The following is a 43,395-nucleotide window of genomic DNA, read 5'->3' as shown; positions in this document are numbered from 1 at the left end:
ATCAGTCGGGTGGAAAGACCAACTCGCTGCGCTCAAACATGTCTTCCCACAATTCCCGACTGACACGCGCCACATTTGGCAGCGTCCCCATGCGGAAGGCACGTCAAAAGCAGCTTCAAAAACAACGGCACCCGTAACAGCCTTGTTGTCTGTTCGTTGTTTACTCCGCTAAAAAATCCAGCAAAGTCAGCGCAATCACTTTCGTCGCCTTGCGCAAATCATCCAGCGCCAAATTCTCATCGGCTTGCTTGGCGTTGGATTCCATCAAGGTGCGTGGACCGGCGCCGTACAGTACAACCGGAATCCCATGTTCACCATACAAGCGGGCGTCGGTGTACAGTGCCGAGCCGTTGGCCGGGATGGCTTCGCCGAGGATGGTTTGTGCGTTTCTTTGTATGCTGGCTAGCAGTTTTTCGTGGCCTGGCAATGGGCGTAGCGCGCGTGCCAGCAGCAGGCGTTTGATTTCTACGCGGATGCCAGGCAGGCCTGCTACCGCGGCTTCGATCATCGCTCTTACTTCGGCTTCTACTGCTGTTGGATCTTCTTCCGGAATCATGCGGCGGTCCATCTTCAGGACTACTTTTCCGGGTACCACATTGGTATTCGTGCCGCCGTCAATGCGGCCGACGATCATGGTCGGATGGGTGATGCCTGGAATCGCCGAGGTGATTTTTTTCAGGTCGGGGAGCTTGGCGTAGATCGCTTGCAAAACCTTGGTCGCTGCTTGCAATGCATCGTGGCCGGTTTCTGGCATCGATCCGTGGGTTGCTTTGCCATGTACTGTTACTTCAAACTGCAGGCAGGCGTTGTGCGCGGTGACGACGTTGTAGCTGAAGCCGGGGCCGATTACCAGGTCGGGTTTGGTCAGCTGGTTTTCCAGCAGCCAGCCTGGTCCCAGCAAACCACCGAATTCTTCATCGTAGGTGAAGTGCAGTTCCAGCGCGCCTTTGAGCGGTACGCCTAGTGCTTCCAGCGCGCGTACGGCAAAAATGTACGTGGCGAAATCACCTTTGGATACGGTGGTGGCGCGGCCGTAGATGCGGCCGTTTTCTATTTCGCCGCCATACGGCTGTTTAGTCCAGCCTTCGCCGGGAGGTACCACGTCACCATGCGCATTCAGCGCCAGCGTCGGGCCGGGGCCGGCATATTGGCGGCGGACGATCAGGTTGGTGATGCTTTCCATGCCGTATTCTTTAACTGTGGCGGCCGGTACCGGATGTTTTTCGGCTTGCCAGCCCCAGGCGGTGATCAGCTCGGCTACCGCGTCGGCGTGCGGCGCGTTGTTGCCGGGCGGCGTGTCGGTGGGGATGCGGACGATCTTTTGCAAGAATCCGACTTCGTCGTCAAAGTGGCTGTCGATCCAGCTGGTCAGCTGATCGGATAATTTTGAATTATTCATGATTGTGGGACAAAGTTTAAGAGTCGCTGGGAATGGTCAACTTCCGACATATTCCCGATAGTAGCGCAATCCTAAGCCAGTCAGTATTTCATAGCCAATCGTGTTGGCCGATTTCGCCACTTCATCAACCGGACGGTGCGGCCCGATCAGCTCGACCAGGGCGCCGGCTTGCAGGCGCTCGGCGGCGATGCCGGTGACATCGATGGTGATCGAATCCATCGAGACGGTGCCTACCATCGGCACCGCGCTACCGTCGATGAACACCACGCCGCGATTGCTCATGCTGCGCAGCCAGCCGTCGGCGTAACCGACGCCGACGGTGGCGATCTGCCGTTGCCCGGTGGCGCTATAACTGATGCCGTACCCTACATGGTCACCGCGCTCGATGGTTCTGGTTTGCAGGATACGCCCGTGCAGCGCAACTACCGGCTGCAGCGGATTGGCGGCGCCGGCAACCGGTGCGATGCCATACAGCGCGGCGCCGGGCCGGACCAGGTCGAACTGGTAATTGCGGCCAAGGAAAATCCCGGAAGAGTTGGCCAGGCTGGCGGGCACTTGCGGCAGGCGCTGGCGCAGCGTTTTGAAACGCGTCAGCTGACTTTCGTTCATTGGATGGCCTTGATGCTCGGCGCAAGCCAGATGACTCATCAGGAATAGCGGCGGGATGCTTTCCAGATAGTGTGGGTTGGCCAGCCAGGCTTCGGCTTCAGCCGCTGGCAATCCCATCCGCGACATGCCGCTGTCGACCTGGATGATAGCCGGCAGCGGGCGTTGCAGCGATTGCGCCAGCGCGTGCCAGCCCTGGATTTGTTGCAGGCTGTTGAGTACCGGCGTCAGTCCGTGGGCGATGAATTCCTGTTCCGTCCCGACAGGCGGGCCATGCAACACAAACACCTGCGCCGTTGCCGGCAGATGCGGGCGTAGCGCGATGCCTTCATCCAGATGGGCGACAAAGAAATGCCTGCAACCTTCCGCCGCCAGCGCCGGTCCCACCCGGTCTGCACCCAGTCCGTAGGCATCGGCCTTGACGGCTGCGCCGCAGAGGGCTGATCCTGCTTGCTCGCGCAGCAAACGGTAATTGCTGCGCAGGGCGTTGAGGTCGACCGTCAGGATTGCGCCTGCATTTGCTGCTTGTGGATGCATGATGTGTGCCGTTCAAAAACGTCGTGTTTGCTATCGCAGGTTCGGACCTGTACGGACTCAGGCGTAAGCAGGATGTGCCGATTGCACGCTGTGCTTGCTGTAACGGCCGACCGCCAGGTCGTCCGAGGCAATCGCCGGCCGCTTGCCGGAAATCAGATCTGACAGCAATTGCGCCGAGCCGCAAGACATGGTCCAGCCGAGCGTGCCGTGGCCGGTATTGAGGAACAGGTTGCGGATATGGGTAGCGCCGACGATCGGTGTGCCGTCCGGTGTCATCGGCCGCAAGCCGGTCCAGAAACTGGCGGCGGCCGTGTTGCCGGCGCCCGGGAACAAGTCGTTGACTACCATCTCCAGCGTGGCGCGGCGTTTCGGCTTGAGCGTCTTGTTGAAGCCGACGATTTCGGCCATGCCGCCGACCCGGATGCGGTCGTCGAATCGGGTGATGGCGATCTTGTAGGTTTCGTCGAGAATGGTCGAGACCGGCGCCGCTTCGGCATCGACAATCGGGACAGTGATCGAATAACCCTTGAGCGGGTACACAGGGATATCCAGCAAGGAGCCGAGGAAGTTGGTCGAATAGGCGCCTAGCGCCACCACATAGCGATCGGCTTGCAAATGCTCAGGGCCGCATTGGACGCCGGCGATTTCGCCATTGGCCAGAGTCAGGGCATCGATCTGGAGGTTGTAGCGGAAACGCACACCGAGTTCTTCGGCCATTTTTGCCAGCCGCGTAGTGAACATCTGGCAGTCGCCGGTTTCATCGTTAGGCAGGCGCAGGGCGCCGCTCAGCTTGTGCTTGACCGCTTCCAGCGCCGGTTCCGCCAGCGCCAGCTGATCCGGCGTCAGCAATTCGAACGGGACGCCGGTTTCTTGAAGCACCTGGATATCCTTGGCGGCATCGTCCAGTTGCTGCTGGCTGCGGAACACTTGCATGGTGCCGAGCTGGCGGCCTTCGTAGGCGATGCCGGTGTCGGCACGCAGGACTTTGAAGCAGTCGCGGCTATATTCGGCCAGGCGCACCATGCGTTCCTTGTTGACCGCATAGCGGGCCGAACTGCAGTTGCGCAGCATTTGCCACATCCAGCGCAGCTGGAACAAGGTGCCGTCCGGCGTGATCGAAAGTGGCGCGTGTTCCTGCAACATCCATTTCAGCGCTTTCAGCGGGATGCCTGGCGCCGCCCAGGGCGAGGCATAACCAGGTGAGATCTGGCCGGCATTGGCGAAGCTGGTGTCTAGCGCAGGCCCCGGCAGGCGGTCGATAACCGTTACCTCGTGACCGGCACGCGCCAGATAATAAGCACTGGTAACGCCGACTACACCGCTGCCAAGGATAAGCACTCGCATCTTGAATCTCCGTAACGCCGATTCTTATCTTTATCTTACTGCGTGTGCCGAAAATGCGGTTAGTAAAAGAAAGGGAATGGCGTGTTGATGAATTGTTGTTGTTTCACAGGAATAAGCGCTATGCTAATGGCTATTTAGTAGCATTTGTTACTGTATAAATCGATGTATTCAGGACTTAACACTGAAAATATGAGCAAATTCCGGACATGAGAATCTACAAAGAATCGAACCGCGCCCTGGACAAGCTGGATCGCCATATTTTGCGCTTGTTGCAACAGGATGGCCGGATGTCGATGAAGGATCTTGGCGAGCAGGTGGGTTTGTCGATCACGCCCTGTATCGAGCGTGTAAAACGGATGGAGCGCGATGGCGTCATCGACGGCTATTACGCCCGCATCAACCCGGCGGCGGTGGGCGCCAAGCTGCTGGTGTTCGTCGAGATCACGCTGAATCAGAAATCTGCGCATGCCTTCGAACAGTTCCGGCGCGAGGTGCTGCGCATCCCGGAAGTGCTGGAATGCCATCTGGTATCCGGCGATTTCGATTACCTGATCAAGGCCCGCATTCGCGAGATGGCGGAGTATCGAAAACTGTTGGGCGACATGCTGCTGCAACTGCCCGGCGCCGCGCAGTCCAAGAGCTATGTGGTAATGGAAGAGATCAAGGAGACGCTGGCGTTATCGATGGAGACGAAATAGCGGCGACTGCCTCGGGTGCGTAAACTTGTAAGCTGATCTCGATCCGTTCCTTGCCTTTGCCGGTGTTCTTGCGTTTCAGCTTGAGGCCGCCGATTTCCGCCGTTGAGCGCGGATGGGTGCCGCCGCAAGCCATCCTGGCAAATCCCGCGACTTCCCAATAACGTCTTTGCGCCGCTTCGTCGGTGAAGGCGGTGACGATAGGCAGGTCGGCGCTCAACAGGGCCGCTACCTCGGCTTCTATCTGCGGGAACAGCACGGCAATATTGTTTTCGTCGGCAAAATCGATACGTGCCTTGTCGGCCGAGATATGGGCGCCGATACGCTCTATACCGGGGCGCAGTTGGTAGACCAGCTGCAGGACCATTTCAGCGGCGAAGTGCAGCCGCATCAGGCGATAGCGGCGTTCCCAGTCGATCACGATCTCGACTTCGCTGCCGACTTGCAGGCCATGTCCTGGAGCCAGCGTGTAGACAATATCCAGGCCATCTTTTTCAGCGGACAGCACGGGGTGGCCCGCCACGGTGCCGGCATCGCTTTCCTGGCCGCCGGAGAAGGCAAAGAAAATGGTTTCCGCGAGGCGGATGCGGTCGTTGTCGACAGCGACGACTTTGGTATCAAGTGTCGTGCGATAAGGGTCTTGCCAGAAAAGCTTGAGTGTCATGGCCGAACGGACTGAGGAAAAGTCTGACAAGGATAGCAATGAAAAGGGGCGAATCCGATATTCGCCCTTTTTTTTCCTGCCTAAATCCTAGAACTTGCCATCCTGGAAATCCCGCATCGCCTGTTCCACCTGCTCGCGGGTGTTCATCACGAACGGTCCCCATTGCGCAATCGGTTCATTCAACGGGCGGCCCGCAATCAGCAGAAAGCGGCTATTGCCCTGCGCTTGCACGCTGACGCCGGCGGCATCGGCGGTATTGCTCAGGATCGCCATGCGGCCGGCCGGCGCGGCGCGGCCATCTTCGCCGATGCGCAATTCGCCTTCATATACGTACAGGAATGCGTTGTGGCTCGCCGGTATCGGTAAATCCAGCTGTTGGCCGCCTTCCAGTTGCAGATCCAGATACAACGGTTCGGTGTGCGGCCTTTGTACGGCGCCGTCGGTGCCAAAAGCCGAACCGGCAATCACTTTCACCTTGACGCCAGGCTGCGGCTCTACTTGCGGGATTTCGTCTGCCTGCAGATCGCGGTAGCTGGGGGCAATCATCTTGTCGCCCGAGGCCAGGTTGAGCCACAGTTGGAAACCGCTCATCAAACCGTCTTCCTGTTCCGGCAGTTCCGAGTGCACCAGGCCGCTGCCGGCCGTCATCCATTGCACGCCGCCGGCCTGCAACAAGCCTTCGTTGCCGGCATTGTCGCGATGACGCATGCGGCCGGCCAGCATGTAGGTGACGGTTTCGAAACCACGGTGCGGATGGTCGGGGAAGCCTGCGAGGTAATCTTCCGGCTTGTCCGAATGGAAATTGTCAAGCATCAGGAACGGATCGAGACGGTGTTGCAGGTCGTGTGTCAGAACCCGCACCAGGTTTACGCCTGCGCCGTCCTGGGTCGCAACGCCGGTGACCAGGCGTTCGAGTTGGCGATTGAAAATTGGCTTGCTCATGAAATTCTCCGTTCCTTGATGGCTTGACGAATTGTTGCTTGGATTGCGCTTACTTTTTCGGCTCGGGAGTGACCGCTGCCAACATCAGCAACGCACCGATGATCGAGACGTTTTTCAGGAAGTTGTTCAACTGATTCTGCATGTTGGCCGGATCGGCTTCCCAGAAACGGTGTGCGGCCAGAGTTGCGCCAACCGTGAACAGCGCCACGATGAGTGCCGCCGGACGGGCATTCCAGCCGGTCATGATCGCCAGTCCACCGCCGACTTCAACCAGGATGGTGAGAGGTACGGCCAGGCTCGCAAACGGTACGCCAATGCTGCTCATATAACCGACTACGCCGGAAAAAGCGGTGATCTTCAAGAGGCCAGAAATGAGGAACAAGGAAGCCAGCAGAACCCGGCCGATACGATACAGTGTTGGCGAACTTTGCATGATGGATCCAATCTATAAAAGGGTTTTAATGTAAGTGAGCATTCGCTTTCATCGCGCCGCATCAACTGATCATCGGTGCCGATATCGGGAGCTGGTTACAGCGAACAAGGCCATCTTAATCCTCTTATGTCTGGCGGGATATTGATTATCTTGCGATAATCAATATCTAATTATTAGATATTGTTGAGTGGTCATGAATATCGAGCGACTGTCGCTGGATCAGTTACGAGTGTTTGCCCAGGTCGCCGATAGCGGCAGTTTCCTGGCCGCGTCGAAGGCGTTGACGCGGGCGCAATCGGCGGTCAGCTACGCGATCAGTACGTTGGAAAGCCAGCTTGGTTTGCCCTTGTTCGACCGCAGCAGCTATCGCCCGCAACTGACCGCCGCCGGCATCGAGTTGTTGCGCGATACGCGCCAGGTGCTAGATCAGGTCGATGCGCTGCAGGCGCGCGCCGCCGCCTATGCGCAAGGGCAGGAACTGGAGATCACCCTGGCGCTGGATGTGTTTTTCCCGACCACGGCGCTGGTGGCGTTGCTAGGCGATTTCCGGCTGGCGTTTCCCGATGTTACGGTGCGCCTGGAGATCGAAGCGCTAGGTTCCGTCGCCGAGCGCGTGATCGATGGCGAAGCGATGCTAGGCGTCCTCGGCACCTTGCCCATCATTCCCCCCAATTTGCTGCATGTCAGTTTGCCCACGATACTGCTGGTCGGGGTAGTATCGCCAAGCCATGCGCTGGCGCAGTTCAGCGGCCGCATCCCGGGTCATGTGCTGGAACGGCAGGTGCAGCTGGTGCTGAGCGATCGCAGTGCGCTCACCGCCAACCAGGACTTTGCGGTGCATTCCTCCCTCTCCTGGCGCATGAGCGACCTGGGCACCAAGCACGCTTTGCTGCGGGCTGGCCTGGGCTGGGGTTATATGCCGCGGCACGTGGTAGCCGACGATCTGGCAAGCGGCCGGCTGGTGCATATCCAGACGGCCGGCCAGCCGCCGCAAGGCGCGGCGATGCCCATGCAATGTGTATATCGGCCGGATCGCGAGGTCGGGCCGGCTCTAAGCTGGTGGCTGGATGCATTATCAAAACTGACGACTTTCGATCTGGCCTGAATGATGAAAAAAATAAAATATCCCGAGCAGATTTTGATGCTGGCGTACCTGGCGCGTTGGCTGATACTGGCGTCTGTGGTCGGCGCCTTGGCCGGGCTGGCGTCGGCAGTCTTGCTACTGTCGCTGGAATGGGCCACGGATACGCGCAATGCGCATCGCTGGTTATTGTGGCTGTTGCCGCTGGCGGGGTTTACAGTTGGCCTGATTTATCACCTGCTGGGCAAATCGGTCGAGGGCGGCAACAATCTGTTGATCGACGAAATCCACGATCCCCAGCGCATCGTGCCGAAGCGTATGGCGCCGCTGATTTTATTCGGCACGGTGATTACCCATTTGTTTGGCGGTTCCGCCGGCCGTGAGGGCACTGCGGTGCAGATGGGCGGCGCCCTGGCCGATTTGATTACGCGCATCACTCGTCTGGGGCCGGATGAGCGGCGTATCCTGCTGATGGCCGGTATCAGCGCCGGTTTTGCTTCAGTGTTCGGGACGCCGCTGGCCGGCGCAATCTTCGGACTGGAAGTACTGGCCATCGGCCGCCTGCGTTACGACGCTATCCTGCCTTGTTTCATCGCCGCCATCATCAGCGACCAGATGCCGGGATTGCTCGGCGTGCACCATACTCATTATGTGATTCCATTCGTGCCGCATTTCAGCATCGGCATTTTCGCCGCGACGCTGGTGGCCGGCATCGTGTTCGGCGTGGTTGGCATGGTGTTCGCGCAAGCAACCCACGGCTTGTCGCGCCTGATCAAGCGCGGCATCAAATTCCCGCCGCTGCGGCCGTTTGCCGGCGGTGTGGCGGTAGTGCTGCTGGCCTTGTTGCCGGGCACGGATAAATATCTGGGACTGGGGATTCCGACGATCGTGGAAGCCTTCGAGAAGCCGCTGCCGGTGTACGATTTTGCCGGAAAAATCGTTTTTACCGTAGTGACCCTGGCGTCAGGTTTCAAGGGCGGCGAGGTGACGCCGTTGTTCTATATCGGCGCCACCTTGGGTAACGCCCTGGCGCAATTGCTGTCGATGCCGATACCGGTACTGGCCGGACTGGGATTCGTTGCCGTATTTGCCGGCGCCGCCAATACGCCGATAGCATCGACCGTTATGGCGATTGAATTATTCGGGCCGGAGATCGGCGTGCTGGCCGGTATTGCCTGTGTCGTCAGCTACCTGTTTTCCGGCCATACCGGGATCTATCATGCACAACGGATAGGCCACGCCAAACGCCTGACGATTCCAGAGGGCATGCGGTTGTCGGAGATTGCCGGTTTTCGCAAACGCGGCGGCAAGATCGATAAAGCCGACAACGCCGATGGAAAGGTCGAATAGCAGGTATTGAAACTCAGCCGAACTTGCGCACCGCATCCAGCGCCAGGCCGGCGCCGATACTGCCGAACAAGTCGCCCTCAACCGCTTTTGCCGAAGGTACCAACGCAGCAATATTGTGGCGCAGCAGTTGCACGCCGCTGGAGCCGCCGGTAAAGAACACCGTATCAACCTGTGCCGGTGTGACACCTGCATCGCGCAGCAGATTGCCGACGGTGTCTTCCACCGTACTCACCAGGTGGCCGATGCTGGCATTGAATTGCTGCCGCGTCAGGCTCAACGCCTGGTTCGGTGCGATGCGGTCCAGGCTGAGTTGCACTGTCTCGGCGTCGGATAAACCGATCTTGCCTTGTTCCACCTGCAGTGCCAGCCAGTGTCCGGCGCGCTGTTCGACCAGATCCAGCAGGCGGCCGAATTTTTCGCGCTCGACGGTTTCCCGCTGCACGTCTTTGAGCTGCAGCCAGGCTTTGCGAGTATAAATCTGGTTGATGGTGTGCCAGGTGGCCAGGTTGAAGTAATAGCTGGATGGCACTTCGCTGTTGTTCACCAGGCGGCTACCGAGCCCCAGCATTGGCATCACGCTGGACAAGCTCAGGTATTTATCGAAATCGGTACCGCCGATGTGGACGCCGCCGGTGGCCAGGATATCGTCGCGCCGCTCGCTGTTGCCGGCGCGTTTTGGCGACAAGCGCACCAGCGAAAAGTCAGAGGTGCCGCCGCCGATGTCGGCGATCAGCACCAGTTCCTCGCGCTCTACGGTGGATTCATAGTCGAAGGCGGCAGCGATAGGTTCATACTGGAAGGCGACATGCCGGAAACCGACCGAGCGGGCGATTTCTGCCAGCGTATCCTCAGCGCGCTGGTCGGCGGTTGGGTTGTCGTCCACAAAAAATACCGGGCGGCCCAGCACCACGCTATGAAATTCCCTGCCGGCGGCTTGTTCGGAGCGTATTTTCAGTTCTGCGATGAAGTGGGTCAGCAGGGCGCGGAACGGCAACGCGCGGCCGCCGACCTCAGTCTGGGCATCGATCAGGCTGGAGCCTAGCAAGCTCTTCAGCGAACGCATCAAGCGCCCCTCGTAACCGGCCAGATACCCGCTCAGTGCAGCACGGCCGAAACTGAAGGCATCGTCCTCGGCGTTAAAGAACACCACCGAAGGCAAAGTGACTTTACCGTCTTCCAGCGGCAGCAAGGCATTCTGTCCGGGCCTGCTCCAGCCAACTGTGGAATTAGACGTGCCGAAATCCACGCCGCAAGCATTTGACATGCACAGACCTCACAAATAAAAAAGGGGCCGGCAATGGTATACCAAAGATATTGGCGGCGCAGGGGAAATACGGCAGGGTGTTGGAAAATTGCGAATAAGTACGTCGCTATAGCCTGCGTTGACGCCGGGAAATATTCCCGGCGCATCACCAGCGCGAAAAATGTTCCTCGGTCACGCCAACCAAGTGTTCCACCGGATGTGGCGCGGCATTGCGTTCCGGCTTGACCCAGCCGCTGAAACTGCCTATCGGCTGGATATAGCGGGTGGCGGCGATCAGCATGTTCTTGTTTTCGTGGCGCGCGCCTTCCGGCATGAATTGCAGGTCGAGCAAGCCGTCGTCGGTATAGATATGCCAGGGCGCCAGCGGCGCCGCGAGGTCGTACTCGAAACGTACATTGCCGAGTGCATGCAGCTGGCCGTCGAGCCAGAGTACGTTCTCCTGCTTGCCGAAGTAGCCGGCTTGCAGATTGAAACCGATATCCAGGCCGTGAGCCGAGGCCCAGCGCCATTCGGTATTGCGGGCCAACAAGCCGTTCGAATAATCGAAACTGGCGACGCCGCCCTCCAAAGCGTAGCGCTGGTCACCCACGCGCACTTCACCGGTGAGCGGCATGCCTGGCGATTTCTGGGTAGCGTGCACCGAGCCGTGGACGATCGGCCCGACCGCCAGCAGCAAGGGAGCAGCCTGGCTGGCGTCGAACTCAGCCTCAAGCTCGAATTGCTCGCATTGCAAACTGAGCTGATATTTCCCATCGCCGCCATCAGTCGGCGGTTGATAGTCGATCCTGTTGCCGAAACAGTGGAAGCGGCTAGGCCCGCCCGGCTGATCGCTGACTTTAGCGCTCAGGCCCGGGATGCCGTCTTGCGAAAAGCCGGCGATCTGCTTGCCTTGCTGGCGGTCGAAAACATAGGCGAAAGCGGTATTGGTCCAGCCAACGTCGACAATCGCGATGCCGCACAGCAGTTGCGGCGTCGACAGCGCCACGTACTGCCAGCGTTTGTGATGGAAGCGCCGCCACAGGCTGGTGCGGGCATACGGTGCGGCTAGCGTCGACCAGTCGATCACCCCGGTGCTGCCGGCATAGCGTCCCATGCGCGGCTGGCCGTCGGCATCGATGACATTGGCGGGAGCAGCGGGCAGGGATCGAGAAATCATGTGGGGCGGTAGGGCGTCAGTGAGTTTTGTTGAGCATCCGGTAGTTTTCAACGTCAGGTCGCGCAGCATCCGGCTTTCTGTCCGCCGTCCTGGACCTGTTCGTGATAGCGTGCGCTACCCTTTACAATGGCGGGTTGGGTATTGATTTTTACACACACAGTCGTCAAAAGCACCATTTAAAGCCAATATCCGATATATTTTCTTTTTTGCAACGTTACTACTGCAGGCAACCCGATTGTTTTTTGAACCAGACCGACTTAATTTTTTCAGGCCGCTTGCCGGCAAGCACCGCGGCGTAGTGGTGGCTTGCGTGCGCGCGCTGTATGAGCGGCTGCATGGCCCCAGCGCCGATTACGGCCAGAACCTGACGCGTGACGGCCTGCGCGACCTGCTGTTGCCGGTGGTGCAGGAGTCGCGCCAGATTTTGTTGATGCAGGAAGAGGCGGCCGCGGGCATCGAGCTGGCCGACGACGATTTTATTCCCGCCGGCGCCGACGATCAGCAAAGCAGCAGCGCGCTGTTGCGCACCTTGCTGCGGGATGGCTGGCTGGAGACCTTTGGCGACCGCGCCGGGTTAGTCACCGCTTACCGCTTTACGCGTGCCGGCAAGCTGTTCGCCGAGGCATTCTGGGCGATAGACCGGCGCAGCGCCCGTACCCGCCAGCGCAATGTCCGCAGCTGCCGCAATGCGCTCAATGCGGCGCTACGTAATGTCGATGCCTACGATTTGATCGATGCTTACGACTATGCCGAAAAAGTCATTAGCGACTTGTCCGAAGGCGTTGATTATTTCCAGGAACTGGTGCGGCGCCTGATGCTGGAAGCTTCGCAAACGCCGTGGGACGGCTTCATGGAGTTTCTTGACCGTTTCGAAAAGGAATTCAAGAAGCAACTGACCGCCGACAGCATAGAGCGTCATCGACAAGCTATCCGCGACGTGATCGCCCGTTTGCATAGCCTGGAAGAGGACAAGTCGCGGGCGCTGGAAGAGCAGCTCAACGATATCGCGCGCTGGGCCAGCCAGGAGCGGCAAGGACCATCGACGCTGGACTGGATGCTGGACCGCATCGAAGAAATGGTGGAAGCGGCATGCACCACCAAACATCCGGAGCTGATCAAGGCCATGAGCGTCTACATGCAACGCGCTGCCAGCATCGTGCAGCAAGCGTTGATGCTGCGCGGAGGCCAGACCCGGCAAGCCTATAGCGTGGCCATCAGCAAGACCGCCAAGCTTGGTGGCGACGCGCAGAATGCTTTTCTGGAACGTCTCGGCGCGGCCATCGCGCCGGCCGAAATCCGCTTGCTCGATCCATCCGGATTCAAGCTGCGTAGCGCCTCGCAACGGCGCAAGGCCCTGACTGTGACGGCGCAACCGAAAGTGACACGCGACGCCAGGCTGGCGGCCGCCATGTATCGTGCCGAAGCGGACGCCTTTGCTTTGTCGAACGACGAAATCGTGCATCGTATCCGCGCTGAATTGCGCTTGCGCGACCGGCCGATCCGCCTCTCGACTTTACCGGTGGCGACCACCACCGATGTCCTCAACAATATGCAAGTGGTAGAAGCCGTACGCGGTGCGCGCGACGAGCGGCTGACCGTGCAGAAATTGCCAGGCAAACTCTGGAACGAGTTTTATGCCGGCGACGATTATCAGATCGAGATGAAACATGACACTGAATGAAACACTGAACGAACAACTGGCAACGCACGGTTTGTCGCTGGAGCGGTTTCGCGAAATCGTCGGTCGTTTATTTGCGGCCGGCATCGTGATACGCGAAGAGGACGGTGTCGAGCAACGCCTTTATGACGATGCGCGCCGGATTGAAAATTGCCTGAGCGATTATTTCCAGCTTGGCGGTTTTCGCCTGGAGCACAATCTCAAAGGTGAATTTTTCCGCCTGTATGCCCCGGGCGCTGAAGTGCCGGGTATGCCGGAAGACGGCCTGGAGCCGGTGCCTGGATTGCGCGCCCGGCTATCGCCGGATTTCGTCGCCGCGGCGCTGGCGCTACGCTTCCAGTATCAGCAAGGTTTGTCGGAAGGCGGTAACCGGCTGACTGATTCTGGCGAGGTATTGACGCGGTTTGAAGAACTGTCGGCCACGCTGCAGACGCAATTGAAACGCACCCTGCCGCCGACCAATATCGAACGGCAACGCCTGCTCAACGATCTCAAGCGCCATCGCCTGATTCGTCTGGCGGCGAATTTCTCCATGGACGACGAGGACGCCTTGCTGGCGATCCGGCCGACGATCCTGGGCATCATCAGCGACGACATGCTGGAAGCTGCGCTGGAATCGGAACCGCTGCAGGCGGGAGCTGACGTAGAAGTCGAGGTAGGGCAAGCCAGCCTGCCTGCAGTGGCAGAATCTGTGATGGAACTGATGGTGGAAGAAGAAAGCATTGAAGGAAACATCGAATGAAGCTGGATAAACTGATCCTGGTGAACTGGGGCGCGTTGCGCTCGCAAGAGTACCCGATGGGCAATATGACTTTGCTGACCGGCCCTACCGGTTCCGGAAAATCGACCATGCTGGATGCTTTGCAAACCGTGATGACCGCGGTTTATCAAAATATTTTCAGCTATAACCCGGGGCAGGATGAAACCACGCAAGGCGCGCGCAATGGCAAGACCAAGCGCACCTTGTGGTCCTACATCGTTGGCGCCGAGGATAATCTGTTCGCCCGCCCTAATGGCGCACACGGCTACATCGCTGCGGTTTTCAAACCGAGCGAAGGTGAAGAGGGGCGCGAGTTCACCGCACTGGTGGCGGCGTCGGCCCGGGTCGATGGCGCCGGCGAGCGGCGCCAGGCGGTATCGGAACGGCTGGCGTTGTTGATCATCGACGGTGTAGCGCTGCAATTGGGCGATCTGACTTCAACCGAGATCGACGGCGGCATGGCAGTGGTTGCGGTGGAAAAAATCGAGCATCATCTTGCCGGGAAATACCGCGGCATCACCAATTTTCGCGATAGCAAGCGCGAGTATCTGTGCCAGTTGTACGGTCGTTTCCGCGGTCAGAAAACCGTTTCTTTCGCCGAAGCCGAAAGCGCCGCAAGAGCCTGGAGCCAGTCGATCGCGCACAAACCTATCGGCAGCGTCGACGATCTGGTCAAGCACCAGATCCTGGAACTCGACACCACGCAACTTTCGCAGCGCATAGGCCAGATCAGCAAGCTGATGCGGCAGGTGAACGAGTTGCGCAAGGAAGGCGAGCGCCTGACGGACAACGTCAAGCGTCTGGAGTCGCTCGGCAAAGCCGTCAGCGATACCGCGCGCGCGCATCAATCGGCAAGCCAGTCGCAGCTGCTGGTATCGTCGCTGGCTTTGCGCGAAGACCAGCGGCAACTGGAAGCGGCGACTGCCGCCATCGACGGCCTGCAAGCATTGATCGACGATGAAACCGAAAGCGCTGACAAGCTGGAACAGGACCGCGCCGCCAAGAACCGCAGCCTGACGCAGATTCACGCGCAGATGATGGGTATTCCCGCAGCCGAACAAAAGACCCGGATTCAAAACCAGATCGAGCAGAGCGACGGCAAGATCAAAGCGGTGTTCAATGTGCTTCAACACAATGCGCTGGCGGCGCAGAAGCTGGAAACCGCAGCGCGCGACGTAGCCGGCATGCAGATCCCGTCGGAACAAAAGGAGATTGCAGATGCCGCCCGCCAGGTAGTGCTGGCGTTGTCGGCTGCCGGCACGCTGGATCTCGCCGTACATCTGCGTAGCATCGCTGAACTGGCCAAGGCTGACGAAGTAGATGTGCTGAAATCGCTCATGCTGGTCAATGACTTTGAAGGCGTTGATGCAGCCCTGGGAAAATTGCACGGCGCGCTGGCCGGCACCGAACACAGTTTCGTATCGGCCCTGCACACCCAGATCGCACAATTGCGCGCAACCGAGCATGAAGCCTTGCGCCGCGAGAAGGATGCCGCATCGCGCAAAGCCAATCTGGCCGAGGGCGGCGCTGACTATCCCGCGCATATCCGTCATGCGCTGAAGGAGTTTCGCTCCGAGCTGGGTGCCGCACGGGCCCAGGTGCTGTGCGATCTGGTCGAACCGATGTCGGCCGACTGGCAGGCGGCGATCGAAGGTTACCTGGGCGGTGCGCGTTTCAACCTGGTGGTGGATCAGGCGTGGGAAGGTAAAGCCATCGATTTTGTACGCCAGAAGAAATTGCGCGCCAATGTGATTCAAGGCAGTTTCTGCCTGAAGCACCTGAAAATCGAAAGAACCCCCAGCGACTCCATCGTGCACGAACTCAGCACCGAGCATCCGATTGCCCAGGCGTATCTGCACGAGCAGTTCGGACAGGTAGTAAAGGTGGCCGATACCGAAGCCCTGCGCCATACCTCGCGCGGCCTGACCAAGGATGGCAAGGGCAGCGGTTCGCGCACCATGTTCACCGCCGATGCCGACCTGCTGGTATTCGGCCAGGAAGCCAAGCGGCTCGCCAAGCAGCGTGCCGAGCAAGAACATGCTGAAGCGGAACGAGAGCTGACACAGGTGCGCACGCAGTTGCGCGACCTGCAGGGCGCGCTGGCCATGATGGGGCAATTGCAATGCCCGTCCTTTGCCGCGATCGACGAATTGGAAAACCTGGTGCGCGAACTCGACGGGGCACGCCAGGATTTGAGCCGGCTCGATTTGACCGAGGTTAGCAAGCTGGAAGATGAAGCTGAGGCATTGAGCGTCGAGATCGCCGGACTGGAAGCGCGTAAGACTGCTTGCAGCAAAAATATCGGCGGCCACGAAAAATCCATACAAGGTCATCAGGCCGCGATCACCAAGCTGAACCTGGGCATGGCCGGCAAACAAAGCCGGGTTGATGGCGATACCGGAAAACTACGTGACCTGTGCATTGTCAACGGCAGCTTGTCCTTCACCGCGCTCACGGACGAAGTCGCAACCTGGGTCAGCGAAGGAAGTTATTCGTCATTCAAGGCGTCTGACAATGTCGCCAAACAAACCGCGCTCAGCTGGCAACTATACGGCGATGCACGCAATGCGTTGGGCGAATATCACGCCCATGCGCGTATCGACGAACGCTTTGAAATCGCGCAAGGCGAGGATTTGCGCGACGGCGATTTTACGCCGCTTTACGCGATGATGGTGACCTTGCAAGACCGTACCCGAGCCCAGCTGACGAGGCAAAAAGATATCGGCCTGATCAAGAACCTGGAACAGCTGCGCACTGCGGAATCGTCGTTCAATGACGTATTCACCAAGCAGTTCTGCTACGAAATCCGGAATGCTGTCGATACCGGTGTGCGTACCTTGAAAACGCTCAATATCGAGCTCGACAAGCTCAAGTTCGGCACCGATAAATTCCGCATCGACTGGTCGGAGTGGGTACCGGAATTCAAAGCCTACTACGACTTCTTCTGCGCCACTTCGGAAATGTCGGATACGCAAGAAGCCAACAGTCTGTTTGCCGATCCCGTGTTAAGTGCGGATAACTGCCTGGTGCGCGACCGCCTGGTGCAATTGCTGCTGTCTGACGATGAAGACAAGGCGGTCAAGGAGCTGCAGCGGGTTGCCGATTACCGCAATTACCGGCGTTATGAAATCTACAAGGAATCCGATACCGGCTCGCACGTGCGCTTGTCGGAGTGGGGCACGGGTTCCGGCGGCCAGCTGGAGACGCCTGCTTACATCATCCATGCGGCGGTTGTCACCAATCGCCTCAAGCGATTCGAGAAGGGCAACAGCCTGCATTTGCTGGTCAACGATGAATCGTTCGCCAAGATGGATGAAGGACGCGCACGCGATGTCTTGAAATTCCTGCGCGATAACCTCGGCATGCAGTTGATCTGCGCCATGCCGACCAAACACGCCGGCGCGATCAAGCCCGAGTTCTCACGTGAATGGAGTTTTAGCCGTACCGTGGCGGATGGCAACGGTGAGGTGGGGTTTGTTTCGGAGTCGGATGAACGCGAATTGCGTTCGGATAAGCTGCGCGAGTTGTGGGAGTTGCGGCGGGCGCAGGTACGTGAGCAGGCGCAGATTAATTTCGAGGCGGCTGAGCAGGCGACGGCATGAGTGTACCGCCCTGGTTAGAGTCACCAGTTTATGCAACAGTTATTGCATAAACTGGTGTGCCGTCTTGATGGCGAAGAAGTCAAGGGTATCGACCGACAAATGTCAGCGCACACACCCTTGCAGACAATCAAAGAAGTTAAGAAATGCTAATCAAAGAACAGCACTTACCGATAGAAAGGTTCGACAGTGCCTTTTACTTTAGTCATTAGGGGGTTACCCTTCCGATCTAGCGCCTTTCCGGCCGGGACTTTAATCCATCCCTCGCTGATGCAATATTCCTCAACCTCGAAGCGCTCTTTATCGTTAAGTTTAATACCAACATCATGTTCAAATATGGCAGCGTTATAGTAAGGGCTACGAGGATCGACTGAGAGCCGATCGGGAAATGGGGGGCGGTTTTGGGTATCGTTCATAGCTACAATTATCAACTATAAGATTAACCAAAACAATTTTTTTGCGTGGTTTCGTTAAATCACTTGGCTGATCGCACTCGGCCATGACCAGCCTCTGGCTTTTTTTCTCCTTTGCGGTCACTGATTCCGCATGCTGCTCCAAAGCGGCCACTGCATCGATGGTACCGGAACACTTATCTGGACGGCGGCAGAGAGCCGTAACGGCACGGTAACGCTGCATCAGTGGCAGACACGATAATAGACAATTTTCCCCCATGCTGGAATGTCGCGAAAACATAGGAGACTTCGAGGAATCAAATCGAGGTCTGACGACGAGGCCGGAGCATGTTTGCGACGATTTGCAATATTGTTTGCCTTGGGAGTATCCGCGGTAACCACCCAAGCAGACGATTTGCGCCTCCGGGTACTACATGACTCTGACCGCGATCAAGTGCCTGCAAGCTTGCGTTGACGACAGTATCTGCGGCCATACGCGTGCCGACTCCAGCCTCGGCAGCGCCCACTACATCAAAGAAAGCGGTATCGGTGGCACCGGGGCACACTGCAAGCACGCGCACGCCGCGAGCGCGATATTCTTGCCACAAGGCTTCTGAAAAAGAGAGCACGAAAGCCTTGGTGGCGCCATAGATGGCCATGTAGGGCAGCGGCTGCAGCGCGGCGGTTGACGCCACATTAATGATTGATCCTTCCCCTTGTTTCAACATGGCTGGCAATGCTGCATGGCTGAGTTCGACGACGGCTCTGCAATTGAGCGATATCTCGTCTAGTTGCCGTTCCAACGACAACGTATCGAAATGACCGTGAGTCGCAAAGCCGGCATTGTTGATGAGGATGTTCGGCGTCAAACCAAGCGCACTTGCCCTCGCATGGGCATCACTGGCAGCACCGGTTTCGGTCAGATCGGCTACCAGGGCGAGGGCTCGGATGCCGTGGCGATGCGCCAGCTCCTGCGCCAGGCTGTTTAGCTTGTCGCCTGAGCGTGCTACAAGAATCAGATTCGCGCCGCGTGCGGCCAGCGCATGAGCAAATGCCAGGCCTATTCCGGATGAGGCGCCTGTTATCATGATGGTGGTGTTGCGATAGTTGAGTGGTCGCATGGTGAAATGATTCGTTATGAGAGTGTCGAATGTAAAGCGTGGACTACGGTCAATGGTCAAACATTTTTTTCGACAGCTTGCGTCTGGATTGGGAGGAAACTGGGCAATGCGCATTGGTGAAATTGCAGCTCGGGCCGGCGTGTCGCGCGATACGGTCAGATTTTATGAGCGTATGGGCTTGCTCGACGAGGCAGCTCAGCCTCACTTAAGCAACAACTATAAGGAGTATTCGCCGCTGGCGTTGCGCCGCATTGAGCTCATTACCCACGCCAAGGCGCTCGGATTTACCTTGAAAGAGATCGGGGACGTGATCGTCGCCTGGGGGCAAGACGGGTTGGCGCCGAGCAAAAAAAGTCTTCTGATTCAAAAAAAAATATGTGAAGTGGAGAAAAAAGCGCACTCGCTATCCATACTGCGCGTTGCATTGTCAGATGCGTTGAACAAAGTAGAAAGCGGTTGCACCGATGAAAGCCTGCCGCAGTCGAAAGAGACGATGTGATAGACATTTTGCTTCGCAAAGCGTGAGATTGGCAGCGCATCATTGGCGAAGTTGCACGACCACTCTTTAGGATCGCAACCAGCCGCAGTGGGTCGGCACCTGTCTTCCACGAATGGCCCGGTTCGGCCAGAAGCGGACATCTCTGCGACACCCCCGTATGACACTCGCACATCCGACTTACAATATCTTCATCCATTAACGCCACCTGACGACAGGTGCCATGCCATGAGGTATTGCCATGAATAACGCTTTGAAAATCGATTTCGTCTCCGATGTCGTATGCCCCTGGTGTGCGATCGGGCTGGCGGGTCTCAATATCGCGCTCGAACGCCTCGCTCCGGAGACGCACGTCGACTTCGCCGTCCACCCGTTCGAGCTCAACCCTGGTATGCCCGCAGCCGGGCAGGAGCAACTTGAACATATCACCAAAAAATACGGCATCACCGCCGATCAGGCGCACATCAACCGTGAACAGATCCGGGCCAGGGCGGCTGCCGTCGGTTTCACCATGAACCGCGATGACGCCAGCCGTGTCTACAACACTTTCGACGCGCATCGTCTGCTTGCCTGGGCGAAAGAGAAGAATGCGCAAGCAACGCTCAAACTGGTCTTGCTCAAAGCCTATTTCACCGACGGGAAAAACATCGCGGACAGGAATGTGCTGGCGGAACTTGCCAGGCAAGCCGGCCTAGATGGCGCCGAAGCCGACGAAGTACTGGCATCGGATCGGTTTGCTCAGGAAGTGAAGGAAGAGGAAACGCTGTGGGCCCAGCGCGGCATCAGCAGCGTGCCCGCAGTCATCGTGAATGATCGCTACCTGATCTCGGGCGGCCAGCCGCCGGAGGTATTTGAAGAGCAGCTTCGGGCGATCCTGGCGAGCGACGAGCGGGAGTGATTGTCGCGGGGGAGGTTCACGAACTGGTGCTGACCGGGAATAGCCCGTGCCGGCCAATGGCGGACGTTCATCGGGCCGCTGAATTGAGATGATGCATTTCACGGATGGGCTTTTTACATCGGTGCTGCGCCGATTTGCTGTAATAATCCCAATAAATCTGGTTGTCCACGTTCCTCAACAATCATGCCATTAGAAAAACGGTAAAAATTCATAGCCTGAGCTACGATAGTTTTGCCTGTCGGTGGCACTCCGAAGAATGATCCTTGGTGCGTGCCGCGCATTGTGAAGCGCGCAGCTACCTTATCACCTTCTGCAATCATCTCTTCCAAGGTCCATTGGATGTCTGGAAATCCGCCTCGCATCATGGCGACGATTTCCAGATAGCCAGCCGGCCCCTGTAATGGCTCTGGACGCCCCGGAATATAGAATATCGCGTCCGAAGAGATTAGTTCTGCCGCCAGCTCCTCGCTAGCAGTATTAATAAATTTCGTAAAACGCTGCATGATGGGTTTATTGCTTTCTGCGCTCATTTCGGCTTCTCCTCTTCAATATTGACTTGCCCAAATCTCTCAAAATTTGGGGGTATTGGTCGCGTTTGATCATGTGGCGGCTGTTCGCCGTATTTACTGGTTCTCTGCGGAAGGACTGAGAGGACGAGCCATGCTAAGATAATTGAATGGTAATTATCGGAAGTTTTTCGATCGCAATAAAGGTTATATCAGGTTGAAATATGGTGAAAACTGGACATCTCGGGTTGGATGCTCGTAAGAGTCTGCCGGACGAAATTGAACGAAGAGCTTATCGTCCCCCAGCTCCTTATAAGCTGGATGTAGAGATTATTCGCATGTCCGACCTGAGGGCGAGGGTCACGAACGACCACCTTCGAAGCGTGCATCGGATAGAGTTCTATATGCTTATCTGTGTCACACACGGTGAGTGCGCGCATACGATCGATTTTCAGCAGATCTTGTGCAAGCAGGGATCGTTTCTTGTGTTACGTCCGTCCCACGCAGAGCAGTTCGACCTGGAACACGACTGGGATGGATGGCTGCTCTTATTTCGGCCAGAATTCCTTTTCCCGCTTCAATCGACACAGAAATCTGACAAATTGGATCTTGTTAGTATTCTTCTGAGTCTTCCAGATCACTTGGCTTTGCAAGAGCTGGAATATCGCATGGTGACGGATGCCATGTCGCAGATGTTTGACGACTCAACGAATCAGGCATCTCCCACAGAGAGGACTGCGTTAATCCGCTACCAGTTGTGCGCACTTCTTTTGCGGATAGACATTATGCACAGGCAGCAGTTGGTGCAAAAACATGCATCGCTCATGGAGGTGCAACGCTTTAATAGATTCCAGCAGTGCGTGGAGCAGCATTTTGCAAAGTGGCATCAAGTAAGGGAATATGCCAGCACTATTGGTTGTTCTGAAAAGAGTTTGACTCGTGCCACGCGGGAGGTGGCCGGTATCACAGCCAAAACATTTATTGCGGCACGAATTAATTTAGAGGCGAAGCGACTGCTAGTACACACTGCATTGCCAGTCGCAATGATTGCCGATCGTCTCGGCTTTGATGAAGCGACGAATTTCATTAAGTTTTTTAAACTCGAAGCCGGATGTACTCCCGCAGAATTTCGACGTAGGCACCGCTGAAGACATGAATGTTGCATGGGCAAGAGTACACAAAGCTTTCTCATATGACCAAACTTGATCTGCTGCAACGGGTCGAATTCGAGCTTTCGCGACCGGCTCAAAACGGCCAAGTGCGGCCCGTCGAGCGTCCCCCGCTGACTGGCCGTTTCAGACTGACTCCTGTCCTTCAACTATTCAAACTGGTTGCCCGATACCGGACGTTCAAGGCTTCAGGTCGTTGGTCTGCAATGTGGCGTTGCTTTCAACAATCTGAGCACCCGCCACCGGCTAGAAGCGGACCTTGCAGACGGAGCAAAAAGGTTCAGCTCGTCTAGTGATCCTTAGCAACGGCGTCGGGCTACGCCGTACCTAGCGGCAGCAGGTTAAGCCACGTCTCCGCGAGCTTGCCCGCCTCGACCCGATAGAGTTGCATGCCTGCCCTGGTTCTAGTCTCGCCAGTGCTTAGGTCGGTCCACTTCAACGTAAAGCAGAACCGCGCACGGTTACCGGCGGTGTGCTCGTAAACAACGAAGCGCGTATTAGGACGTGCCTGATGCGCTGCGGCGATCTCTTGCGAGTAGGACTATGGCGTTACAGTCCGATCACCCAATTCGTTGTGTCTGATGTAGGCTTGTGCCATACACTCGGTGATCAGGTCGTATTGCCCTTCATGCCAAACCCGCTGCTGCAGAGCTGGGCGATGCGCGCGGCAGCACCCGCGTCGGGGAAGATTGCGAAAAACAGCCTGTCCGTCTGCTTTGGCGCGGCATCGCCCCCTGGCAATGACGATTGCGCGGACATGTTCGGTCCCTCACTCCCACTCAATCATCAACGGCGCTTTCAAGCCGTTGTCACGTATGGACCTTTTTGAGGGAGTAGCATTATTATTGTCAGATTTACCGTCATTCGCATCTGATACCCCAAAGAATGCCTTCACGATCGGCCTTGCGGCGCTCCTTTATTCCGGCAGCCCCGCGCTGCGTAGACCGTCCACCAATGTGGCGAGATTCTCCGGCCGGCGGATCGGTAGCCAATCTGCAATATTGGAGAGACGCAACGTAGAGTCGAGCTGGCGCAAATGATTCATCGCACGCTGCGCTTCGGCCATCCGTCCGGCAAGCGCATGGCTCGCCGCGAGGATGGCAACCGCCGGCAGAAAACTCGGCAAATCCCGTAACGCTTTCTCTGCCCATGACGACGCAACCTCAAAGTTTCCCATGAAGAGATGTGCGAGCGCCATTCCGGTTTGCATTCTGTACAGTTCCGGATCGAGGGGACTCAAACGCATGGCGCACGCAAGGTGCTCGATGGCTGTATCGGTTTCGCCGTGCAAGATTCTGAGGTACGCGCCGAGGAACCAGGCTCCTGCGAGGTTCGGATTGAGCACGAGTGCCTTGTCCAGCAATGCAATGCCGCCCGAGAGGTCGCCGGCAAGATGGCCAAGCGCATGGCCGCTTCTGGTGAGCGCCACTGCATCGCTCTTGTCCAACTCCACGGCGCGGCGAGCCAGTCGGACGCCCTCCGCCATTTCCCGTGGGCGATCGGTCATCCAGCGATTGATCTTCCGCATGCAGTGACACCATGCCGCCATCGCATAGGCCGACGCAAAATCCGGATCGATCTCCATTGCCTTGTGGAAGAGCGGCAGCGCCTGGTCGATGGTCTCCCTGGTGCCCTGATGCAACTTGGCCATTCCGCGCAGATAGTAATCGTAGGCGTCGAGGTTTTCGGTTGGCTTATGCCTCGCACGTTCGATCTCCGCCCGTTCGAGCTCAGGAGCGATCGCGCCGACTACGCTCGTGGTAATCTGGTCCTGCAGTTCGAAGATGTCTCCAAGCACGCCTTCGAAACGGCCCGCCCAGTGATGTGCCCCGGTTGTCGCATCGATCAGCTGAACCGTGATGCGCACACGATTTTTTGCCTTTCGCCAACTGCCCTCCAGCACATAGCGAACACCCAGCTCACGGCCGATTTGTTTCACGTCCACCATACGGCCCTTGTAGGTAAAGCTCGAATTGCGCGCGACGACGAACAGCCAGCGATGCTGCGATAACGCCGCGATGATGTCCTCTACCACGCCGTCAGCCAAGTAGTCTTGCTCCTGGTCTCCGCTCAAGTTCACGAACGGCAAGACAGCAATGGACGGTTTGGCCGGCAGGGCTGGCGTAGATGCAGAGACTTGAACCGATGCGGCCGACTCGGTGCCAGAAAGGTCAACGTCATCCAATGACTTTACTTTCCTGATATCGGCGACGAACCGGAATCCTTTGCGGGCAACCGTTCGAATCACGCTCTGCTGCTGACCGCTGTCGCCGACCGCCTTGCGCACCGCGTTAATGTGGCTGGCCAAGGTCGACTCCGAGACGATTCGGCCGGCCCATATCGTATTAATCAGGTCGTCCCTGCTGACGACGCGCTCGCGGCTCTCCGCCAGGTAGGCCAGCAGGTCGAAGACTTGAGGCGCGGTTGCAATGACCCGGGACGCCCGCAGGAGTTCCCGCCGGTCCAAATCGAGCACGCAGTCGTCAAACACTAATAGCATTCAGAGTTCCTTGTCCCGTGCTCATGCGCCGGGAACGTGGTCAGAGGGTGTCCGCGATTTTGTGTCATCGGGAAATCGATTAATGCCGCGGCATATGCTCATCGAACAGCATGGTGAACCGGTTCAGCACTGCCTTCCAGTTCTGAATCGACATCGCCCGGCATCACCCATATCTTGCCGATGTTGCGGAGTCTTAAATCATACAGCCTGAGCAACGCCACGTCATCGGGAAATGCACCATGGCTCTTGAAAATGGTGCGCAGATCAGCCGTAACGACACCGGTTCGTGGACAAATATCCAAGCAAAAATCAATGGAAACCCAAGGTATTGGCAAAGCATTCCGCTCAGGTGGGGCGCAGACTGAATCCATCGATCCCCGCAATGAAGATGATCGACACTAAACCGAGGAGCGAAACGTGAAAATAGTCGTTATTGGCGGTAGCGGCCTTATCGGGTCGAACATTGTAAACAGGCTACGTCTCAATGGTCATGAGATTGTGGCGGCATCGCCTGGTACGGGCGTGAACACCATCACCGGGAAGGGTCTGGCTGAGGCACTTGCGGGTGCTCAGGTCGTCGTCGACGTGGCAAACTCCCCGTCATTTGAGGACCGGGCCGTATTGGAATTCTTCGAAACCTCCGGTCGGAATCTTCTTGCTGCCGAAGCTGACGCCGGTGTGGAGCACCACGTCGCGCTCTCTATCGTTGGTACCGATCGCCTTCCGGAATGCGGTTTCTTTCGGGCAAAAGTCGCCCAGGAAAACCTGATCAAGGCGTCGAAGATTCCCTACACCATCCTGCGCTCGACGCAGTTCTTCGAGTTCGTCGAAGGCATTGTCAACGCGGGCGCCGACGGCAACACGATTCGCCTGTCGCCCGCCCTTATTCAGCCCATCGCAGCGGATGACGTCGCGGCTGTGCTGGCCGATCTCGCGGTCGGGGTACCGGTGAATGGCATCGTCGAGGTGGCCGGACCTGATTGCTTCCCTCTCGACGAACTTGGGCGCAAGTTTCTTGCCGCGCGCAACGACAAGAGGCAGGTAATCGCCGACGTGCATGCGCGCTATTTCGGCAGCGAGCTGAATGATCGATCTCTGGTCGCGGGCGACAACCCGCATATCGGCCCGACACGTTTCCACAACTGGCTCAGCCGCTCATTGGCGCAAGGATGAGCAAACGAATCATTAACCTACGTTCTTATCACATTGAGGAGCCATCATGACCCAACGCATCGATTACCAGAAGCAATCCCCCGAGCTATTCAAGAAGTTCGTCGAGTTCAGCCTTGCCTTCAAGAATTCCGCGATCGAGGAGTCGGTCCGCGATCTCGTGGATATCAGGGCATCGCAGATCAACGGCTGCGCCTTCTGCGTGGACATGCACGTCAAGGAAGCCACGATACACGGCGAACGGCCGCTCAGGCTGCATCATGTCGCCATCTGGCGCGAGTCAACGCTGTTCAGTCCGCGCGAACGCGCTGCCTTGGCGTGGACCGAAATCCTGACCCAGATTCCCGCCCAAGGCGTGCCTGATGACGTCTATGAGCGTGTTCGCACGCAACTGTCCGAGAAGGAATTGTCCGATCTGACCTTCCTGGTGATGTCGATCAATGCCTGGAATCGCGTCAACGTAGGCTTCCGGCTCGTACCCGGCACATACGACAAAGCATTCGGCGTAGACAAGTCCGGCCTGTCCTGACTAGGCATCGGCGCAGCCGCGTAAGGGCGCTGCGCCGAACCTGCCCGTTGCCGGATCGACAACGAAGAACAAGCTATGTCCAATTTCAGAACCTTCGCCATGAGGCTCCTGTTGACAGCCGGTACCGCCGGCGCACAGCTACAGCGGTGCGCAAGCGCAACACTATGCGCAGTCTCGCTGGCCGGCTGTACGATTGGTCCCGACTTTGTGAGGCCAGAGAACGGGCTTCGCGAAGTGACGCTATTGTCTAGGGCGGACTACGCAAACGTCGCCCGGACTTCCGATTCCGACGTTCCCTCCCAATGGTGGATGTTGTTCAACGACGCGGTATTGGGCGATCTGAAAATAGCGTCCGAACGCATTGAACAAAGTCGGGCGCAATTGGGCATTGTCTCCTCGCAGTTATTGCCCAGCGTGGCGGGGCGATTGGTGCTGAAAGCGTACCACTGTGAAACCTGGTACGCGACTTTCGCTGCACTGGCTGCCACTTCTAAACTAGTCGTGCCGCGTATGCGCTCTTGGGATTCCCCATTCCGGCCTGTCGGTGGCCAACAAACGGAGAAACGCTATGCTTGATATTAAGAAACTTATCGCTGTGGTTTGCACCATGGCAGGTGTGATCGCTACTCAGCACGCGACCGCCGCTGGGGATGCTGCAGTTACCCCGCTTCTCGAGAAGTCATTCAATAACCTCCCCGGCAAAGAGGGGCTCATGATTCTGGTTGAATACCCGCCGGGCGCCGTCGACCCAGTCCATCGCCACGATGCTCATGGGTTCATCTACGTCTTGGAGGGTTCCGTCGTGATGGGAGTAAAAGGAGGGAAGGAACAGACGCTTACGCCTGGCCAGACGTTCTACGAAGGCCCTGAGGACATCCATACGGTCGGTCGGAATGCGAGCGCTACCATGCCCGCAAAATTTCTGGTTTTCCTTGTAAAAGAAAAGAAAAAGCCAGTATTAATACCGGTGAAGTGAAAACAGCCGGGCGTCTGGTGGTGGGGCGTTGGCGCCTGCCTCTCCTGATGATTCCTCTCGTGCTGCGGCTGATCTCAGGTCGGCAAGATCATCTATGCTTCTACACAGGATGCCCCAAACATACACGCCGGTTTCTTCTTGAAAATGGACAAGAAGTCGCCCGTCCACGTTCTCGATAGCCATAGCATGCCAATCGTATTGGATGAATTGGACACCGTCGAGGACTTCGCACAGCACTTGAAGTTCAAGGGGCGGGAGATCGATGAGATGCCTTTCGTGTGCTACTGCGAAGAGGAGGATTAACCTGCAACCCAGTTCAGGCAATTGGGCTGCCAGAAAGCGGGCACTGGCCACCGGCAGCTACCGCTGCATTTCTGCCGTTGGACCCGCGAGCTGTGACCGGCAGCTCAGGGTCGTAAGCACTCATTCATCAGTTTCGGCTATTGCTCAATACCGGCCAGTCTAAAGTGAATGCTAAATTGAAGAAAGTTCATATGCTGTAAATTTTGACGTGTGCGATCTTTCAAACTTGCGCGTTATAGTAGTCATTGCCATGTATGCTATCAACTAGTATGAAAGGGGCATACAGCTTCAAGTGCGAAGTAGTCGTGCCAAGTGTTGGGGGTAGACGCACGAGCTATAAACTGTATTGTCTGCCCATCCCAAAGCGTAACACCATGAGGGTGTGCCATGACAGTGAGTCTGACTAGGGATGTTCTCCTTTGGTGCGTTGTTGTCAACTACGCGTTGCTTCTCATCTGGGCTGGTATCTGCATCTACGCTCACGACTGGATGTATCGAATATGTACCCGTTGGTTCAAACTCTCTGTTGAAACCTTTGACACAATGAACCTTGCCGGGATCGCTATCTACAAACTTGGCATCATCTTGCTCAACCTGGTTCCTTTGGTCGCACTTTACCTGTCGTCATGGCAGTAAATGCCACGTGTCAGTTGCTCGCCAGAGGAGTTGTTCATGGTGCCGCTCAGAGCGTGCCAATACGTTCGAGAACAACATGACTATAAACAGCATCGAAGACGCTTCAGGCCTGCATTGTGTCGACATAATGAACCATCCTGACGGGACATTCAGTTTCAAAGTTTTCCGGAAAGATCCCGAAGACGAGGGACGTTGGACTCTGGTTGGAGATTATTCCGGTCTCCGCTTCCAGAATGAAAATGACGTTTTTCGTGAAGCGGCGGTAAGGGCGCCATGGCTGACAGACGCGATAACTCCGGGGACCGCGCACTGACGTGTAATATTATTGCGTCTTGCCGAATCAGTTAAATGAAAGAATTCCCTTGTTTACGCACACTCCTGAATTGAATCGATATCTGGCGTTCAGCAACTATATTGATGGCGATCATCCTGCAGTCGCCAGTCAGGCCCGCAACTTGGCAGCGGGCTGCACGTCCGAAGAAGAAGTAGTGCGAAACTGCTTTGAGTTCGTGCGCGACAAAATCAAACATAGCGGGGACTTCAAGCTCAATCCGGTGACTTGCCGCGCCTCTGATGTACTGATCCATGGAACCGGCTATTGTTACGCCAAGAGCCATCTGCTGGCGGCGTTATTGCGCAGCAATGGTATCCCGACAGGGTTGTGCTATCAACGTTTGTCGGTGAGCATGGAAGGGCCGCCGTTTTGCCTGCATGGGTTGAATGCCGTCTATTTGAAAAACCATGGCTGGTACCGGATTGATGCAAGAGGCAACAAGCCCGGAGTCGATGCGCGATTTACCCCGCCGTTCGAGAGATTGGCATTTCCCGTTCTGGCAGAGCAGGAACGAAACTTGCCTGAGATCTGGGAAGAGCCTTTGCCTCTGGTCGTCAATGCATTGTTAGCGTATTCGTCGGTCCAGGAGGTTGCAGAAAATCTCCCCGATATTGAATTGATTTCTGCTCGGTGACCTAACCCTCGGGCGTTGGAGACAAGTCCATGGCAATTTCCGCTCATCCTTCCTTGCTGGCCTCGCTTGGCGTTGCTGCGCTGATCGTCTGGCGGCTGTATTCGCGTATCCGGCGCATGGTTGGCCGGCAGAAGCTATCGAACGTGCGGCCGTGGTTTACCATTTTGTTGTTTACGTGGTTGCTTGGTATGTTGTTGTTCGCTTCCTTGTCTCATCCCGATCACCTGGCGGCAATGACGGGCGGCGTTGCGCTGGGTATCGGGCTTGGCGTTTATGGGCATCGTTTAACCACATTCGAGCAAACGCCGGCCGGCCTGTTCTACACGCCCAGCGCTCATCTGGGCATCGCACTGTCGCTTCTGTTCATTGGCCGCATCGTTTATCGGCTGGTTCAATTCTATCTCTCATCTTCTCCGCTGGTCTGGACGCCAAATGATGTTTCCGGCAGTTCGCTGACCCTGCTGATTTTTGGCATCCTGGCAGCTTACTATGTCACGTACGCGATCGGCTTGCTGCGCTGGCGTTATGGCGTCAGGTTGAACAATACTGCGGCGTAATCCGTCCATTTTAGCTAATCACATTATTAACATCCGCTGGCTTCATCGAACGAAAGGAACGCCCTTGTTTGCTCAAAACCTTGCATTCAAAATATTACGCCGGACTGCCTGTGCCTTGTTGATCGGCGGCGCCATGATGGCGACCGCCAGTGCAGCGCCGGTGGCAAACACGCATTGCCTGACTGAGTGCAAGCCACGCATCGGCATCGTTTCGGCGTTCGGCGCCGAGGCCGATATCTTGCTGGAGCAGACCAGGAACAAACGCGACTGGAAAATCAACGGCAACCGGTTTACCACCGGTGAACTGCGCGGCAACCAGGTGGTGATCGTACTCAGCGGTGTCAGCGTGGTGAACGCCACCATGGTGACGCAGCTGATGATGGATCATTTCCATGTCGAACGTCTGCTGATGAGCGGCATTGCCGGTGGCGTCAATCCGGCCAGCCATGTCGGCGACGTCACCGTGCCCGAGAGCTGGGCGATGCAGATGGAAGTCTACTGGAACGGCGACGGCAGCCTGCCGTCACCCTGTGGTGCGGCGGGCGATGTCAGCTGCCTCGGCGTCAAACTGGCGACCGATAATGGCAAGCCGCGTCCGGATTTCAAAATCGATACGCCAAACGGACCGGCCAGCAGCGGCTTATTCATGCGCGATAATTTTGTGATGAATGCGACTAATGCGCCGCAAGGGGAATTCCGTTTCGATTTCCAGGCCGATCCGGAAATGCTGGCGCTGGCGCGTACCTTGAAGCCGGCACTGGCGAAGTGCGGGCCGAAGAATCCATCCTTGTGCGTCAGCGTCCAGCCGGCCTTGCGGGTTGGCGGCCGTGGTGTTTCCGGTAGCGCTTTCCTGGCCAATCCGGGATACAGGGCGTATCTCTACGATAACTTGCAGGCACAGGTAGTGGATATGGAAACCGGCGCCTTTGCGCAGGTAGCCTATGCCAATCGCGTGCCTTTTATTGCATTTCGCAGCTTGTCCGACCTGGCCGGAGGCAATGACTTCAAGGATGTCGGCGCCTTCTTCGGTAGCGGCCTGGCAGAGACCAATGAGGCCAGTGTGACGCTGGCCTTCCTGGAAGCATGGGGCCGTCGCAGCCGTCGCTGACCGGGACGGACAGGCCGGATCATAGCTGGGGTTATTTCAGGGAAGCCAGTTTTTGCTCCAGTGCCTTGGCGTCGAGTGCGCTGCCGGTTCGGCTGCCGTCGGCGAAATACACAGTCGGCGTGCCGACGATGCGCAGCTTCTTGCCTAACGCCAGCACCTTGTCATTGGGCGTCGGGCAGGCCGGTGCGGCCACCGCTGCGGCTTTGCCGTTTGTCATCCAGTCGTTCCAGGCTTTGCTGCGGTCTGCCGAGCACCAGATATCGCGAGACTTGACCACCGACTCGTCGGACAGGATATTGAGCAGGAAGGTATAGACCGTCACATTGTCGATTTCCTGCAGGGTCTTGTGCAGGTTCTTGCAGTAAGGGCAGTTCGGATCTTCAAATATCGCCAGCACCCGCTTGCCATTGCCCTTGACGGTCTTGACCGCTGCATCGAGTGGCAGGTCGGCGAAGTTGATCGCCGCGAGCTGGTCTACTCTTTCTTTGGTCAAGTCTTTGTAGGTGCGGGTATCGATGACTTTGCCGACCACGATGTAGTCGGCGTTTTCATCGGTATAGAAGATGTCGCCGTTGGTGCGCACTTCATACAGTCCGGCATACGGCGTTTTAGTGATCGAATCGACCTTGATGCCGACACCCATGCGCGGCTCGATCAGTTTCTTGATGCGGGCTTCCTGCACGGTTTCGGCGCCGGCGGTAGTCGCCGCCAGGGCAAGCAGCAAGAGCAAGGTTTTTTTGAACCGGATCATGGCGTTTCCATTGATAAGAAAGAGACAGGTTTCAGTGTCAGATTTTTTTCTTGGTATCGATGCCAGACAGATCGACCCCCGGCACCTTCTTGTGCTGCGCATCGGTCGGCGCCGCATAACGGGTGGCCAGTTTCCAGTCGCCGTCGACTTGTTTCCAGGTATCGACGATAAATATGTTCTTTGCCAACGGACTGGAGGCGGCGACATCCAGCGACCAGAGGAAGCTGACGATCATCACGTTGCCATATTCATGCACCGCCATCTGTTGCACCTGCGATGCAAACGGCGCCTGCTTCAGGGCGCTGGCGATCGATTCCGCGCGCGGCGTCGGCCGGTTGGGAGCGGCGGCGGTGCGCAGTTCGTAATCGTCGGCAAGGCGTTTATCGATGACGCCGCTATTGCGCTGCTGCACAGCGTCATTCAATTCGTTTTCCAATGTACTGAAAATCTGTACCGTGCGGGTGACGGTCGGTATGGTTCTCTGGGCCGGGGTAGCGGTTTGCTGTGCAAAACTGCATATCGGGGTTGCCAGCAGCAGCGTCAGCAGGAGAGGAAGTTTTTTCATGGCATGGACTCGGGTGATTGAATAGGAAGCACCATCAACTGAAGCTCCGCCGCAGAGCGCTCCGCGGCGGAATTCCATGTTACATCACGGTCGTCTTGCCATCACGGATAGTGCTGGGCGCAAGCCTGGCTCGGCAGCAAGGTCCAGTTTTGCTGGATCAGGTACCGCATGGTGCCGAAGGTCTGATTGTAGGCAGCGCCGTTGGAAGCGGTCGATGTAGCACCGAAATTCCATGCGCATTTATCGCCGTTTTCCATACCGTTGGACAACGCGTACCAGGCATTGCCGTCCGGATCGGTAGTCGTTTCTTCAAGTTCATGCGAAATGATGCTGGCCATCGCATCCGCGCCCGGCGTGTTGTTCGGGCTTGGCGTATTGGCGCCGCACGAGCTTGCGCACTGGGTCTCAGGATTGCCGATGAAGGCGTACTTGATGTTTTGGCCGTTGATCGTGGCGTTGGTATGCCAGCCGCAATACTGGGTGCAGAAACCGGACGTTGCGGTAGTGTTCTTGTCGGTCAGCACGAAGTAGACACCGTTCGCATCCAGTGGCAATGCGCCGGCATTGATCCTGTTGGCGACGATGGTCTCGATGTTCGCATCGGACAGCTTGGTGCCGAGTGAGCCGCTGTCGGTAGCGGTGCCAGCGTAGTTGACCACATTCTGAACATGCGTGCCGGCCTTATCGGTGTACGTGGTGTTGATGTTGAAATAAGGCGAACCGCCGATGTGGTTGCCGAGGTTGGTCAACACGTTTTGCGAAGCGCTATCCCAGGTGCCGTACCAGATGTAGTAGACGTTCTTTGGCGCGGTCATCACAGGGCCGCCCTGGTTGGTCAGGTTGGCGGTGCGCTGCGCTCTCAGGGTTGCAACCTTTTGTGCATGGGTCTGCGCGTCCAGGTCGAGCTCGCCCCAGCCTTTGCCGGTCGGCTTGTAGACTGAGTCGCCGGATTCCTTGACTGCGCCTGCAAGTGCAACACTGGCATAAGCACAAGACAGCGCCAGCACGACTAATTTGCGATTCAATTTCATTGCATCTCTCCATAGTTGATGTGAATTGACATAGCCGGGCGTCCGATCGGGAGCGTCCGGTTACCGCAACTGAAGCGAGATTGCGTCTCGCTTCAGAGTCGACGCACGGGCGAGCCACCACCTGCCATGGCGGAGCGACGGGTGCGTCTAGTGCAACCCGGGTATTCGTGCAGAACGCCAGGATTGAAATTCGGTAAAGCGAAGGAAATGAGAAGCTAGAAGAGCAGAGGCGGGGCGTGATGTCTTGAGGCGGTTAGATAGGCGTACGGCTGAAAACGAATGAAGCTGAGCATCATGCAATTCCTCCTGTTGTACTGCCATGTGCCAGCGCCGCAGGGTAGTGCGGGCCGCATCATCTTATTGTGGTCTGGGTTGACCATGGGAAAGGAGTGTACGCCGCGATTTTGCTCTACGGCAATGTATTTAATTGTTCTACGGAATCAAAATTGTAATGAAATGTTACAGAGTGATACAGTTGTCCAGCCATTGCATGCGAATGATTCTTGGTAAAAAAAATGACAGCCGCAGCTGTCATTTTTTTGATGAGACCATCAGGTTCGTCGCGCTTATTTAAACCTGATTTAAATTTTATTTAAACAGCAAACGGATCGAATCCCACGCGCGGCCGAAGATGGTGGCCTGGTTCACATCTTCCAGCGCCACTACCGGGAACTCGGCAATGGTCTTGCCGTCGGCGTTCACCTTGACTGTACCGACCTTGGCGTTTTGCTGGATCGGAGCGATCAGCGGGTCGGTGCGTTCCAGCACGGGCTTGATCTTGTCGGCGATGCCCTTAGGCACGGTCACGTAGACATCATGCGTGAAGCCGATCTTGATCTGGTTTTTGGCGCCTTTCCAGACTTGCGGTGTATCTACAGCCTGGCCCTTGGAGTACAGTTTGACGGCGTCGAAATTCTGGTAACCCCAATTCAGCAGCTTTTGCGCTTCCTGAGTACGGGTGCCATCGGAATTGGTGCCGATTACAACGGCCAGCAAGCGGCGGTCGCCGCCCACATTCGGACGTTTGGCGCTGGCGATGATGGAGTAGCCGGCGCTGCTGGTGTGGCCGGTCTTCATGCCGTCGACGGTCGGGTCCGACCACAACAGGCGGTTGCGGTTAGGCTGGGTGATCTTGTTGTAGGTGTATTTCTTGGTCGAGTCGATTTTGTAGAACTCAGGGAAATCGATGATCACGCGGGATGCCAGCGTCGCCAGATCGCGCGCTGTGGAATACGTGTCGGCGCTTGGCAAACCGTGAGGATTGCCGAAATGGGTATTTTTCATGCCCATGCGCTCGGCTTCGTGGTTCATCAGCGCAACGAAGGAATCCTCGGTGCCTGCCACTGCTTCTGCCAACGCTACCGCAGCGTCGTTACCCGATACCACCATCAAACCGTACAGCAGGTCATTGATCGATACAGGCGTTGCCGGATCGATGAACATTTTCGAGCTGCTCGGATCGACCTTCCAGGCGCGCACCGACACGTTAACCATCTGGTCGAGGGTAACTTTCTTATCCTTGAGCGCTTCGAAAACCACATACGCGGTCATGATCTTGGCCAGCGACGCCGGTTCGACGCGCATGTCGGGATCTTGCGACGCGATCACCTGGTTGCTGGTGGCGTCGAGCAACAGCCACGTTTTGGCGGCTACTGTTGGCGACGGCAATGTCTGGGCAAAGGCTACGGATATGGAGAGGACAGTTGCAGCGAGCGCCGCGAGTATTTTTTTCATGGAGTATCTAGTAATGAAATCAGTGGCAATAAACCTGCATCTTGCGAACAACGAATGTAGACAATTAGCAACTTTATGTGCGAAGTGGATTGAAAAGTGCGTAGACGGAGGCGGCTAGCGGGCTGTTAAAGTCCGCTAGCAAACCACCACATACAACCATACCGACAGAATTATAGCGCCACCGCCGCCCCAGCCGGCTTATGAATGCTGCAAACATGCTCACAACTGGTTCAAATCGCGGCCTTTCAGCGATGCCACATTTCGACCATGAGATTCTTGATATGTTGCAGTCGGCGATGAAAAAAATGGTCGGCGCCAGGAATCACGATCACCGGGATGTCTTGCGGGCGCGCCCATTCGAACACAGCGGTCAGCGGAATCGTATCGTCCAGCTCGCCATGAATCAGGATGCTGTTGGCCGGTACGGCCGGCATCGGCCATTTGCCGGCGGCTGTACCCACCAGCACCAGCCGTTCAGCGGCTATGCCAGTCCCCGCTCCGGCGTTAGCCTCGCTCAGGCGCTGCTGTAATTGCGCCTGCACGAACGTGCCGAATGAAAAGCCGCCGAGGGCCAGCGGCAGGTCTGGATATTGCTGGCGCATGTGGGCAAGCAGCAAAGCCATGTCGTCGGCCTCGCCGCGCCCTTCGTCGTGTACGCCGTCGGATTTGCCGACGCCGCGGAAATTCATGCGCACCGTGACATAGCCCAGCGCCAGGAAACCGCGTACCAGCGTATGCACCACCTTGTTATCCATGGTGCCGCCGAACAGCGGATGAGGATGGGCGACCAGCGCCAGTCCACGCGGTACGGCAAAGGTTTCGGGATCAGGCAGGTCGAGTGCACATTCGAGTTGGCCGACAGCGCCGGCGATGAAGAAGGGGAGCGTTTGGGCGTTCATTGAATCGATTCGGGGAATAAAGGCTGAAGATACTTTGCTTGGATTTTACTTAAACTGATCAGATTTTCAGGCGTTCGACAATCTTCCCGCCGACTATATGGACGTCGATGATTTCGTCGATATCTTCATTGTCGACGTAGGTGTACCAGACGCCTTCCGGATAAATCACCATTGCCGGTCCTTGTTCGCAGCGCTCAAGGCAGCCGGCTTTGTTGATCCGCACCATGCCTTCGCCGGCCAGGCCCAGTTGCTTGATGCGGCGCTTGGCATGTTCCTGCGCGGCCTGGGCGCCGCTGTTGGCGCAACAAACCCGCTCGCCCGGTGCGCGTTGGTTCAGGCAAAAAAATACGTGGTGTTCGTAAAACGGTTTATCGCTCATTGCAATATTCTGAATAGGTGGGTTACGGGGTGCTTATGTGCTGTTTTGTGCGGGCTATAAGCAAGAATATAAGCAGGAATATAAACAGGAATCATACACCGCCGGCGTTTTTCGGTTCCGGTGGACGGCCTAACGGGAATCGCGCGGCGGAAGCTGGCGACGCCGCTTATGCATCGGATGAAACAGGAACCACAGCGCACAGAACGGCCATAACAAGGCCAGGAACTGGGCGACACCGTTGAAATTCAGGAATTTTCCCTGTGTCCAGGTTTGCACGGTTTCGGTGTAATACGGATTGTCAGGCATGATATTGACCAGCAATAAAGCCATGATCAGGGTCAGCCCGGCCAGCCGGCGTTGCGCCAGCTGCGGCGCGTAGGCCAGGCCGCTCAGCATGAGAGCGCCGATCAGCAAGCCGCCGAACGAGCCCGGGGTCAGCCAGACGAAAGCATTGTCCGGCGCGAACAACAGTGCCGTCGCCAGTGCCTTGGTCATCAGCGTGACAAACACCAGCAGCAAGGTCAACGGCAGCTTCGGCGCTTGCTGGCGCAGCAGGATCAGGAAGGTCAGGGCGGCGCCGGTCAGGCCGCAGGCCGTGATGATGGTTTCGGTCAGCCAGTATTGGGCTGCGCTAAATTGCACGTCATTGGTGAACCAGGCCTGCAGATCGACCGGCTCTTCCAGCAGATCGGAGAGCCAGGTGGATAACATGGAGGTGAACTGGCCAAAGCCGAACAGATGGCTGAGCGGATAAATTTGCGCCAGCGGCCATAGCGCAACAACTACCATGCCCTGGCTGGCTTCACGGTTGAACCAGTGTTCGCGCAGCTGCAGCAAGCGGTTGTCAGGCCCGAAGCGCGGCCGCAGGATAGCGCCCAGCACCGCGCCGAGCAGGGCGCCGGCGCTATTGGTCATCAGATCCAGGTTGGAGGCGACACGCGTCGGCAAGAAAGTCTGTACCGCTTCCATCGTGCCGGAGATCAGGATCCCCGCCAACGTCGCCGGCAGTACCGCCCAATACGGCGACCAGCGGTGCCAGCGCGGCAACGACAGCACCATCAGCATGCCTAGCGGCAGATAGCCGGCGACGTTGGTCCAGACATCGAACACAGTCCAATAGTGCGGCAATGGCGCGGTCAGATAGGCGAAGGCCGTCAGACCGATATCGCGCCAGCCGGCAAACGGATACCAGCTGGCGTAGACGATCAGCAGCAGGTAAATCAGCAGGCTGACACGAGCAAACGATGATGCGGCAGAGGTATTTGTCGAGGTTGCTTGTTGGGTCATTGTTGGTTCATTGTTTTTTCGGCGCTACGGTTGCCAGCCAGTTCATCAGATCGCCAATCACGCCATCGTTGGCGGCGACAAAAGCGCTGGCGGCGCCGGCGGCGTCGGCGCTGGGTGTCGCCACCTGGCGGCTAAAACTCTTCTGCGCCAGCAGTACCCGGCCGTTGAACAGCGATGCGCGTATCTGCAGCGTCGCCAGGCTGTGTGAAGGAGTATCGAAGGTTTGCGTGTAGTCATCCAGGTCGATCCGCAGCACTGGAATATTAAGCGCCGCATCCGACATTGCCAGCACCGTGCCACCGGCCTGGGCCACACGCGTTTTCAGGCGCTGCTGAAACAGTTGCGCCGGCGGCATGGTCCAGCGGCTGTTAGCGTAGGGGCGCGGTTGCTGCTGGTTGGCGTAGGCCAGGCGGAAATACATCATGTTGTTGTCCAGCCAGGCGGGCGCGTTGACATCGGCCAGGCTGATCGCAGGCAAGGCAGATGCAGTGCTGACAGCAGTGCCTGTGCCTGTGCCGGTGGCGGTGGCGGTGGCGGTGGCGGGCAGCAGGCCCAGGTCGTATTGGGTCGGTGCGTCAACCTTGCTGGCGCAGCCGGCGACCAGGGCAATCGCAACTAAAGTCGACAGGGTTTTCAGGATAGCGGTCATGGTCATGGCGGGCCTTTAAAGGTTTTATTTTCCTGGAGCGACAAAACCCGCTTCCCCGGGGCCGGGAGGCAGGGCCTTACTGCCAAACAGAATGCTTTGCGGCTGTTGGTTGAAATGGTCCAGTGTCTGGTTCAGCGTGCGCATCGATGAGCGCGCTTCCGTGGTCAGGGTGTTGAAACGCGGCAGCGTATCGTATTCGACGCCGTTGGCGACCGAGCCGATGTTTTGCACCGCACTGCCCAGATTGGCGATAGCGCCGTCCGGCCCTTGCAGGCTGGCGGTCAGGGCATTCAGGTTCTTACTGAGCACGGTCATGTTGTTGGAGAGCGCTGTGATGGATGCCAGCGCCTGGTTCATTTGCGTGGTCAGTTCCGGCAGCTGGCGCAAGGTCGGCTGCAGCTGCTGCGGAATGCCGCGGTATTCAACGGCGGTCTGGCTGACATCGCTGAATGCTTTCAGCATGGTTTTCTGATTGTCGGGATCCAGCAAGCCATTCAGTTTGTCGACCATGTCGTTGGCGCGCGACAAGATCACGGCACCTTTGGTCTGCAGGTTGTCGAACAGGCTCGGGCGCAATTCTATACGTGCCAGATGTTGCGGGCTGCTGTTGAGTTTGAGCGGCTTGCTGCCATCGTCGTCCAGCTGGATATAGGCAATCCCGGTCACACCCTGATAACCCAGGGTGGCAAAGGTGGATTGGGTCATGGGCGTGTCCGGATTGATCTTGATCTTGATCAGGATCTGGCCTGGCGATTTGGGATCGAAGGTGATCGCATCAACCTTGCCGGCATCCAGGCCGCGATAACGGACATCGGCTTGCGGATTAAGCCCCGGCACCGACAACTTGGTGGCGATCTCGTAAGGAACCCGTTCCACGCGATCGCTGTTGAACCACATGACGCCGAACACGGCCGCGATCAGCAAGACCACGGTGAACAGTCCGGCAATCAGGGCATGCGCTTTATTTTCCATAAGACTTCCTATCTACGCTTTTTGCATCTTGTTTGCATATCATCCGCAAGTGTCGTGCTCGAAACGGTTAGCGGTGAGAAAAAATGTTTCGATAAACGGATGGCGTACTTTCATGACACGCTCCGGCGTGTCGTAGGCGATCACATGTTTGTCTGCCAGTACTGCAATCTTGGTGGACAAAGCCAATAATGGTTCCAGATCGTGGGTGATCATCACCACGGTCAGCCGCATGTCCTTGTGCAGCGACCGGATAAGTTCGATAAAGGCGGCCGACGATGCCGGATCGAGCCCGGCCGTGGGTTCATCGAGGAACAGCAATTCCGGCTCCAGCGCCAGCGCCCGTGCCAGCGACACCCGCTTGATCATGCCGCCGGAGAGGTCAGACGGCATTTTCAGCGCATGTTCAGGGCCGATTCCGGCCATCTGCAGCTTGAGCAACGCCGCGTCCTTGATCAGTTGATCCGGCAGCGCGCGCAACTCGCGCATCGGCAACGCCACATTGTCCAGCACCGTCAGCGCCGAGAACAAGGCGCCTTGCTGGAACAGCATGCCCCAGCGATTTTGCAGCCTATACATTTGATCGACATCGGCCTGGCTGACATCGATGCCGAACACGGACACCTTGCCCTTGGTCGGCCGGTTCAGCCCCAATATCTGCCGCACCAGCGTGGTCTTGCCGGAGCCGGAGCCGCCCACCAGGCCGACGATTTCGCCTGCGTTGATGCGCAGATCCAGATCCTCGTGAATCACGGTCTGGCCGAACTGGGTCCAGAGCTTGTCGATTTCGATGACGGGTGTTTGTTCAGCCATCAGAATCCCACGCCGCTGAAAATAATCGCAAACACGGCGTCGGCGACGATGACGATAGTGATCGCGGTCACTACCGAAGTGGTAGTTCCATGCCCCAGGCTTTCCGTGTTGGGTTCAATGCGCAGGCCGAAATAGCAGGCCACCATCGCAATCAAACCACCGAACACTGCGCCTTTGCCGAGGCCGATCAGATAATTGGGTAACGGTACCGCATTCGGCAACTGCTGCAGGAAATAGGTGGGCGACAAACCCAGTTGCAATTGCGCTGCGACCATCCCGCCAAGAAGTGCAATTGCATCGGTCCAGATTACCAGCAAAGGCATTGCCACCAGCAAAGCCAGCACCCGCGGCAACACCAGCCTGAAGCCATGCGGCAAGCCCATCACCAGCATCGCATCGAGTTCTTCGGTGACGCGCATCACGCCCAGTTGCGCAGTGATCGCCGAACCGGAACGGCCGGCCACCAGGATCGCGGCCAGCAACGGCCCCAGTTCGCGGATGATACTCATGCCGAGAATATTCACCAGGTAGATATCGCCGCCAAAGGTATGCAATTGTTGCGCGGATAAAAACGACAGCACGACGCCGATCAGGAAGCCGACCAGCGCAGTAATTCCCAATGCCTGGTAGCCGACATGATAGACATTGGCGGAAATCTCTTTCCATGGCCCGCGTTGGGGCACTTGCAGCATGCGCAGGAAATCCAGCACCAGCTGTCCCAGCAGGGTAATAAAGCCGGTCACGTGATTCAAGGTTTCCCTGCCCATGTCGTAGATTGCATTGAACAAGCGGCGACGCGGTGGTTTGGGCGGCAATGTCAGCGCGCCGGCGCTGGCCAGGCGCTGGAAGAAATCGCGGTGTTGCGGTGCTACGGTCAATTGTTCCGGACGGGTTTTGCCCCAGGCGTTCCACAATAATTGCGCGCCGATATGGTCCAGCGTGCCGATATCCGACAGATCCCAGCGCAGCGGACCGGTTTGCCTGGAGAGTGCTCTCAATTTGGCTTGCAGCGTCTTGATCACCCCCGGTTGCGTCAAGGCATGCACTTGCCAGTCACCGCGTGCGGCAACCAGGCTGCCATCTTTAATATCGAGAACGGGAGTGGTGGAGTCTGGATTCGGCATCGCATCAGTTTAAGGGAGAATTGCTATTAGCACTATTGCAGTATTGATAAAACCAGTCCGGCACGCAATCGGATAAGTGAAAGTCAATTAACGCCTCGCGGTAACGATTCCTGAGAAATATGCCATAGGGATTGCCCGCACGTTGTTTTTTATTGTGTTTTTGCATGTAATCCCATGGGTGGCGAGCCGCATTTCTCTATAACTCCCGCTACAATGCGCGGCATGACTGCACAATCTATTGCACCAACTTCGCTCACCAGCCATTTGTCCGCCGCTCGCATTGCTGCATTTGCCGGGCATCACGCCGAGCAATGCCGGATCGAGGTAGTGGCCGAAACCGGTTCTACCAACGCTGATCTGCTGGCGCGTATCGCCGGCGGCGTGGATTCCCGTACGTTGAACGCGCCGACCTTGTTGGTGGCGCTGACGCAAACTGCCGGCCGCGGCCGCGCCGGCCGTGCCTGGCTGACGGCGCCGTCGGCGGCGTTGACTTTCTCGCTGGCCTGGCCGTTTGCCGCCCCGTTGCAGGCATTGGTAGGTTTGCCGTTGGCGGTGGGTGTGGCGATTGCCGAGATCCTGGCCGATTTCGGGGTTGAAGTGCAATTGAAATGGCCGAACGACGTATTGCACAAGGGCCGTAAGCTGGCCGGCATCCTGATCGAAACCGCCACCGCGCCTGACCAGCAATTGTGGGCCGTAATCGGCATCGGCATCAATCTCGCCATGCCGGAACAGTTGCAAGAACAAATCGGCCGTCCTACCGCCAATCTGCCGGTGACGGCAGCGCAGGATCGGGCGCTGTTGCTTGGCGCATTATTGAGCGGATTGGCGCAAAACATGCGGCAATTCGAAAACGAGGGCCTGGCGGCTTTTGTCGAACGCTGGAATCGGCTGCATGCATTTGCCGGCCAGCAGGTGCTGATCCTGGACCAGGGCAAGACATTGCACGAGGGGCGGGCGCTGGGCATCGACCAGATCGGCCGCTTGTTGTTGCAAACGGAGGCTGACGATAGCCCGATAGCCATCATGGCGGGCGATATTTCATTACGCCCAAAGGAAGACTGAACCATGGCCATGTTGTTGATCGATGTCGGCAATACCCGTATCAAATGGGCGCTTGCAGCGCTGCCTGAGGTTGGCGTTGGCGGTCAGCCCGGCGAATGGCTGGATAGCGGCTCGGCGACGCATAGCGAGCTGGTGACGCTGAGCGCGCGCTGGCGCAAGCTGACAGTGAAGGTGACGCGCATTCTGGTTTCCAATGTGGCTGGAGAGCGTACGCATGAGCGTTTGCAGACGTTGCTGGAAACAGTTTTTGGCAGCGCCATGCAGCCTCACTGGTTTGCCTCGTTGCCGCAACTGTCGGGTCTGCGCAATGCCTATCGCGATCCTGCACAATTGGGATGCGACCGGTTTGCTGCGGCGCTGGGGGCGCAACGGTTATTTCCGCAGCAAGCCTTGATTGTAGCCACCTGCGGTACCGCCACCACGATTGATGCGGTCAGCGCCGACGGCGTATTTACCGGCGGCATGATCTTGCCGGGACTGGGTTTGATGGCGACTTCGCTGGCGCGCAGCACCGCGCAATTGCCGCACATCACCGATCACGTGCATGTAAATACCTTGTTTGCCGATAATACCGATGACGCTATCATCAGCGGCTGCATCAATGCGCAGGTTGGCGCCATCGAACGGGCGTTTGCCTTGCACAGCCAGCAATCGCCGGGCAAACGCGTAGTTTGTATCGTGGCCGGCGGCTCTGCGGCTTTAGTTGCGCCGTACCTGTCCATAGCGCATGAAACAGTTGATAATCTGGTATTGATCGGTTTGCAAACCGCTGCAGCAACACTATAAAAAATCATGTTGAAAATCATTTTCTGGCTGCTGATATTGGCGAATGCGACGTTGTTCGCCATGCAAAAAGGCTATCTCGGCGCGCTCTACAGCGATGGCCGGGAGCCGACTCGTATCAGCAAGCAGTTACAGGCGGATAAAATCAAAATGACGGTGGCAGAGGCCGCATCTGCTGCGGTTGCCAGTACGGAACCGCTAACACCAGCTACGGCGGCGGCCGACCCGGCACCGGTGGTGGCTTGCACCGAAATCGGTAATTTCGCTGCGGCGGAAGCACGGCGTTTTTCGAGCAAGCTGGCGGAGCGCGCGCCGAACGTCAAATTTGTTCGCCGCGAAACGCAGGAAGTGGCCAGTCACATGGTGTACCTGCCGTCGCTGGGCAGCAAGGAAGCGGCCGATAAAAAGGCTGACGAAATACGCCGGCTCGGGATCAGCGACTTCTTCGTGATACAGGATTCCAGCGCGCTGCGCTATGGCATCTCACTGGGCATATTCAAAACCGATGA

Annotated in this window: 44 protein-coding genes and 1 pseudogene (1 of these 45 only partly in view); 20 read left to right on the top strand and 25 right to left on the bottom strand. The window is 57.3% G+C overall.

Features of this window, described 5'->3' with window-relative positions:
* Positions 1 to 160: 160 nt before the first annotated feature.
* Genes BM205_RS08325 through BM205_RS08315 form a run of 3 tightly spaced genes read right to left on the bottom strand, consistent with a single transcriptional unit; the run spans position 161 to position 3,886 of the window.
* Positions 161 to 1,399: an ArgE/DapE family deacylase gene (locus tag BM205_RS08325; RefSeq protein ID WP_092414042.1), complete on the bottom strand. Its 1,239-nt coding sequence runs from the start codon at positions 1,397 to 1,399 to the stop codon at positions 161 to 163.
* Between the two features lie 36 nt (positions 1,400 to 1,435).
* Complete coding sequence (alr, locus tag BM205_RS08320; protein ID WP_092414041.1) at positions 1,436 to 2,542, bottom strand: alanine racemase; 1,107 nt, start codon at positions 2,540 to 2,542, stop codon at positions 1,436 to 1,438.
* Positions 2,543 to 2,599: 57 nt separating this feature from the next.
* A complete protein-coding gene (locus tag BM205_RS08315) occupies positions 2,600 to 3,886 on the bottom strand; it encodes a D-amino acid dehydrogenase (RefSeq protein ID WP_092414040.1) in 1,287 nt (428 codons plus the stop codon).
* 206 nt (positions 3,887 to 4,092) lie between these two features.
* On the opposite strand from BM205_RS08315, the gene BM205_RS08310 reads away from it, so the two are divergent.
* Positions 4,093 to 4,584 (top strand): Lrp/AsnC ligand binding domain-containing protein, encoded by a 492-nt coding sequence (locus BM205_RS08310; RefSeq protein WP_092414039.1) that lies wholly within the window; start codon positions 4,093 to 4,095, stop codon positions 4,582 to 4,584.
* Here the strand turns inward: BM205_RS08310 and BM205_RS08305 are convergent.
* The 3 genes from BM205_RS08305 to BM205_RS08295 form a co-directional block, all read right to left on the bottom strand.
* Positions 4,547 to 5,245, bottom strand: a complete 699-nt coding sequence (locus BM205_RS08305) for an alanyl-tRNA editing protein (RefSeq protein WP_092414038.1) — start codon at positions 5,243 to 5,245, stop codon at positions 4,547 to 4,549. The genes BM205_RS08310 and BM205_RS08305 overlap by 38 nt on opposite strands.
* Before the next feature lie 87 nt (positions 5,246 to 5,332).
* A complete protein-coding gene (locus BM205_RS08300; RefSeq protein ID WP_092414037.1) occupies positions 5,333 to 6,187 on the bottom strand; it encodes a pirin family protein in 855 nt (284 codons plus the stop codon).
* Positions 6,188 to 6,236: 49 nt separating this feature from the next.
* Complete coding sequence (locus tag BM205_RS08295) at positions 6,237 to 6,620, bottom strand: DoxX family protein (protein ID WP_092414036.1); 384 nt, start codon at positions 6,618 to 6,620, stop codon at positions 6,237 to 6,239.
* Between the two features lie 193 nt (positions 6,621 to 6,813).
* Between BM205_RS08295 and BM205_RS08290 the strand changes: the two genes are divergently transcribed.
* Together BM205_RS08290 and BM205_RS08285 are read left to right on the top strand one after the other, a co-directional pair.
* Positions 6,814 to 7,725, top strand: a complete 912-nt coding sequence (locus BM205_RS08290; protein ID WP_092414035.1) for a LysR family transcriptional regulator — start codon at positions 6,814 to 6,816, stop codon at positions 7,723 to 7,725.
* Between the two features lie 3 nt (positions 7,726 to 7,728).
* Positions 7,729 to 9,051 (top strand): voltage-gated chloride channel family protein, encoded by a 1,323-nt coding sequence (locus tag BM205_RS08285; RefSeq protein ID WP_217646033.1) that lies wholly within the window; start codon positions 7,729 to 7,731, stop codon positions 9,049 to 9,051.
* Between the two features lie 13 nt (positions 9,052 to 9,064).
* Here BM205_RS08285 and BM205_RS08280 read toward each other — a convergent pair whose 3' ends face one another.
* Positions 9,065 to 10,315 (bottom strand): Hsp70 family protein, encoded by a 1,251-nt coding sequence (locus tag BM205_RS08280; protein WP_092414034.1) that lies wholly within the window; start codon positions 10,313 to 10,315, stop codon positions 9,065 to 9,067.
* A gap of 145 nt (positions 10,316 to 10,460) precedes the next feature.
* A complete protein-coding gene (locus BM205_RS08275) occupies positions 10,461 to 11,471 on the bottom strand; it encodes a DUF2804 domain-containing protein (protein ID WP_092414033.1) in 1,011 nt (336 codons plus the stop codon).
* 235 nt (positions 11,472 to 11,706) lie between these two features.
* Between BM205_RS08275 and BM205_RS08270 the strand changes: the two genes are divergently transcribed.
* The 3 genes from BM205_RS08270 to BM205_RS08260 are packed head-to-tail and all read left to right on the top strand — an operon-like array spanning position 11,707 to position 17,511.
* On the top strand, positions 11,707 to 13,152 hold the full coding sequence (locus BM205_RS08270) for a Wadjet anti-phage system protein JetA family protein (protein ID WP_092414032.1): 1,446 nt from the start codon (positions 11,707 to 11,709) through the stop codon (positions 13,150 to 13,152).
* Positions 13,139 to 13,891: a DUF4194 domain-containing protein gene (locus BM205_RS08265; protein ID WP_092414031.1), complete on the top strand. Its 753-nt coding sequence runs from the start codon at positions 13,139 to 13,141 to the stop codon at positions 13,889 to 13,891. Before BM205_RS08270 ends, BM205_RS08265 begins: the two co-directional genes overlap by 14 nt.
* Positions 13,888 to 17,511, top strand: a complete 3,624-nt coding sequence (locus tag BM205_RS08260) for an ATP-binding protein (RefSeq protein WP_092414030.1) — start codon at positions 13,888 to 13,890, stop codon at positions 17,509 to 17,511. Before BM205_RS08265 ends, BM205_RS08260 begins: the two co-directional genes overlap by 4 nt.
* 164 nt (positions 17,512 to 17,675) lie before the next feature.
* Here BM205_RS08260 and BM205_RS08255 read toward each other — a convergent pair whose 3' ends face one another.
* On the bottom strand, positions 17,676 to 17,924 hold the full coding sequence (locus BM205_RS08255) for a DUF3297 family protein (protein ID WP_092414029.1): 249 nt from the start codon (positions 17,922 to 17,924) through the stop codon (positions 17,676 to 17,678).
* Positions 17,925 to 18,217: 293 nt separating this feature from the next.
* Entirely contained in the window at positions 18,218 to 19,021 is an 804-nt protein-coding gene (locus BM205_RS08250) for an SDR family NAD(P)-dependent oxidoreductase (RefSeq protein ID WP_175511211.1), read from the bottom strand.
* A gap of 106 nt (positions 19,022 to 19,127) precedes the next feature.
* Between BM205_RS08250 and BM205_RS08245 the strand changes: the two genes are divergently transcribed.
* Positions 19,128 to 19,520: a MerR family transcriptional regulator gene (locus BM205_RS08245; RefSeq protein WP_092414028.1), complete on the top strand. Its 393-nt coding sequence runs from the start codon at positions 19,128 to 19,130 to the stop codon at positions 19,518 to 19,520.
* Between the two features lie 238 nt (positions 19,521 to 19,758).
* Positions 19,759 to 20,415, top strand: coding sequence for a DsbA family oxidoreductase (locus BM205_RS08240; RefSeq protein ID WP_092414027.1), 657 nt, complete (start codon positions 19,759 to 19,761; stop codon positions 20,413 to 20,415).
* 113 nt (positions 20,416 to 20,528) lie between these two features.
* Here the strand turns inward: BM205_RS08240 and BM205_RS08235 are convergent, their stop codons facing one another.
* On the bottom strand, positions 20,529 to 20,945 hold the full coding sequence (locus BM205_RS08235) for an ester cyclase (RefSeq protein ID WP_092414026.1): 417 nt from the start codon (positions 20,943 to 20,945) through the stop codon (positions 20,529 to 20,531).
* Positions 20,946 to 21,145: 200 nt separating this feature from the next.
* Here BM205_RS08235 and BM205_RS08230 point away from each other — a divergent pair, with 200 nt between their 5' ends.
* A complete protein-coding gene (locus BM205_RS08230; RefSeq protein WP_092414025.1) occupies positions 21,146 to 22,069 on the top strand; it encodes a helix-turn-helix domain-containing protein in 924 nt (307 codons plus the stop codon).
* Positions 22,070 to 22,699: 630 nt separating this feature from the next.
* On the opposite strand, the gene BM205_RS24250 is transcribed toward BM205_RS08230, so the two are convergent.
* From BM205_RS24250 to BM205_RS23985, 3 genes are all read right to left on the bottom strand, one after another.
* The gene (locus BM205_RS24250) at positions 22,700 to 22,849 is read right to left on the bottom strand and encodes a hypothetical protein (protein ID WP_175511210.1); all 150 of its coding nucleotides are present in this window, start codon (positions 22,847 to 22,849) and stop codon (positions 22,700 to 22,702) included.
* Positions 22,850 to 23,006: 157 nt separating this feature from the next.
* Entirely contained in the window at positions 23,007 to 24,590 is a 1,584-nt protein-coding gene (locus tag BM205_RS08220) for a winged helix-turn-helix domain-containing tetratricopeptide repeat protein (RefSeq protein WP_092414024.1), read from the bottom strand.
* 98 nt (positions 24,591 to 24,688) lie between these two features.
* Positions 24,689 to 24,961, bottom strand: coding sequence for a hypothetical protein (locus tag BM205_RS23985; protein WP_139227226.1), 273 nt, complete (start codon positions 24,959 to 24,961; stop codon positions 24,689 to 24,691).
* A gap of 46 nt (positions 24,962 to 25,007) precedes the next feature.
* Here BM205_RS23985 and BM205_RS08215 point away from each other — a divergent pair, with 46 nt between their 5' ends.
* The 8 genes and pseudogenes from BM205_RS08215 to BM205_RS08175 all read left to right on the top strand — a co-directional run bounded on the left by BM205_RS08215 (position 25,008) and on the right by BM205_RS08175 (position 30,837).
* Positions 25,008 to 25,763, top strand: coding sequence for an SDR family oxidoreductase (locus BM205_RS08215; protein WP_092414023.1), 756 nt, complete (start codon positions 25,008 to 25,010; stop codon positions 25,761 to 25,763).
* A 46-nt stretch (positions 25,764 to 25,809) separates the two neighbouring features.
* Positions 25,810 to 26,289, top strand: coding sequence for a carboxymuconolactone decarboxylase family protein (locus BM205_RS08210; protein WP_092414022.1), 480 nt, complete (start codon positions 25,810 to 25,812; stop codon positions 26,287 to 26,289).
* Positions 26,290 to 26,364: 75 nt separating this feature from the next.
* Positions 26,365 to 26,865: a hypothetical protein gene (locus BM205_RS24430; protein WP_217646032.1), complete on the top strand. Its 501-nt coding sequence runs from the start codon at positions 26,365 to 26,367 to the stop codon at positions 26,863 to 26,865.
* Positions 26,858 to 27,265, top strand: coding sequence for a cupin domain-containing protein (locus BM205_RS08200; protein WP_092414021.1), 408 nt, complete (start codon positions 26,858 to 26,860; stop codon positions 27,263 to 27,265). Before BM205_RS24430 ends, BM205_RS08200 begins: the two co-directional genes overlap by 8 nt.
* 690 nt (positions 27,266 to 27,955) lie before the next feature.
* The gene (locus tag BM205_RS24765) at positions 27,956 to 28,204 is read left to right on the top strand and encodes a DUF6868 family protein (protein WP_092414020.1); all 249 of its coding nucleotides are present in this window, start codon (positions 27,956 to 27,958) and stop codon (positions 28,202 to 28,204) included.
* Positions 28,205 to 28,536: 332 nt separating this feature from the next.
* Positions 28,537 to 28,956 (top strand): annotated as a pseudogene (locus tag BM205_RS24760) (transglutaminase family protein); the annotation flags it as partial.
* A gap of 245 nt (positions 28,957 to 29,201) precedes the next feature.
* Positions 29,202 to 29,729 (top strand): CcdC protein domain-containing protein, encoded by a 528-nt coding sequence (locus BM205_RS08180; protein ID WP_092414018.1) that lies wholly within the window; start codon positions 29,202 to 29,204, stop codon positions 29,727 to 29,729.
* Between the two features lie 64 nt (positions 29,730 to 29,793).
* Positions 29,794 to 30,837 (top strand): 5'-methylthioadenosine/S-adenosylhomocysteine nucleosidase, encoded by a 1,044-nt coding sequence (locus BM205_RS08175; RefSeq protein ID WP_092414017.1) that lies wholly within the window; start codon positions 29,794 to 29,796, stop codon positions 30,835 to 30,837.
* A gap of 31 nt (positions 30,838 to 30,868) precedes the next feature.
* On the opposite strand, the gene BM205_RS08170 is transcribed toward BM205_RS08175, so the two are convergent.
* The 11 genes from BM205_RS08170 to BM205_RS08120 all read right to left on the bottom strand — a co-directional run bounded on the left by BM205_RS08170 (position 30,869) and on the right by BM205_RS08120 (position 41,038).
* Positions 30,869 to 31,588, bottom strand: coding sequence for a DsbC family protein (locus BM205_RS08170; protein WP_092414016.1), 720 nt, complete (start codon positions 31,586 to 31,588; stop codon positions 30,869 to 30,871).
* A gap of 37 nt (positions 31,589 to 31,625) precedes the next feature.
* Positions 31,626 to 32,153: a nuclear transport factor 2 family protein gene (locus BM205_RS08165; RefSeq protein ID WP_175511209.1), complete on the bottom strand. Its 528-nt coding sequence runs from the start codon at positions 32,151 to 32,153 to the stop codon at positions 31,626 to 31,628.
* A 101-nt stretch (positions 32,154 to 32,254) separates the two neighbouring features.
* Positions 32,255 to 33,184, bottom strand: a complete 930-nt coding sequence (locus BM205_RS08160; RefSeq protein WP_092414014.1) for a hypothetical protein — start codon at positions 33,182 to 33,184, stop codon at positions 32,255 to 32,257.
* A 588-nt stretch (positions 33,185 to 33,772) separates the two neighbouring features.
* The gene (locus BM205_RS08155; protein WP_092414013.1) at positions 33,773 to 34,918 is read right to left on the bottom strand and encodes a D-alanyl-D-alanine carboxypeptidase family protein; all 1,146 of its coding nucleotides are present in this window, start codon (positions 34,916 to 34,918) and stop codon (positions 33,773 to 33,775) included.
* Between the two features lie 245 nt (positions 34,919 to 35,163).
* The gene (locus tag BM205_RS08150) at positions 35,164 to 35,817 is read right to left on the bottom strand and encodes an alpha/beta hydrolase (protein WP_092414012.1); all 654 of its coding nucleotides are present in this window, start codon (positions 35,815 to 35,817) and stop codon (positions 35,164 to 35,166) included.
* Positions 35,818 to 35,875: 58 nt separating this feature from the next.
* Positions 35,876 to 36,196: a (2Fe-2S) ferredoxin domain-containing protein gene (locus BM205_RS08145; RefSeq protein ID WP_092414011.1), complete on the bottom strand. Its 321-nt coding sequence runs from the start codon at positions 36,194 to 36,196 to the stop codon at positions 35,876 to 35,878.
* Between the two features lie 129 nt (positions 36,197 to 36,325).
* A complete protein-coding gene (locus tag BM205_RS08140) occupies positions 36,326 to 37,483 on the bottom strand; it encodes a VanZ family protein (protein ID WP_092414010.1) in 1,158 nt (385 codons plus the stop codon).
* Between the two features lie 7 nt (positions 37,484 to 37,490).
* Positions 37,491 to 38,138, bottom strand: coding sequence for an ABC-type transport auxiliary lipoprotein family protein (locus tag BM205_RS08135; RefSeq protein WP_254783796.1), 648 nt, complete (start codon positions 38,136 to 38,138; stop codon positions 37,491 to 37,493).
* 18 nt (positions 38,139 to 38,156) lie between these two features.
* Positions 38,157 to 39,104 carry an MlaD family protein gene (locus BM205_RS08130; protein WP_092414009.1) on the bottom strand — a complete coding sequence of 316 codons (948 nt, stop codon included), beginning with the start codon at positions 39,102 to 39,104 and terminating at the stop codon, positions 38,157 to 38,159.
* Between the two features lie 39 nt (positions 39,105 to 39,143).
* The gene (locus BM205_RS08125; protein ID WP_092414008.1) at positions 39,144 to 39,914 is read right to left on the bottom strand and encodes an ABC transporter ATP-binding protein; all 771 of its coding nucleotides are present in this window, start codon (positions 39,912 to 39,914) and stop codon (positions 39,144 to 39,146) included.
* Positions 39,914 to 41,038, bottom strand: a complete 1,125-nt coding sequence (locus BM205_RS08120) for an MlaE family ABC transporter permease (RefSeq protein WP_092414007.1) — start codon at positions 41,036 to 41,038, stop codon at positions 39,914 to 39,916. The genes BM205_RS08125 and BM205_RS08120 overlap by 1 nt, the downstream gene beginning before the upstream one ends.
* Before the next feature lie 222 nt (positions 41,039 to 41,260).
* Here BM205_RS08120 and BM205_RS08115 point away from each other — a divergent pair, with 222 nt between their 5' ends.
* The 3 genes in view from BM205_RS08115 to BM205_RS08105 are tightly spaced (at most 6 nt apart) and all read left to right on the top strand, a layout consistent with a single transcriptional unit that may run on beyond the window.
* On the top strand, positions 41,261 to 42,103 hold the full coding sequence (locus tag BM205_RS08115) for a biotin--[acetyl-CoA-carboxylase] ligase (RefSeq protein ID WP_092414060.1): 843 nt from the start codon (positions 41,261 to 41,263) through the stop codon (positions 42,101 to 42,103).
* 3 nt (positions 42,104 to 42,106) lie between these two features.
* Positions 42,107 to 42,889 (top strand): type III pantothenate kinase, encoded by a 783-nt coding sequence (locus BM205_RS08110; RefSeq protein WP_092414006.1) that lies wholly within the window; start codon positions 42,107 to 42,109, stop codon positions 42,887 to 42,889.
* Positions 42,890 to 42,895: 6 nt separating this feature from the next.
* Positions 42,896 to 43,395, top strand: the 5' portion of a protein-coding gene (locus BM205_RS08105) for an SPOR domain-containing protein (protein ID WP_092414005.1). It continues 190 nt past the right edge of the window; the window shows 500 of its 690 coding nt (coding positions 1–500); its start codon is at positions 42,896 to 42,898; its stop codon lies beyond the right edge, outside the window.

This window comes from Collimonas sp. OK307, from assembly GCF_900113705.1.
Taxonomy (GTDB): domain Bacteria; phylum Pseudomonadota; class Gammaproteobacteria; order Burkholderiales; family Burkholderiaceae_D; genus Collimonas.
The sequence above is the reverse complement of the archived record's forward strand: the minus strand, read 5'-3'. Positions and strand labels throughout refer to the sequence as shown.

Excerpts from the sequence above, each read along its gene's own strand:
- BM205_RS08200 (WP_092414021.1), top strand. The coding sequence starts at position 26,858 with ATGCTTGATATTAAGAAACTTATCGCTGTGGTTTGCACCATGGCAGGT.
- BM205_RS23985 (WP_139227226.1), bottom strand. The coding sequence starts at position 24,961 with ATGGATTCAGTCTGCGCCCCACCTGAGCGGAATGCTTTGCCAATACCT.
- BM205_RS08315 (WP_092414040.1), bottom strand. The coding sequence starts at position 3,886 with ATGCGAGTGCTTATCCTTGGCAGCGGTGTAGTCGGCGTTACCAGTGCT.
- BM205_RS08155 (WP_092414013.1), bottom strand. The coding sequence starts at position 34,918 with ATGAAAAAAATACTCGCGGCGCTCGCTGCAACTGTCCTCTCCATATCC.
- BM205_RS08145 (WP_092414011.1), bottom strand. The coding sequence starts at position 36,196 with ATGAGCGATAAACCGTTTTACGAACACCACGTATTTTTTTGCCTGAAC.
- BM205_RS08160 (WP_092414014.1), bottom strand. The coding sequence starts at position 33,184 with ATGAAATTGAATCGCAAATTAGTCGTGCTGGCGCTGTCTTGTGCTTAT.
- BM205_RS08135 (WP_254783796.1), bottom strand. The coding sequence starts at position 38,138 with ATGACCATGACCGCTATCCTGAAAACCCTGTCGACTTTAGTTGCGATT.
- BM205_RS08125 (WP_092414008.1), bottom strand. The coding sequence starts at position 39,914 with ATGGCTGAACAAACACCCGTCATCGAAATCGACAAGCTCTGGACCCAG.
- BM205_RS08325 (WP_092414042.1), bottom strand. The coding sequence starts at position 1,399 with ATGAATAATTCAAAATTATCCGATCAGCTGACCAGCTGGATCGACAGC.
- BM205_RS08140 (WP_092414010.1), bottom strand. The coding sequence starts at position 37,483 with ATGACCCAACAAGCAACCTCGACAAATACCTCTGCCGCATCATCGTTT.
- BM205_RS08280 (WP_092414034.1), bottom strand. The coding sequence starts at position 10,315 with ATGTCAAATGCTTGCGGCGTGGATTTCGGCACGTCTAATTCCACAGTT.
- BM205_RS24250 (WP_175511210.1), bottom strand. The coding sequence starts at position 22,849 with ATGTCCGCGCAATCGTCATTGCCAGGGGGCGATGCCGCGCCAAAGCAG.
- BM205_RS08305 (WP_092414038.1), bottom strand. The coding sequence starts at position 5,245 with ATGACACTCAAGCTTTTCTGGCAAGACCCTTATCGCACGACACTTGAT.
- BM205_RS08290 (WP_092414035.1), top strand. The coding sequence starts at position 6,814 with ATGAATATCGAGCGACTGTCGCTGGATCAGTTACGAGTGTTTGCCCAG.
- BM205_RS08240 (WP_092414027.1), top strand. The coding sequence starts at position 19,759 with ATGAATAACGCTTTGAAAATCGATTTCGTCTCCGATGTCGTATGCCCC.
- BM205_RS08265 (WP_092414031.1), top strand. The coding sequence starts at position 13,139 with ATGACACTGAATGAAACACTGAACGAACAACTGGCAACGCACGGTTTG.
- BM205_RS08165 (WP_175511209.1), bottom strand. The coding sequence starts at position 32,153 with ATGAAAAAACTTCCTCTCCTGCTGACGCTGCTGCTGGCAACCCCGATA.
- BM205_RS08310 (WP_092414039.1), top strand. The coding sequence starts at position 4,093 with ATGAGAATCTACAAAGAATCGAACCGCGCCCTGGACAAGCTGGATCGC.
- BM205_RS08210 (WP_092414022.1), top strand. The coding sequence starts at position 25,810 with ATGACCCAACGCATCGATTACCAGAAGCAATCCCCCGAGCTATTCAAG.
- BM205_RS08250 (WP_175511211.1), bottom strand. The coding sequence starts at position 19,021 with ATGCGACCACTCAACTATCGCAACACCACCATCATGATAACAGGCGCC.
- BM205_RS08130 (WP_092414009.1), bottom strand. The coding sequence starts at position 39,104 with ATGGAAAATAAAGCGCATGCCCTGATTGCCGGACTGTTCACCGTGGTC.
- BM205_RS08295 (WP_092414036.1), bottom strand. The coding sequence starts at position 6,620 with ATGCAAAGTTCGCCAACACTGTATCGTATCGGCCGGGTTCTGCTGGCT.
- BM205_RS08285 (WP_217646033.1), top strand. The coding sequence starts at position 7,729 with ATGAAAAAAATAAAATATCCCGAGCAGATTTTGATGCTGGCGTACCTG.
- BM205_RS08300 (WP_092414037.1), bottom strand. The coding sequence starts at position 6,187 with ATGAGCAAGCCAATTTTCAATCGCCAACTCGAACGCCTGGTCACCGGC.
- BM205_RS08235 (WP_092414026.1), bottom strand. The coding sequence starts at position 20,945 with ATGAGCGCAGAAAGCAATAAACCCATCATGCAGCGTTTTACGAAATTT.
- BM205_RS08120 (WP_092414007.1), bottom strand. The coding sequence starts at position 41,038 with ATGCCGAATCCAGACTCCACCACTCCCGTTCTCGATATTAAAGATGGC.
- BM205_RS08180 (WP_092414018.1), top strand. The coding sequence starts at position 29,202 with ATGGCAATTTCCGCTCATCCTTCCTTGCTGGCCTCGCTTGGCGTTGCT.
- BM205_RS08150 (WP_092414012.1), bottom strand. The coding sequence starts at position 35,817 with ATGAACGCCCAAACGCTCCCCTTCTTCATCGCCGGCGCTGTCGGCCAA.
- BM205_RS08115 (WP_092414060.1), top strand. The coding sequence starts at position 41,261 with ATGACTGCACAATCTATTGCACCAACTTCGCTCACCAGCCATTTGTCC.
- BM205_RS08255 (WP_092414029.1), bottom strand. The coding sequence starts at position 17,924 with ATGAACGATACCCAAAACCGCCCCCCATTTCCCGATCGGCTCTCAGTC.
- alr (WP_092414041.1), bottom strand. The coding sequence starts at position 2,542 with ATGCATCCACAAGCAGCAAATGCAGGCGCAATCCTGACGGTCGACCTC.
- BM205_RS08220 (WP_092414024.1), bottom strand. The coding sequence starts at position 24,590 with ATGCTATTAGTGTTTGACGACTGCGTGCTCGATTTGGACCGGCGGGAA.
- BM205_RS08260 (WP_092414030.1), top strand. The coding sequence starts at position 13,888 with ATGAAGCTGGATAAACTGATCCTGGTGAACTGGGGCGCGTTGCGCTCG.
- BM205_RS08245 (WP_092414028.1), top strand. The coding sequence starts at position 19,128 with ATGCGCATTGGTGAAATTGCAGCTCGGGCCGGCGTGTCGCGCGATACG.
- BM205_RS08230 (WP_092414025.1), top strand. The coding sequence starts at position 21,146 with ATGGTGAAAACTGGACATCTCGGGTTGGATGCTCGTAAGAGTCTGCCG.
- BM205_RS08110 (WP_092414006.1), top strand. The coding sequence starts at position 42,107 with ATGGCCATGTTGTTGATCGATGTCGGCAATACCCGTATCAAATGGGCG.
- BM205_RS08170 (WP_092414016.1), bottom strand. The coding sequence starts at position 31,588 with ATGATCCGGTTCAAAAAAACCTTGCTCTTGCTGCTTGCCCTGGCGGCG.
- BM205_RS08275 (WP_092414033.1), bottom strand. The coding sequence starts at position 11,471 with ATGATTTCTCGATCCCTGCCCGCTGCTCCCGCCAATGTCATCGATGCC.
- BM205_RS24430 (WP_217646032.1), top strand. The coding sequence starts at position 26,365 with ATGTCCAATTTCAGAACCTTCGCCATGAGGCTCCTGTTGACAGCCGGT.
- BM205_RS24765 (WP_092414020.1), top strand. The coding sequence starts at position 27,956 with ATGACAGTGAGTCTGACTAGGGATGTTCTCCTTTGGTGCGTTGTTGTC.